The sequence below is a fragment of the Clostridium sulfidigenes genome (assembly GCF_052067195.1).
GTDB lineage: Bacteria > Bacillota > Clostridia > Clostridiales > Clostridiaceae > Clostridium_J > Clostridium_J sulfidigenes.
The window spans coordinates 57,672-115,342 of the sequence record NZ_JBQHQR010000014.1; the positions used below are offsets into that span (position 1 = coordinate 57,672).

The following is a 57,671-nucleotide window of genomic DNA, read 5'->3' on the forward strand; positions in this document are numbered from 1 at the left end:
AGCAGGAAGTTCTTCATACATTTTTGTAATCAGTTGATATAGAAACTCTTTATTATCAACATCGTCAACCAAAAACATTGGTTTTGCCCCATCATAAGGCAACTCTTCAATTGCTCCTAGCATCAAGTGTCTACTTGTCTTGGTTATCTTAACCAAAAACCGGTCATCGTATATTCCACCAAAAATTTTCCCTCGAAAATATAAAATATATTCTCCCATCATTTTTCTGAAGGAAATATCGTCCAGCGTATCTAATTGCCCAATAATAAAATCTAAATACTCTTGACTAGAAGCCATATCTTATCCCACCTTACAAATTTACTATTTATATTACTGAACCTTAAATGAGAACTTGTTAATCAATATGCTTTTGTAACCAATGCTTGAATTCATTCAACTGTTCTTCTGTATGAAAGTAATGTTCTCCTTTATCCATGATTTCTAATCCACAGCAGTATTTTTTAACAAAATAATTAATAGTTTCAATTTCACACAACTCATCTTTAGCTCCATACATAATATTTGTATCTGTATTCCATGTATTAATAGGATGTTGCTTTACATAACATAAATAATCCCAATACAACTTTTGACCAATTGGTGTTTCTATTGTCATTTCCTTTTGCAACCGCTCTGGTGTTACATTAAAACAGAGCATCATATTTTCAATAATTCTTTCCATATTAACTACTGGTGATAAAAATAATGCCTTTCTTAATACATCGTTTTGATACGCTAAAAGGCTAAAATAAGCTCCCATACTACATGCAAACAAATTTACTTCTTTCCAATGTTCTTTTGCATAGTTCATAATTATAGATAACTCATTAACACAAAACTGTACTTTGCAAGGAATACCATCACTTTTTCTTTCACCATGCTCTGGTAAATCAAAACTTAATACTTGATAACCTTTTTGAAGTGCTTCTTCAGCTAAAATTTGAATTACAACATCTTCCTTGTCTGACATATTTCCATGTACTGCAATAAAAAGTTTTTCACTCTTTTCTCCCCACAAAACTGTAGGAATATTAGTAATTTTAAATTTATCTTTAAACATATTTCCTCCATAATTTATAGAGGTAAACCCCTCCATAAAAGTTCTTTATTTTTCTTGTTTTTCATAATAAACTCCTCCTTTCACAGTTAATTCTATATAAAGTATGTTAACTGCAAATTTACTATTTATCTCTTCCTCAAATTTATTCTTAATTATATTATAACATATTTTGTTAAATTTTAATTACTTATGATACGGTATTTTTAGTTATAAAAATAGCCTTAGCCAAGTAATATCAATGGTTAAATCTATAAACCTCACTTGGTCTTAAAGGAAACTCGACTCACTTCGTTCGCTGAGTAAGTTCGCCTAACTAAATCAAAGATTTAGAGGCTTACTTATGGTACGGTTCCCCGTAACTACTCTAAGTGAGGTTTTTTCATTTTATTCTTGTGTATATATTCTACATAAATATGGTATAATTCTAAAGTAATATTTTGAAATCCGTAGTGGATGGCTGCGGAGGTTTTGAACGTTTTATCCTCCTGGGCTATTGGTGAACTATTTCACCATAGCTAGGGGGTGGTATTGGATATGTTTGATACTTTTATAAAATGTATATCTGTTGTTTATGTAATAAAATTAGTTTTAAAGCATAATCTTTTTATACATCATTTAAAAATTAAGATTAAGTTTCTTGGTCTTGATATAGAAGTTAAAAGCAAAGAAAAAAGTGCTCCATCCAACGAAGATTAGCACCTTTTCTTAATTAACGTTATTAATTTCATCCAATAGCCCTAAAACAAAATAAATGTTCTAAGGATTAGCTTAGTGTTCTCAGCACTAAGCTTTTCTTATTTATATTATATCAAATTTTTATAAAAAATAAACATATATAACTTTTCTCTATAAAAACTTTTTAACTAATAAATAAATTGGAAATTTACAAATCTATCCAATATCGTTCAATAATACAATTCTCATCTTCAATTAATACTTCATTCTCTATTTTTCCACCTTGAGATAAAATAGTTTTCTGAGAAGCAAAATTATCATTATCACAAGTTAATAAAACTCTATTAATACGTAATATGTCCTTACAATAAATTAATGCTTGCCTTAATTCTTCTTTTGCATATCCCTTATTTCTTTCAGACTTTCTTACAGAATATCCTATATGACCACCATATTGTAAAAGATAATCATTTAAAAAATGCCTTATTTGTATCATTCCAACAATACGATTATCACTTTTCGTAATTGCTAATAATTGTGTTGATGTAACTTTTCTTCCATCTACTTCTTCTGTTTCATTCAATAATGACTTTTCAATATATTCTTGTGGTGAATTCGAATTTCTTAAGAAACCTGTTCCATCCATTGATTCATTATTTTTAATAAACTCATTCTTATATGAGAATATGTCATCACCATATTCTATTGATACTTTCTTTAATACCAAATCTTCCATAAAATCACCTCTATAAATTTCTATTTGTCTACTACTTAAACTTGCTCCTAATTTTATTATAACATATTTTGTAAATATATCCTTACTTACGATACGGTATTTCCACCTGCAAAAATAGCCTTAACCAAGTAATATAAATGCCTAAAGCTATAAACCTCACTTGGTCTTAAAGGAAACTCGACTCACTTCGTTCGCCTAACTAAATCAAAGATTTAGAGGCTTACTTATGGTACGGTTCTCCGTAACTACTTCAAATGCGGTTTTTCCATTTTATTCTTGTGTATATATTCTTCATAATTATGGTATAATCTTAAAGTAATATTTTGAAATCCGTAGTGGATGGCTACGGAGGTTTTGAACGTTTTATCCTCCTGGGTTATTGGTGAATTACTTCACTATAACTAGGGGGTGGTATTGGATATGTTTGATACTTTTATAAAGTGTATATCAGTTATTTATGTAATTAGATTAATTCTAAAACATAATCTTTTTATACATCATTTAAAAATTAAGATTAAATTCCTTGGTCTTGATATAGAAGTTAAAAGCAAAGAAAAAAGTGCTCCATCCAACGAAGATTAGCACTTTTTCTAAGATTCATAATTTATAACATAAATCTAATTCAATAGCCCTAAAACAAAATAAATGTTCTAAGGATTAGCTTAGTGTTGACGCACTAAGCTTTTCTTATTTATATTATATCAAATTTTTATAGAAAATAAACATATAAAATTTTTCTCTTTAAAAATTTTAGTAATATAAATTGAAACTTTACCATAAATCTCGATCTATATCATTTCTTGTGAGAACCTCACTGTTTTCATGAGGATAAATACACAATACGCTATCTAAAAATTTAATTCCACAAAAATACTTACATATTGAAGTTCCTTTTACAGCACATTTATGGTCCTTTGTACTTTCCGCAATATTCCACGGGCATTGAGTCTGGTTCCAATCAACTCCCTCACTTGCCAAATCTATGTCCATATTTCCACCACTTAATGCTTTTACTCTATCATCCATATCAGTACCTCTTTCATAAATTTAGAATTTATAAGCTTCCTATTATGTTTATATAATTTCTAATCTCTATTCCGACCACTCCATCTGAAAATCTGGTATACCTTGACTACGACATTTTTCAATAACATTATTCTTTTCTTCAATATTTCCAATCGTATACTTTAAAACAAGTCCTCGAAAAACAATATATTTTATATTATTCTTTTTGAAATCAACAAACCAGTTACCACCTTTATTCTCATCATTAATCAAAACCTTAGAAAATTTTTCAGGTAAATCTATTACATTTGATGAAAAAGTGATTGCAGTCCAGTAACGTGGAAAACATTCTGTTTTCCACAATTCAATTTTATTTACATTAAGACAGTCCAAAATTTCTTCATTATCGATACTTTCTTTAATTAGAAGTCCTTCATATATCCCTTCATTGTCATTGGTAAGCGACTTACCGCATGATTTCTTTTCTTTTACTCCATCCACTGATAACTCATCTTTCAATAGCACATCAATTGTTACTCCAAATATATGGCTTAATTCTAATAACTTTTCTGTCTCTGGTAATGAAATATCCATTTCCCATTTAGAAATAGACTGCCTAGTAACTAAACATTTTTGAGCTAACGTTTCCTGTGACATTCCGTTCTTGTTCCTTAAATATTGAATTTTTTCAGATAATTTCATTGCTATTACCCCTTTCTAATTAGACAACAATATAATATCAATAACCTTCCTATATTTCTACCAACTTGAAAGTTCTGTTTAGCAACCACAACGTGCATTCCCTGATTCTTTTCACCCTCGGTATCATAACATACTTTGTAAATATATCCTTACTTACGATACGGTATTTCCACCTGCAAAAATAGCCTTAACCAAGTAATATAAATGCCTAAAGCTATAAACCTCACTTGGTCTTAAAGGAAACTCGACTCACTTCGTTCGCTGAGTAAGTTCGCCTAACTAAATCAAAGATTTAGAGGCTTACTTATGGTACGGTTCAGCATATCGCTATCAAATGCGATTTTTTCTTTTATTACTACTTTACAATAACTAAATCTTGGCATAAAAAAAGACGCATATATTTATGCGCCTTATGTTCCAAGGTTTCGTGATTCACAACGTGTGTCATTATTCAATAATTCTAGCCATGATGCCAACCCGCTGTCATACAAAGAAATCTGTGGAATCTTCGGTCCATCTCCAATTCAATAAGTATAAATATAAGTGTATGAACAAAATCTTTACTCAGGTTTTTTACTGTTCAAGAATAAAATCATATAGTATTCATCAGCATAAGTTCCATCACCATATTTCAATGCATGTTTCTTTGTACCATAAATCTCAAAACCTAAACTTTTATACATCGAAACAGCACGATTATTTTGAGCAACAACTTCAAGCTCAAGTTGTTCAACACCCTTTTCTTTACACCAATTAATACATTCCTGCATCATTTTCTTCCCAATTCCTTTATTCCAATAATCCTTCATCACTGCAATACCCATTGCTGCTCTGTGAAGATACCTTTTTTTATTTTGAATTAATCCAACTGAACAATTCGCTATAATTCTACCGTCTAATTCTGCAATTAGAAAACGGATATTCTCATCGTTCGTACAATTCTTAATAAATTCTCTTTCTTGTTCCACTGTGAAATTAAATTCATCAGATTCACGTGCCAAGAATTTAGTTTCACCATCAACAGTTTGCATTTGATTTATTAAACCTTGTGCATCACCTGGTTCTGGAATTCGTATAATAAGTTGTTGACCCTCGTTTAATAAGTACTCTTTTCTGTAAAGTTCCTTAGAACCCTCATTATTTTGGTGGTTACCCATAATAATTTCCCCCGCTTCTTAATTATTGTGTCATTGATAATATCGCTAATATCACTTTCCATGTAACCACCTCCTCTTATTATTAACTATTATACTATATCTATTTAGGTTATGATAGGTTCAACGACATATTATCCTAAATTTATTTTTTTAGTAAATATTATACTAGTTTTAGTAAAGGTACTTGAAAGGATATTTCACTTGGATGTAGTTGAAAAAGCATCCATAAGTATTATAAATAATTCTAAACTTATGCATAAGAAAAAATAACTGATAATTAATCGAGATTTTCATGTCGGAGGCGAGGTTTCCCTTACCACAATGCCTTCGTCCAACTTTAGTAAAAACCTCATTCACTTATGGTACGGTTCACCCTTTATTATCCTATATCCCCTATATATCTGTTCTAGAAGCATTACTCTGAACAATTGATGGGGAAAGGTCATTTTAGAAAAACATATTTTGTAATTAGCTCTTTTAATAACTTGATCTGATAGACCTAAGCTTCCTCCTATGATAAAAACTAAATTAGAGTTTCCTTCTAATCCACAGTTATCTATGAAATTTGCAAATTCTTCAGATGAAATTTGTTTTCCTTTTAAATCCATGGCTACAACATAAGCATTATCTTTAATTTTTGATAATATGCTTTGCCCTTCTTTATCCTTTATTTGAAGTTCTTCCTTTTCTGATGCATTATCTGGTGTTTTCTCATCTTGAAGTTCTATTATTTCAAGCTTACAGTATCTTGATAATCTTTTAGAATATTCATCTATGGCATCTCTTAAATATTTTTCTTTTATTTTTCCTACAGTTATTAATGTTATATTCACTAAACATCCTCCTAATTTTTTAATTTAACTAATAAGTTCATAATACTATTTGAGCAGTAAAATCTCTGAAACCCGCATGAACAGAACAAATAGTTAACTATTTATATAGTTATATAGTTTCATAGTTAACTATTTTTCTAGTTTTATAGTTCCATATTTAAATAGTTTTATATTAATCTATTTGTATAGTTTTACATTAAAATATACTATCACTACACCAATAATACCTATATTTTACTATGAATAATTTAGAATGTCATAGGTAAAATTATAATAGATACTAATTAAATATTATATAGGTGGTGTCTAAATATGAAAAAATTTTTAAAGATTAATTTATTTGCTTTTTTAACTATAATTCTATCCTTTAATTATGTTGTATGTTATGCTACTCCTATTCCAGATGTAAAGTTAACAGTTGATTCTCCAACTGCTTTTGAATTACCAAAATATTTTAGAAAGAGCACAGATAAAATTACTCCTTCAGAGAATATAAATTTGTCTGGTCTTGATAAGCTTAATATTTCTGGTAGTGGTCAATTTTCTAAAACTGGAGTTCCTTTAATGAAGGAGTCTATAGGTAATGTGCCTATAACTATTATTGACTTAAGAGAAGAATCCCATGGATTTATTGACGGTATTCCTGTAAGTTGGCAAAATGCTAACAACGATGCAAATAGAGGCTTAACAGTAAATGAAATCATTGCTGATGAAAACTCTAGATTAAAATCTATTCCACTTAATAAAGCTATTGCTTTAGAGGGTTTTAAAGATGTAATTATACCTTCAAAGGTTCAAAATGAAGCTGAGCAGTCTGAAGCTTATTCATTATCTTATATTCGTATTCCTGTAACATATAAAAATTTACCTACAGAGACTATGGTAAATTATTTTATGGAAGTTGTAAAAAATCAACCTGAGGGCAGTTGGCTTCATTTCCATGGCAATGAAGGACTTGAAAGAACTACGACTTTTATGATAATGTACGATATTATGAAAAATTGTAAAGAAGTTAATCTAAATGATATTATTACTCGCCAAGTCTTATTGTCCAAGATGGATAAAAATACTAGTGATAAATTTTATTCAGGAGAAGTTTATAATTTTTTAAATAATTTTTATAATAATTGTAAATCCAGCGAATCTAACTCTAATAAACAGATTTCATAGAAACTTTAACTATTATCTCCTTACTTTTATTAAATTTATCAAAGTAATCTATTTTACTATAAAAATAACTCACCATATTAATTATGATGAGTTATTTTTAAATTATATATAATATAACTTATATATTACTTTAGTGCTTTAAGAGCTACAGTATTTAATAAGCTCCATGGTTTATTAAAGTGTGGTTGGAAAAAGAAATCTGTCATTGCCAGTTCTTCTATGGTCATGTTATTTTGAATTACTACAGATAGGGTATTCATGTGTTGAGTTAAATCTTCATCAGAAATAATCTGTCCTCCAAGAATTCTTCTTGTAGCTTTGTCATAAACAAGCTTTATGGTTGCTTCCTTATAGGTTGGCATAAATTCTGGTCTATGATTTTCACTAACCATTACTGAGTCAATCTCCATAGATGTGGTTTTCTTAGCAACCTCTTCTGTTAAACCTGTTGATGCTATACATTTATCATATATCTTTATTCCTGAAGTACCTTGGGTTCCCATATACTTAAGAGCTGGGTTTACTAGATTTTTAGCAACTAAGGTTCCCATTCTTACAGCATTAGTTGCAAGAGGAATATATCTCTTATCCCTTGCTGGATTATATTCTACAACACAGCAATCTCCAGCTGCAAATACATCTTTAACACTAGTTCTCATATATTCATCTATTATTATTGCTCCATTTGGAAGAGTGTCTAATTTTCCTTTTACTAAACTTGTACTTGGTATAAATCCTATGCAAAGTACTACTAAATCTGCTTCATGACTTCCTTTATCAGTTACTACCTTAGATACTATACCATTTTCTCCTTCAAACCTTTGAACTTTTTCACCTAAAGCTAGTTTTACTCCACGGTTTTTAAATTCATTCTCTGCTATTTCTGTAAATTCTTTATCAAGATACTTACTCATTATTCTGTCTTCTGCATCAACTAGGGTTACATTTTTACCTTTCATTTCAAAGGCTTCAGCAAGTTCTACCCCTATATATCCAGCTCCTACAACTGTTACATTCTTAGCGTCAGCTGATTTCTCTATAATTGTTTTTGCGTGACTATAATTTTTACATAGTAATATATTTTTTAGGTTTCTTCCTTCAAAATTAGGAACTATTGGCCACGATCCCAAGGTTAAAATTAATTTATCATATTTTTCTTTTACTATATCGGCAGTCTTTAAATTTGTAGCTGTGATTATTTTTTCATCCATATCAATATCAGTTACATCATAATTCATTCTCATGTTTATACCAAGGTTATTTAAATTTTCTGGGGAATTATAAAATAATTTTTCTGGTTCATTTACTACATTAGATACACTTAAAGCAATTCCACAAGAAAGGAAAGATATATTATCATTTCTCTCATAAACTGTAATCTCACTATCTGGGTAAAGTTGTTTTGCATTTACTACCGCTGCTGTTCCTGCGTGTGTACATCCTATTACTGCAATTTTCATAATACATGACCTCCTATAATTTACACCTAAATAAAATTTATTCTTATATTATATTCTAAAAGTTATTTAATTATAATCTCATAACAACGTTTGTTATTTAACAATCATTATCTAATAATATTTTACCTCAAATATCAATTTATTCAACCATGCTATTAGTATATATAGATAGATAAGCTTTCATTCTCTTAATCTTTCTTTAATTTTCATTATTTTTCATATAGTTATAAAAAGTGCTTTAGCAAAATATTTTAGACTAACTTATTTTGCCAAAGCACTTACTCTAATATTCGTATTTTAATTAATATCCTAATTCCTCATTCAAGAAAATTACATGTATTCTATCCTTATTTCCCTGTCTTCTTATTATAGTATATTCATTGCATATTCTCTCTTCACTTGAACAATCCATACAATGGCCTACCTTTACACAAGGAGTAACTCTATTTAATCTTTTGCAATTTGCAGGTGCTGATACTCTTTCATTTCTCTTAATGGCTTCTTCAATATTCTCTACAATTTTATTTATTCCTGCTATGATTATTACTTTATCTGGACCATATAACATAGCTGCTACCCTATTTCCATTGCCATCTACATTGTATAGCTCTCCTTTTTCTGTAATTGCATTAGTACTAGTAAAATATATATCAGCAGAGAAAGTGTTTCTATATAATTTTTTCAAATCATCCTTACTTAACCCATCCTCATATCTGTCTAGGAAATTATATTTTCCACTTCTTAAATAATCAATAACTCCAGTTTCAAATAGGCTCATTGAACCACCACAACTTACTGTATCACCATCATTGGTAAGTTCATTAATTTTCTCAATGAGTTCTTCATGACTATTTACTAAATAGCCATTCATACCATTCTTTTTAAGTGAATTAATTGTACTATTAACCCTACTTTCCTTTAGCCATATCATATTTTTATCCATAAACAATCCCCCTGTAAATTTATCATATAATTAATTATATCATAGCCATATATAGAATATCTTACAATAATACATATATAAAAAACCCTAATGAATAAAAAATTCACTAGGGCTAATGTTTATATTATTTTCCGCAACATTTCTTGTACTTTTTACCACTTCCGCATGGACATGCATCATTTCTACCAATTTTAACTTCATTTATTACTGTTTTTGATTCTCTCCAAGTTTTTTGTATCTCTTTTCTTTTTTCTGGTGAGAATATTCTATCCCATTGTGATAATGTATAAAGATAGTCTGCTTTAGAATCAAGCATATTGAAGTATAGTTTTTCATAATCTATTTTGAAGCTAACTTCTGAATCACTTTCTATAGCTTCAAGATCTAATTCTTTATCTATACTTTCATTTATTCCATCTAAGAATCCCATAAAGTAAATTTCATTAACGTCAAATTCTTTAACTAATTCAGAGAACTTTCCACTAATAACACCGCCATCAATTGCTAAGGCTTTTGTATATATTGATTTTTCAACCTTTGCATACTCTTTCCAAAATGCAGGTTCTCCATTTTCTTTTACATACTCTACAACATAATTTGTCCAATTGCTATATATGCTCATGTTATTTTCTCCTTCTTTATAACAAAATTTGTTTATCTATTTTATTAATTATAATAAATTTTTATTTATCTTTCAATAATATCTTATTTTGGTATTTTTAAAGTAATTATTTCATCCTTAGTAAATGGTTTTGATATATTATAGTTTCCACCTAAACTTTCAACACCTTGATTATTTACTGTAATCATTATTTTACTCACAGATTTCAGCTGACTCAAAGAGTTTGATATAGACTTAAGTATTGTTACTTCTTGAACTTCAGACATTTCAAACATAGCTTCTGGGCTTAAATTAATATTTGCTATGCCATCCTTAATAGAAAAACTTAAAAGCCTTGTTTCCTTTGGTAAAATAGGCTTGCTTTTTTCACTAACTTTAGCTGGCCCTTTGATGAGTTCTTGCATGATCATCTCACCTATTAAATCCTCACTATTAATTAGTCTCTCTTCCTTTATAAGTTCGGACTTTTCAGCATCTCCTCCAAAATATAAAGTTATATCAATATAGCCATCATCCTCTGTAGCTCCTTTAGTATTTTCAAGTTTCTCTTTACTTATTATACTTGCCTTATCTTTCTTTATACTCATAGTCTTTGTAAGGTAAATTCCGCCTACAACTAGTGCTATTACAACTACTGTTATTGTTAATACTAAACTAAAGGTCTTCTTTTTCATTCTACACCTCCTATTACTAACCAAACTTTTTATTCGATGACTACCCACTCTAGTACTACCATCTTCTTCAAAGTTGGAGTAAAGAGTGGCTACATCCCTGTATAAGGATTTCTAGAGCTTCAAAGAAGCTAAGAACTCTGTTTATATTTCTGATAATATACTATGCCTATCTCTATTGCACATTTTTAATTCTATATCTTTTTCTACGCTAATATTGTTTTCCCTTAATACACTTGCTACAGTTTCATAAGCAAGCTCCGGATAATTATTTGTTTTACTTAGATGCCCTAAGTATATAGTTTTATGATTTCCTTTTAAAATATCTACTATAGCTTTACCACAATCTTCATTGGATAAATGTCCTTTTGCACTTAGTATTCTTTGCTTTAATGGATATGGATATGGTCCAAATTTAACCATTTCTATATCATGATTACTCTCTATTAAAATCATATCACTATCTTCTAGTGCCATTTTTACTTCTATAGAAAAGTGACCTAAATCAGTAGCTATACAACATGATTTTTTAGATCCATGTACTCTATAACCTCTAGGGCATGCTGCATCGTGAGGTATAGGAAAATTCTCTATGGTCAAATCATTAATTTCAGTAAACTTACCATCAATTATTTTTATATTTTTCTCCTTAATACTTCCAATTTTCCCATCCATGGCTTCCCAGGTGAGACTTGGTGCATATATAGGAATATCATATTTCCTTGAAAATACTCCGGCCCCTTTAATGTGATCTGAATGTTCATGAGTAATAAATATACCATCTATAGAATTAGGATTTATACCTATGTCCCCTAATTCTTTATCGATAGCCTTTCCTGGCATTCCCACATCTACTAGAATGTTACTATTGTTTTCTGATACAAATATACTATTCCCACTGCTACCACTAAATAATGGGCAAAATTTCATAATTATCTCCTCAATCTAGTATCTAAAATACATATAAAACTTATATATTTACTCTTCTAATATCTGCACCTAAAGCTTTAAATTTTTCTTCTATATACAAATATCCTCTATCTATATGCTCAATGCCTTCAACTTCAGTTTTTCCTTGGGCTGAAAGACCTGCAATAACTAAAGCTGCACCTGCTCTTAAATCTGTAGCTTTAACATTAGCTCCAGATAAATTTTTAACTCCATCTATTATAGCTATTCTACCTTCTATTTTAACATTTGCACCCATCTTCTTTAACTCATCTATATGCTTAAATCTTGATTCATATATACTTTCATTTACAATGCTTCTTCCTTGAGCCATAGTTAAAAGAGTACTCATTGGCTGTTGTACATCTGTTGGAAATCCTGGATATGGTAAAGTCTTTATATTTACACCTTTAAGGTTATTTCCACTTCTAACTATAACTTTATCCTCATCTTCTATAACTTCTACACCCATTTCCAAAAGCTTTGCTGAAATAGATTCTAAGTGTTTTGGTATTACATTATTTAATGTAACATCTCCACCACAAGCTGCTGTTGCTATCATAAAGGTTCCAGCTTCAATTTGATCTGGTATTACTGAATAATTACATCCTGAAAGTTCCTCTACTCCAGTAATCTTTATTACATCAGTTCCAGCACCTTTTACATTTGCCCCCATAGTATTTAAGAAGTTGGCCACGTCTACTACATGTGGCTCTTTTGCTGCATTCTCTAAAACTGTAGTTCCTTCCGCAAGAACCGCTGCAAGCATGATATTTATAGTAGCACCTACGCTAACTACATCAAAATATATAGTTGTTCCAACTAATTTTTCTGCAACCAGATTTACTGCACCATGTTCTATGGTAACTGTAGCTCCTAAGGCTTCAAATCCTTTGATATGCTGATCTATTGGTCTATCTCCAATAGGGCAGCCCCCTGGAAGTTCTACTCTAGCTTTTTTAAATCTAGATAATAATGATCCTAATAAGTAATAGGATGCTCTCATATTCCTTACTTCTGGGATTGTAGCATTGGTTGTTACTATATTTGTGCTATCAATTTTTATTGAATTACAACTTGATTCTACCTTACATCCTAAATATTCTAAAATAATTTCTAAACAATTTATATCTTCTATATTAGGAACATTCTCTATTGTACAAACTCCCTTAGATGCTAAAATTGCTGCTGGTAAAATTGCTACAGCTGCATTTTTTGCGCCATTAATATTTACATTTCCAAATAATGGATTGCCTCCATTTATAACTAATTTTTCCATACAGGTATCATCCTCACTATTTATATAATGTCCATACTTTACATATGTTAACTTAATTCCATGTCTATCTATATCTATGTCAATTAAACCTAATTTTTAAATGTTAAAATCTCATAATTATAATTATATCACAATGTTCGTATATTTTAATAAAAATTTTAAATTTATAAGTGTAATTTTTAATTTTTATTTTTATATACATATAAAAGTAAAAATATAATTAACTATATATGTCTATTATAACCTATTATTATATGTTATAATACTGTTAATTGTAGCGTTAAAGTATTTTATAATGATATAATACTTTATAATAAAAATCTACATTCGGGAGGAAAAAATGAAATATTATTTAGTTGCATTGGTGGATGATAAATCTGTTGATGACATTATATCTATCCAAAAATTTTTAAATAAGAAATATAAGTTGTATAAAAACATATCTAATTTGTACATTCCTCTAGGTTCTGTCTCTAATACAGAGCTTGATAAATTAGATGAGATAATCTCAAAAATTTTATCTCCTTATAAAAAATTTAAAGTTGGAATTGATAATGACATTTTCATTAACGATACATCTAATACCGTAAACTTAAAAGTTAAAGATAAAGGATACATAAACAAGATATCTAGAAGCATGTTTGATATGTTTAATACTCATGGTATAAGTGTTAAAGATTTCTCAACCCTATCCTATTTTAACATGCCTATTTCTAATGCTAATAACGCAATTAGAAAGGCTTATTCAAATAATTTATTTACCTTAGATGAAAATAAAGATAAAACTGATTTGTTTAATTTTACTAAGATAAATAAAATCGAGATTTGGAAACAACTCAACAATAGAAGGGATACCTTAGTTAAAAGTTATGATTTAAAAGAGTTTTAATATTAAAAACAATTTCTTTTCTATGATTTTAACTTTATAATTAATAAAATTAAGCGAAGATATACCCCTTAAATTTTAAATAATTATATCCATATTAGGGTAAGCTATCTTTAAAAGGATGGTGAAAGTTTTTATGTTGGGTATAATTTTCTCAATAATTGCAGGGGTAACTATGAGTGTTCAAGGTGTATTTAATACAGAACTCTCAAAAAAAATTGGACTATGGGAGACCACAGTATTAACCCAAGCTATTGCACTTATAACTGCCCTAATAGTGTTATTCTTTGCAGGTGACGGTACCTTTAGAAATTTAAAAGATGCTAACAAACTTTACCTTTTGGCCGGAGTATTGGGTGCTGTTATTACGTTTACAGTAATTAAGGGTATGTCTAGTCTTGGTCCGGCTATAGCTGTAGCAACTATTCTTATTGCCCAACTTATTGCAGCTGCACTTATCAATCACTTTGGTTGGTTTGGCTCTACTGAAGCTGGATATGGAATACGAGAATGCATCGGTGTTGTCATAATGATAGCTGGAATTATAGTTTTTAAATGGAAAGGATAGCTTCTATCTTTTCTATTTTTTCGTAAGGAGTTTTAACAGTTTTCAAATAGAAATCTTTTTTTATATAAATCGAATTATTAAATCTTAAATTATTATTAATAGGAGGTAGACTATGGATTTCAAACAATTAGAAGCATTTATTACAGTGTCTAAACTTAGAAGTTTTTCTAAGGCTGCAAATGCTATTTACCTATCTCAACCTACTATAAGTTCTCATATTTCTAGTTTAGAAAAAGAACTTAATATTCAATTATTTGATAGAACATCTAAGGAAGTTAATCTTACACCTGTAGGCGAATCTTTTCTACAATATGCTAATGATATTATAAATTTAAGGAATAATGCTATCACCGATCTATCTAATTTCAATAATAATATTACTGGTGTCTTAAACATTGCTGCTAGCACTACGCCATGCAATTCCTTACTCCCTACTCTTGTTTCAACCTTTAGTGAACTCTACTCAAATGTTAAATTTAACATTAAAGAACAAGGTTCTGTATCTATAATTAAAGATATTATAGATCTTAAATGTGAAATTGGTTTAGTTGGTACAATCATAGATAATTCAAAAATAAATAGTTATAAGATAATGGAAGATGAACTTGTTATTGTTTCTAATCCTAAATTAAATTTACCTGAAACTATTTCTATTGATGATTTAATAAAATATCCTTTTATAATAAGAGAAAAGGAATCTGCCACTCGACATACTTTAGAGGCTCAGCTTCATGCTAACAAAATAGATCCTAAGAAATTAAAAGTTCTTTGTGAGGTAAATAGTGTACATGCTCAACTTAAACTTATTAATCTAGGATTAGGAATTTCTATAATTAGTAAAAGCTTATGTGATGATGGTTTTATTAGTGGTAACATGCGTATAAGTCGAGTAGAAAATGTAGACTTAAGAAGAGATCTCTTCTTAATAGTAAGTTCTAAAAGAACTCTTACTCCTATTGCAAGAGCATTTTTCTCTATGTGTAAGAACATATATAATTTATAATAAAATATATAAAGCTTTAAAAGCTAAGATTAGAATATAAGAATTCTTAATCTTAGCTTTTATTTTTACAATAAATAAAAGCTTTAACAAATATTTTTAGTTTACATATACTAATAAGTGTAATAAGTATATAAGGAGTATTTTATGCTTTTTAATAAAAAACTTGATCCGACTCTTAAAAATATGATGGATAATGATATTTATAATAGATATAGAATAATAATTAAATATGGTAGTATTAAAAATTCAATAGAGAAAAACATTAAATCCTCAAAAGGTGAAGTCTTGTATAATATTAAATCCTTGCATTGTTTATGTGTTCTTGCTACCAAAAGAGCTATTAAAAGAATTATAGAGCTTCCGGAAGTCAAATATATATGCATTGACGACATAGCATTTTTATGCAACAAAAATATCCTTCATGCCAATGGAATTTTTTTAGACAATAAAAGATTTGAAGTGTTAAAAAATAAAGAGGTTTCCGGTAAAGGCATAGGTATTGGTATTATTGATAGCGGCGTGTATCCACATATAGATTTATCTACCCCATCAAATAAAGTAAAAAAATTTATTGATATAATTAATGGTTCAACATACCCTTATGATGACAATGGTCATGGGACTTTTATTTCTGGATTAATATGTGGAGAAGGTACAAATAAAAAAGTAAAACAACATGGCATTGCTGTTAATAGCCATTTAGTTATGGTAAAAGCCTTTAATAAGCTTGGTAAAGGGTATATTTCAGCTACTTTATTTGCTTTGGAATGTTTATATAATAGTATTGATGAATTTAATATAAAAATAGTATGTGCACCTTTTGAAATAACTACTTTAAATAAGTTTATTTTATCTCTATATGATAAAATTTTTACTATACTTAGAAATAAAAACATAATAATAGTTGTACCTTCTGGTAATAATGAAGATAAAGAAGATACTATAAAAGGTATTGCTCTATCTGATAAAGTGCTTACAATAGGTGGAATAGATACAAATTCTACTTATAAAATAAGTGATTATTCCTGTTGCGGCTCTAATAAAATATTAAAAAAACCTGATTTTGTTGCTGCCAGTGATGATATTATATCTTTAAACACTGACTGTAATTATATATCTGAGAGAGATGGTGAAAAAATATATCCCCCACCTCTTACTTCCCCTTATACTATTCGTAGTGGAACCTCTATATCCTGTGCTTTTATAGCAGGTATCTGTGCACTATTATTTGAAATAAACAACGAGTTTACCTTTGATGATATATATACTTTATTGAGAATAAATTCAACCTTAATAAATGATAAAAAATATAAACAAGGTAATGGATATATAAATATTAACAACTTAATTGGAACTGATTTGTCTTCTATTTTAATTAATAAGGATAATAAAAATAAGCATAAACATAAAAAGTAAAGCACCCTCATTTACATGGGTGCTTTACTTTTTTATATTAATTTATCATTTAATAATTCATTTCTTAACATATCTAAAATATTTATAGTAGATTTTTCTCTTATTTCTTGCCTATCTCCAGAAAGGTTTAATTCTTTTGTCGTAACCTTGCCTTTATAATATAATCCTATATATACTCTTCCTACTGGTTTCTCAGCAGTTCCTCCACCTGGACCTGCTACTCCTGTAGTTGATATTCCTATATCAGCTCCTGAAGTCTTCGCTATTCCTTCAGCCATTTGAGCTGCTACCTGATGGCTAACAGCTCCAAATTTCTCAAGAGTTTCTCTTTTTACGTTAATTCTATTGATTTTAGCTTCATTACTATATGTTACTACTCCTTCAAGTAAACTTTTTGATATACCAGGATAGTTAATTAATCTTGCTGCAACCATTCCTCCTGTACATGATTCTGCAGTAGAAATAGTTAAACCCTTATTAACTAACATTTCTCCTATTGCATCTTCTAGAGCGATCTCTCCTTCTCCATATATACTATCATTTATCATAGTTAATCTTAATCAGAATTCATAAGTAAATTATAACTTCTGATTAAATTTCTCCCCCCTTAGTTAAACACATTTTCTAAGTTTTTAAATACATCTTTATTTTCTTTAATCTTACCATCATTACCAAGAACCACTATATAATTCATCTTCATAACATCTGCTACTAATTTTGAGAAGTTATTAATATCCTTAACTGTAGTAGATAACACTTCTTTTCTTTCCTGCTGTCTATCCGCCTTAGATATTCTTCTTATATAATAGCTAACTGCTGCATCTCCTGCCATGGATGGAGTTAATTGCATGTCTAGTTCACTTATAGTTCCTATAATGTATTTTAGCATTTCTCTATCTGTAGTTGTAAAATTATCCAAGTATTTAGCTGCATTATCATAAGTCTTTAAGGTCTCTTTTATATTAGGGTCTCTATAACTAGCAAACATAAAATTACCACTTCTCACTATATTAGCAAAAGCTCCATAAGCTCCACCCTGTACTCTAACTTTATTCCATAGATAATCCATGCCAATTATAGTTTTTAGCACTAATAACTTTCCTGTGTATGCATATCCTAATTTTTTATAGTTATATCCCTTTGCCACATATTGAACATTAGATGGGGTAAGCATTCCTTCATTTTTGTTTTCTTCATGGAAGCTATACTTATTAATTTGTACTTCTTCATCAGATAATACTTCTAATATCTCTGAAATGTTCTTCTTTACAGCAGTAACTTCTTCATCTTTACCAGTTACTGCTACTATTAAGCTATTTTTATTAAATACCTTATTCATTATAGCTTGAAATTTGAAAATAACAGTATCTATTCTATCATCAAAGTTATTTTCTATCTCCTTTAAGAATTTATAGTACTCATATCCTGAAGTTTTTTCTATATATTCATAAGCAGGAGAGAAATAAGCTCCTAATCTTGTAGTTGCAACTTGATGTCCTCTATCCATAAGCTTCATTTCTATTCTTGATATTAAAACTCTTATAAGTTCTCTTATTCTCTTTTTATCTTCAAAAGATGTATTCTTAATTATATCTGCCAATATTTCTAAAGCTCTTGGCACTCTATCTACTACTACACTACAATGTCCTTCAAGGTAAGTACTATATCTAAGGACATCTTTACTATCACCATATACTTCATTTTTAAAATATATTCCACCTGTATTAATTAGTATTTCATTAGATAAATCCACATAACTATAGGTTTTAGTATTAATTTTTCCTAATAGTGTGGTTAATAGACTTAGATAAGAAATATCCTCTTGTGCTATGGTTCTACTATCAAACATAAAATCTAAGTAAGCTATTTTACTTGTAAATGCATCATGATGAAGTAGCTTCACTCCAGAAGCATCCTCTTCTATAACATCTAATTCTTCAACTTTCTCGTCTATATCATCTATGGATAATACTGGTATTGTTTCTAATATTTCCTCCGGATCAGGAGTATTTTGTCTATTTATTAAAGACTTTGTTTCATTAATTATGTCTTGTATTTCCTCAACAGATAGATTTTCTTTATATTCCATTAATCCAGTTCTTAATTTTTTATCCTTTTCATCTGCTAACCCCCTTTTAGGCGCTAACACTATTAATGAGCTATGATTATTGTTTAATATATATTTTTCAATTAATTGTTCAAAATAATTTGAAGTTAGTGCTTTCTTTATTTTTTCCATATTTTTTTCATATTTTAAGTGAATTAACGGATCTCCATCATGTAGCCAGCTATCCATAGCTGTCATATAATAGAATAAACCTTTAGGCATGCCCTGAAAATCTGCTTCTCTTAACTTAAATTCTGTAATGTTTATGCATGCTTCTATTAGTTTTTTATCAATTCCATTTTTAACCAAAGATTTTAATGTATCAAACACTACATTCTTAAATTCTTCTTTTTTATTTGCATCACTATTTTTAAGTACTATACTAAATACCGGTTGTAAAATCCCATTATCAAAACTTCCATATACATCCTTCCCTAGGTTAGCATCAAGGATTGCTTGTTTTAATGGAGCTCCTTGAGTTTCTAATAAAAGATATTCTAAAACACTTAGACTAATATATAATTCATCATTAGTACATTCTCCAGTAACAAAGTTTAATGCCATGAAAGTTTTTTCATCTTCATTATCTTCATTAGAAATAGAGTATTCTGTTACAACCTCTTTCATTTCTTTAAAAGGCTTTTCTGGTAATATTTCAGCATCAATATCCTTTTTTTCAAAATTGTTTAAGTAATTGTCATTAATAAATGCTAATCTTTCATCTAAGTTTCCATCTCCATATAAGAATATATAGCTGTTAGACGGATGGTAGTATTTACTATGAAATCCTAAAAACTCCTCTTCAGTTAAATCTGGTATAAATTCTGGATCTCCACCTGATTCATATCCATAGGTATTATGTTCAAATAAAGATTTTTGAATTCCTCTCATTAACACTCCATCTGGTGATGAAAAGGCTCCTTTCATTTCATTATAAACTACACCCTTATAAGTTAGCTCATCTTCAGCATTTTCTAATTCATAATGCCAACCTTCTTGCATTAAAATTTCCTTTGTATTATATATATTAGGATAAAACACTGCATCTAAATATACATCCATTAAATTAAAAAAGTCCTTTTCATTTTTACTTGCTAGTGGATATATAGTTTTATCACTAAAGGTCATAGCATTTAGAAATGTGTTTAATGATCCTTTTATAAGTTCTACAAAGGGCTCTTTTGTAGGAAATTTGCGTGAACCACATAATACACTATGCTCTAATATATGGGCAACTCCAGTATCATCGCTTGGCGGTGTTTTAAACCCTATTGCAAATACTTTGTTAGAATCATCATTTTCCAGATGTAATAATTTTGCCCCCGTTTTTTCATGTATAAAAACTCTAGCTATAGAATTTATTTCTTCAACCTTTTCTTCTCTATGCAACTTAAATCCATGATATATTTTTCCTAAATTATAATTCATCTTTCTCCTCCTGCTATTTTATTATTTTATCTTTTAATAGTACTACTATTATTTATCTCCCAAACTTTAATATTCATTATTATATTTTAATATAAATTTTAAATAACTTATAAGTACCTTTCCCTATGGAAAAGCGCTATAACTCCTACTTAAAGTATATCTTATATATACTATATATAAAAATATATACTTTTAAGTTTTTATTAATTATCTATTTATGATAAAAGGTATGAAACTAGCTCTCTAATTTCATACCTATAAATTTAATATTATTGATATTCTTTTAGGATTGGAACAATTATTTTACCTAAAGTATTAATAAAATTTAATTCATCATAAGTAAACTCCTTATGATTAATTGATGCTGTTAAGTATATTACTCCAATTATATTTATTTTGTCTTTTAATAAAACTATAATATTAGATTTTAAATCAGGAATGTTTTTAATTTCATCATATTCATCTATGCAATCCCAATCTACTCCACAAATATTTTCTCCTGAATTTATTGTAGCCTTAATCTTATTGTATTTACGTATTTCATCAAATTCATCCCATGTTTCATCTATAGTTTTAGAGTATCTATTGACTAATTCCCCTTGTTTTATGGTAAACAATGTACATGAATCTGCTTCAACAATTTCTGTAATTCTATTAATTGTAATGGCAATTTTTTCATCTACATTTCCCTCTGAATTAATCAAATCTATGAATTCAATTAAAGTTGAGACATTCTTATAGTCTTGATTTTCACTACCTACAAATATACCACTTAATTTATTTGTAGTGCTTATTTTAGAACCATAAGATTCTTCCCATACTCTAGTAGCATTACGACCACTATTTTTAGCTGCATATAAAGCTTGGTCTGTTTTTTCAATAAGCTCTTCATAGGTAGTCGTATGATTAGGATAATTAGCTACGCCTAAACTTACCGTTACTACTCTTTTATCTCCCATAACTTTTGCCTGATAAATTTTCACTCTAATTCTTTCAGCTATCCTCTTAGCTTCCTCTATACCTGTATTAGGTAATACTATAATAAATTCTTCTCCACCATATCTTCCTACTGCATCATCTTGCCTAATATTTTTTATAATTACTTCACATATCTTACTTAATACTTGATCGCCCATTCTATGTCCAAAGGTATCATTAATGGTTTTAAATTTATCTATATCTACCATTATAGTTGAAAATTCAGAGTTAAAATTGAAAGATCTGTCTATCTGTTCATGAATAAATGATTCTAAATACCTTCTTGTTAATGTCTTAGTCAACTTGTCTATAGTAGAATTTCTTTTTATATTAAGTTTATCAATTATCATATACAAGATTTTACCTATAGTTACACACTGGTGCATTGTCTCCTCATTTATGTTATTTAATTTCCTTTTACTTTCCACATATACATATCCTAACACATCATGATTATAATCATATTTACTCATACCTCTACTGTTTTTAGAAATTTGAGTTATTGGTATACACATAGCTGCTTTTATATCATTTTCGATATCATAACTTAGTATATTCCCATTGGCATCACAAATAACTTTTCTACTTAACCTAATAGGTATTCCCTTATTTCTAGCTATGTTAACTATAGACATATCATTTGGGAGTTCTACATCATTTCCATCACTTGACACTACAGAAAATCTATTATTATTCTCTATTATTATATTAGTTTTCGTTGCTAAACTAATATAACTTATATATTTGCATATGATGTCCATACTTTCTTGACTATTTCCGCATAAGTTATTTAGTAAGTCCTCAATACTATCAATATCTGTAAGATAATCCTTAGATGAATCCTTTAAGGATTTTATAAATTCTTCATTTACAAAATCACTCTCTAATATAATTTGAAATAAATCTTCAATATTTTCTGTTGTATTAATATTTATTTGGTCTAACTTTATTCCTTTTCTTTGATTATAGTAACTTTTTATTTGTAATAATATTCGAAAGCAATCCACCATGTTTCCTTGATTCTGTAAAAAAGATTTTCTATAGTTCTTAGGAATTTGCAATAATATATCCTGTATTATATCACAGGCCTCTGAAATATATAACGCTGCTTTAGCCCTATCTCCATTCTCATAATAGGTATATCCTATTTTATAATATATTTTCCAGGATAAATTAGAATTTTTAATATCCTTATATTGAGCTAATGCCTCTTCTAAGGCATCTATAGGCATACATTTATCTATAACAGCTTCAATATATATTAAAGTCAATTTATTAAGATCAGACTTTATTTCATGTTCAAACTTTTTAATGTAATAAAATATTTCTGTAGCTACACCATTTAAGTCTTGATTTAAAAGTTGTAAAACTCCATCGGATAACATTGACACCCTTAAATCAACATATAATATCTTTTCACTAGCCTCAATTACATCTTCTATACTTTTCATTTTTCTATCTAAAAGTATCTTGTTTATAATACAAAGTAGCTCCATTTTATATTTCATTAAAGAATTCGTATTATCAAAAGCCTTTTTACCTTCTAATAAATAATCCATAGCTTTTTGTCTATTACCAATTAAGGAATTCATATAATATTCTAATATATAGTATGGAACTAATTCTTGCTCAAAAATTGAATTTCTTTCTATATATTTGTTGCATATATCTATATATCTAAAACATTCAGAATACTTTCCTTGTTTATATAATGTAGATGCCATATATACATAATTATAAAAATTCATATATATTAATTCATTTTGAGTAGCTATATTGGAAGCCTTATTTAAATACCTATATGCTTCATCATAATTTACTAAAACATAACTAAAAAATCCCATATTAGATAAAGCTATTACTTCATAAAATTTATTTTGTTCAATCTTACTTATTTCATAAAGCCTCTCAAACCAATTCAGTGCTTCATCACCATATTGATAATAATCACCATATATAACTCCAATGCTATTATATATTCTAGGTAGTGCCTTAGTATAGTTCTTTTCATAACATTCAGTAACTGTTCCTTTTAATATCTTTAAAGCTTCTTCTTCCTTACATTGGGCAATCAGTGCATTACAATAGCTATTATAGAAACCAACTTTATAATCCATATGCTCTTCTTTACAAAGGCTTATTCCTTCCTTACATACATCTTTAATCTTCTCATACTTTCCAGTATTATATGAATTTCTTACTATTATTCTTAAGTATTCTATAGTACCTTTTAAATAATCTACATTTTCTAGTGCTTTTGATATTTTCTTAGTATAGTGCTCAATCTCTTCTTCCATACACAAATCTATGTATATCCAGATCATTTCTACCATAATATCTATATTAGTAATTATCTTATCTTGAAACTTACATAGTTCTTGAGCTTTAATATAATATTCTAATGCTACACTTTTTTCAGATATACTATTGTATAACTTACCTAAATTCATATTAGTTTCTATTTCATCATTAATAAATTCATCTCTATTTTGAAACTTATCAATGATTTGAAGAATCTTAAAACTATATCTTATAGCTTCATTCACACTGTTTATATTCTCTAATCTCTGCTCGTTTTTCTTATAGTAGTATATAAGTTTTCTACTAAGCCCTAAAATCTCAAGATGATAGATAAGTTCTTCTATATAGATATTTAATTCATCATAGCAATATCGTTCAAGTACTACTACAATTTTCCTATGAATATCTTCTTTTGTAGATTGCTCTAAATCCTTATATAGATAACTTCTTAAAAATTTATTATAAAAGGTATACACAAATCCATTATCGCCTATGGAACTATATAATATACCCTTAGCTACCAACTGATCAACTACATTATCTACATCACTTTCATTTGTTGTAAGTACATCTTTTAATACTCTTACTGGCATTGGTGTATAAAAGAATGAAATTATATATAAAATTTCATAGGATAGTTTGTCTACATCTTTTAATTGGGTTTCACAGACCTTTTCCATATTCACTGGCATATACATATCATGGTTATCAGGCTTATACCATCTACCATTTTCTTCGTTTAAATATATGATTTCTCTATTACATAAATCCTTTAAGGACTCTTCAATGAATAATGGATTTCCCATTGAATATTTATAAAATGTACTTATAAATTCATCGGATATCTTCTCAACATTTAGTATATTTCTTAGCATCTTTGCAGAATTGCTCTCCGTTAATGATCTAAGGTGAACATTTAATGCAACTTTGTCTGCAATGTATTCAATAAACTGTGTAAAATTATTGTTATTAAGGCAATCGCCATCCCTATATCCAATAATAATAAGAACATTAGTCCTAAAATAGGTCTTGTTCAACATATATTGAATTAAATTTAGTGTTAATGTATCATACATATTCATATCATCTATGATAATTACCCCTGGGTTATCATAGTAATACTCTTGTAAAAATGATGATATCTTAGCTATAAGTATAAGTCTTTCTTTATTTTCTAGTTTAAAATATCCCAAATTTTCATTATTATTATCTCCATAAATGTCTGGAGCTAGCAGCATTATTTCTTTCTTATATTTGCTAATTAAATTTTTATCTGCAATACTCACTATTTTTCTTAATAACTGTGCAATAGTAACCTTTGTAGATTCTTCTTTATTACTTTTCATATAAAAACATCTAAGTCTTTTATTTTCTTTAACATTCATAATGTATTTTATGTGTTTTAATAACCGAGTCTTACCTATTCCAATTTCACCATGAATTAATATAATATTTTTAGTTTCATGATATTTAACTATATGATTTATGGACTCCATAATCATTTTTAGCTCTTCATCTCTACCTATTAATGGGATATTAAAATTTAATTCTCTTTTTTCACTATTAACTTCATATTTAAAGTTCATGTTATATATGGAATTAACTTGTTTAATAATATCAAAAATACTATTTATTGAGTTATCTCTACTACTACATAGTTTATCTATTAAATTATATAGTTTTACTCCAAACAACTCTTTATATTCTTGTCCTTCATTACTTCCTATGTGTTTTGTAATTATTTTACAAGTTTTAGAATCTCTATATCTTCCTTTATTTTTTAATGAAATATTAATTAATATTTCACATAATCTATTTATATAGTATCTTTCTTCTTTAAATTTATTAGAAGTAACCTCTTCTATGTCTTCTGAATAACTAGCTATGCATGTTTCTCTTGATTGTAAAAGTGCGGTTAATTTATCTTTTAATTTAACTTTAAAATCTAAACTTACATATATATTGTCATCACTAAATGGAACTACTTTCATATAATTGTAACTTTGATTATGCGCTACTACACATATTTCTAAAAATACTTTAATTAATATTTCTTCAGAAATGCCTTCTACAGCATCTAGCAATAACTTATAATCACTATATACTTCTGTAGTGTAATAATAATTATCCATCTTATCTTTGTTATCTACACTGTTTACTACACCAAAATCTAAAATTCTTATAACATCATTTTTTATAGTGGGTATTTTTTCATATTCAGATATACAATAATTAATTATTTTATTTTCTATATTAGAATTATTTACAACATAAATGTTTACCATAGACATGTTATTATTTATGTCTATGGCTTCATATACAGAATAAATTCTATTTTGGTTTAATAATTCCACTATTTTATATCTTTCATTAATTATCTTCATATTTAGTACCTACCTAATTAAAATAATATTAAGTTTAATGTAGATTATTGTTAAATAACTCCCAACTATCTATCTTTATTACATATTATACCATACAGCACCATAATAATGTACTTATACATTTTCTTAATGACAAAATAATTTCTTGTATTTTTAGACAAATATCTTCAATTTAATATTAAATTTTAATCCTATTGTATACAAATATAAATTAAGTTAATATTTCATAACCATCTTCAGTAACCAGTATGGTGTGTTCCCACTGAGCAGATAACTTGTTATCTTCTGTAACGGCAGTCCAGTTATCATCTAACACAACAGTTTCCGGTACCCCTTCATTTATCATTGGTTCTACTGTAAATGTCATTCCTGGTAAGAGAATCATCCCTTCGCCTTTTTGTCCTATATGAGGTACAAAAGGTTCTTCATGAAATTCATTACCTACACCATGACCACCATAATCATAAACTACAGAATATCCTTTGCTAGTTGCAAGCTGATTTATAGCAAATCCTATGTCTCCTAAAGTATTAAAAGGTTTTATTTGCTCTATTCCTACCTTTAAGCACTCTTTAGCAGTTTGTACCAAATCTCTTGCTTTATCACTGACCTTTCCCATGAGAAATGTTCTATTTGAATCACCATAATAACCATCTAGAATACAAGTTACATCAACATTAACTATATCACCATCTTTTATTATAGTTTCTTCGTCTGGTATACCATGACAAACCACACTATTTATAGATACACAGGTGCTCTTAGGAAAACCATGATATCCTAAAGGTGCTGGATATGCTCCATGGGATACTGTATATTCATGGACCCATCTATTTACTTCTTCTGTAGATATTCCTACTGTTATTTTTTCTTCTACCATATCTAGTATCTCTTTAGTTAGAGCACAACTTTTTCTTATTCCATCTATATCCTTTTGAGATTTTATAATTTCTCTTGGTATTTTATATCCATACTGTTCACTTAACTTTTCTAAATACTTATCTTGCTCCATATGACACTTTTTATATTTTAATCCACTTCCACACCAACAACTATCATTTCTATTTAATTTATCCATATTAACCTCCATCATAATTAACCTCTTACATTCATATATAAATCTATTACAAAATTATTCTATTTTATATACTATATGTTTTACTTCTATTATACCACTTATTCCTTCTTACCATATTTTAATAGTAAATAATAATAAAAAAGTTTTGTAGAAATACATCTACAAAACTTTAAACAATTAAAAATGATAAATATAAATATATCTTCCCTTTTTGTTCTTTAATAATTTTAAGTATTCGTATAAAGATACATGCTTTCTATTCAATGAATGCTGAGCTATGAATAAGTCATTTCTATTTAATACTACATTAAACTCTTTAGCATGTACTACTTGAGAATGATATATTTTTTTGTTACTGTCTGCATATTGTATAACATCACCTATCATAATATAAGTATATAGTTCATCAAACCTAGCTATTGCTTCTTCTACTGTTAACTCCTTAAATTCATCTGCCATATTATTTCCTTGGCCATCTTTGTTTCCCCAATATTTTCTAAAGTATTCCGCACTTCTCCATGTCAGGGAAACTTTCTTTAAAGCCATTGGATCTTTAGTATAACAAAACCAATCTGTAAACTTTCTATAATCTGCCCCCTTCATTTTCATTCCGCCTGCTACTAAAACTTGACTTATAAAATTAGTACAGTCATTATCCTTAAATACAGGGTATTCTTTTACATTGGGAGTCTCTGCATAAGCTTCAGCATAAGCCTTTGCTCTCGCTCTATTATATACATAGTTTTTTCTATTGATTATCTCATCTTTAAGTTGGGATTTCCTTTTGATCCTTTTGATTATTTTAAGTAATCTTATACTCTTCATAATCAACCTCCCATCTTAAATATTAAAGTTAATTAGGTCATAATTTAACATCTATAATACCTATATACTCACAATCTACTGATTTGTTTACTCTTCTCTGCCATTACCAACAAAAAATAGTGCTAATAATCCTGCTCCAGTATGACTACCTATAGTAGGTCCTAAATTATTAATTATACACTCCTTAACTCTTCCGCTTTTTCTACAGAACTCTTCTAACAACTTTGCATCTTCTAAACAATCTCCATGAGAAATAGTTATTAGTTGTTCTTCTCCTATGCTTCTTTCCTCAAATTTTTTTACAAGCTCTAGCATAGCCTTTTTTCTACCTCTAACCTTACTAAGAGGTATTAGTTTCCCCTCATTATTCATATGAAGTACCGGTTTTACACTAAGTAAAGTTCCCACCGTTGCAGCAGAACTTGATACTCTTCCACCTCTTTTTAAATGCTTTAAATCATCTACTGTAAAGTAATGATTTATTTTTAGTTTTATTCCTTCCGCAAACTCAACTATTTCTTCTTTTGATTTATTTTCTTTCATCATATCATAAACCTTATATACTAGTAATCCTATTCCCATACTAGCAGATAATGTATCTATTATAGTTATATCACAATCTGGATATTCTTCTTTCACATTTAAAGACGCATTTATTGCATTATTTACAGTTCCTGATAACCCTGAAGATAGTCCTATATAAATAATTGCTTTTCCTTCTTTTACTATATTTTTAAAAGCTTCTTCAAATTTATATACATTAATCTGGGATGTAGTATACATATCTCCAGCTCTTAAACCATCATAAAACTCTTTAATATCCAAAGTCTGACCAAAATAATCCTCTATATCTCGGCCTTTGAAATTACACCCAATAGGTAGACCTACTATGTTGGGTTGATTTATAAATTCAATAGGTAAATCGCTACCAGAATCAACTACTAAAACTACTTTATTATTCATATATCATATTCCTCTCATTTATAAATTTATATAGCTTTTACTACATTCATTTTATATACTTAATTTTAATTATGGTCTCTTCTATATTATAATAGCTAGTTCAATTATTCATTTAATTATATATTAACAAAATAAAATAAGACCAATTATTATTAGTATTATAATCATTTTACTATAAGTTAAAACAATTTACATCAATACTATATTATAATTAGTCATATATTACCATATTTTATTAGTTTATTCTATATATTTACCTAATTTTCTAAACTTATAATATCTCTTAGTCAATAAAGAATCTACAGGTTCTTTACTTAATCTTTCTAATACTTCTTTTAAATTTGCTTTTATACTTAAAATCATTTTATTTGAGTCTTCCTGTGCTCCTCCTTTAGGCTCTTTGATAACCCTATCAATAACTCCTAAACCTAATAAATCTGAAGATGTTATTTTCATTATTTCAGCTGCCTCTTTAGCTTTAGTAACATCTTTATATAAAATAGATGCAAATCCTTCTGGAGATAAAATTGAGTATATAGAATTTTCAAGCATCCATACCTCATCAGCAACAGCAAGAGCCAATGCTCCTCCACTTCCACCTTCTCCTATAATCATAGAAACTATAGGAACCTTTAAATTACTCATAGTCATAAGGTTTTTAGCAATTGCCTCCCCTATACCGCGCTCTTCTGATTCTATTCCACAAAAGGCACCTGGAGTGTCTACAAAAATAATTACAGGTCTTTTAAATTTTTCTGCTTGGAGCATAAGTCTTAATGCTTTTCTATATCCCTCTGGCTTTGGCATTCCAAAATTTCTTTCTATATTTTCTTTAGTACTATTGCCCTTTTGTATTCCAATAACTGTAACACTTTTATTTTCAAATTTAGCTATACCACCTACTATGGCACTATCATCGCCATAGCCTCTATCGCCTTTTAACTCTATAAAATCCTCAAATATACTATTAATATAGTTAAGTGCTGTAGGTCTCTTAATACTACGTGCTATACTTACCTTTTCCCACGAGCTAAACTTGTTATCCATCTACTTCCAACACCTCTATTCCTTGTATCTTCAATTCACATGTATTTTTATAATAGTACTAAGAGTACTCTTCATATCCTTCCTGTGTACAACTTTATCTACATAGCCCTTTTCCAAAAGAAATTCCGCTGTCTGAAAATTATCTGGTAGCTTTTGCTTTATTGTTTGCTCAATAACTCTTCGTCCTGCAAATCCAATAAGTGCATTAGGTTCAGCAAGTATTATATCTCCTATCATTGCAAAACTTGCTGTTACACCTCCAGTGGTTGGATCTGTTAGTACAGATATATATAGTAACCCCCTATCATTATGATAGGATAATGCTGCTGACGTTTTGGCCATTTGCATAAGAGAAAATATTCCTTCTTGCATTCTTGCTCCTCCAGAGCAAGTAAATATTACTATTGGAAGTTCCTCCTTTGTTGCTAATTCTATGGCTCGTGTAATCTTCTCTCCAACTACACTTCCCATACTTCCCATGAGAAAATTACTGTCCATAGCACATATAACTACAGTATTACCATCTATCTTCCCTATACCTGCTATAACAGCCTCCTTCATATTAGTAACTCTTTGTATCTTACTTACCTTCTCCGTATATTCTGGAAAGTCTAAAGGATTGTCTGAAATCATATCTGCAAATAATTCTTTAAATGTTCCTTCATCGATTGTTTGCTTAATTCTTTCTCTTGCTGTAAGTCTAAAATGTCCTCCACAAGAATAACACACTTTTAAATTATTTATTAAATCTCCTCTATATATGGTATTACCGCATTTAGGACATCTAATCCACATTCCATCAGGTACTTGTGGTCTCCTTTTTATCTCACCCTCTTTATTGCTCGGTTTTACTTCTATATAAACATTTTTTTTAAATAATGACCTTAAATCTTTCATATAATTACCTCATTTAGATTTAAACTATTTAACTTTATTAAGATATGCTTCTAAGAACCCTGTATCAAAGGTTCCTTCTACAAAACTCTCATTAGTTAAAATATCAAGCTGAAGGTCTATGTTAGTACTAACTCCTTCTATTATGAATTCACTTAATGCTCTTTTCATTTTGCTTATAGCTTCTTCTCTATCTTTACCGTGAACTACAAGTTTACCAATCATTGAATCATAGCAGTGTGGAATTTTATATCCTTGATATACGGCAGAATCTAGCCTAATCCCATTTCCACCAGGTACATATAAATTAGTTATTTCACCTGGACAAGGTCTAAAATTTTTATAAGGATCCTCCGCATTTATTCTACACTCAATAGAGTGACCTGTAATTTTTATATCTTCTTGTGAAAAACTTAACTTTTCTCCATAAGCTATCCTAATTTGTTCTTTTATTAAGTCAACTCCTGTTACCATTTCTGTTACAGGATGCTCTACCTGTATTCTAGTGTTCATCTCCATGAAATAGAACTTCTTATGCTTATCTACTAGAAATTCTATAGTTCCAGCATTTACATACCCTATAGATTTAGCTGCTTTAACTGCAGTTTCCCCCATTTTTTTCCTCATACTATCATCTATAAATACTGATGGTGCTTCTTCTAACACCTTTTGATTTTTTCTTTGTATAGAACATTCACGCTCTCCTAGATATACTGTATTTCCATAATTATCTGCTATGAGTTGTATTTCTATATGCCTTGGTTTTTCTATAAACTTTTCTATATACATCGAATCATCGTTAAATGAAACTTTTGCTTCTCTCTTTGCTGCATTAAAATCACTTATAAGCTGATTCTCATTATTTACAATCCTAATTCCTTTTCCACCGCCTCCGCTAGAGGCCTTTATCATTACTGGATATCCTATTTCTTTAGCTATTACTATAGCTTCCTCTTCATTATTTATAATTCCCTTTGATCCTGGTACTACTGGTATATTAGCCTTTTCCATGAGTTCTCTGGCTTTTGACTTGTTTCCCATATTGTTTATATTTTCTGCTGTGGGACCTATAAATTTAATATTACATTCTTCACACATCTTGGCAAATCTACTATTTTCAGATAAAAATCCAAACCCTGGATGAATAGCCTCTGCACCTTTTAAAATAGTAGCATTTAATATATTATTTTCATTTAGATAACTATCCTTTGAGGCTGATGGTCCAATACAAACACACTCATCTGCCATTTGTGCATGCAAAGCTTCTCTATCACCTTCAGAATATACAGCTACAGTTTGTATTCCCATTTCTCTACAAGCCCTAATTATTCTAACTGCAATTTCTCCTCTATTAGCAATTAATATCTTTTTAAACATACGGCTACCTCTCTTACTTTTATACTCCTACTGCGAAGGTTAATTCACATTCACAAGCTACTACTCCATCAACTGTGGCAATTCCTTTACCAATACCCATTGGTCCTTTTATCTTTATAATTTCAACTTCTAGTTTTAATCTATCACCAGGTATAACTTTTCTCTTAAACCTAGCATTTTTTATCCCACCGAAGTAGGCTATCTTGCCTCTAAACTTTTCATCATAAAGTAATGCAATGGCACCAACTTGTGCAAGAGCTTCTACTATTATCACTCCAGGTAATACAGGTTCTTGTGGAAAATGACCTTGAAAAAAATATTCATTCATAGTTATATTTTTATATCCTACCGCTTTTTTCATTGGTTCTAAACCTTCTATTTGATCTACAAATAAAAATGGATATCTATGAGGTATTATTTCTTGTATCTCTTTTATATTGAGTTTTATTACATCACTTTCTATTGCATCTAACATTATTTATATTACCTCCTTTATATAATCTATATTTCTAAAGTTTTATCGCCATTATAGGCTGACCAAATTCTACTACATCTCCATTATTAACAAATATTTTAGCCACCGTTCCTTCAACTTCACATTCAATTTCATTCATCAATTTCATAGCTTCAATTATGCACAGAATTGACTCCTTTGATACTGAATCTCCTATTTTTGTATAAGGTTCTCCATTTTCTGTAGGTGAAGAATAATATGTTCCTACCATAGGTGACTTGACTATAAAGCATTCTTCTAAATTACTCTCTTCAGTAGCTATTTCTTCAGTAATTATTTCTTCATGCTTTGTTGATATTACTGAAGTATTATCACTTACATTATTAGTATGACTAACAAACTCTGTATCACATTTATCTGTGATTTTAGATTGATTTAATGCTCTAGCATCTTCATTATAAATAATTTTGCTAGAATCATTTTTGCTCATCCTTATTCTAAGTCCTGCTTCTTCTAGTTCTAATTCCTTAAGATCGGAATCATTTATTAATTTAATTAGCCTTTCAATTGCTTCATAATTCATAATTTATTCCTCCCATTTCTTAAATAAAAGTGTAGCATTATGACCACCAAATCCTAAGGAATTAGACAAAGCATATTTTAGTTCTGCTCTTCTTCCAATATTAGGAACATAATCTAAATCACAATCTTCATCCTTCTCTTCAAGACCAATAGTAGCTGGAATAAACCCTTCCTCTAAAGCTTTTATACATACAATTGATTCTATAGCACCTGATGCTCCCAATAAATGTCCTGTCATTGATTTTGTAGAACTAACTGGGATCTTATAGGCTTGCTCTTTAAATAAATTTTTAATAGCTATAGTTTCAAATTTATCATTATATGGAGTACTAGTTCCATGAGCATTAATATATGATATATCTTCTAAACTTACATTTCCTTCTTCTATGGCAAGTTGCATCGCTCTTGCTGCCCCTTCTCCATCAGCACTAGGCTGAGTGATATGATAGGCATCACAAGTAGCTCCATATCCAATAACTTCACCATATATTTTTGCACCTCTTGCCTTTGCATGCTGGAGCTCTTCTAAAATTAAAACTCCTGCTCCTTCACCCATTACGAATCCACTTCTATTTTTATCAAAAGGAGTAGATGCTTTTTTAGGATCCTCACTCTTACTTAAAGCCGTTAATGCAGTAAATCCAGCAAGACCTATTGATGTTATAGATGCCTCTGTCCCACCTGTAATCATTACCTCTGCTCTATTTGCCTTTATCATCTCAAAAGCTTCACCTATACTATTAGTTCCTGTAGCACAAGCTGTCACTACAGATAGGCATGGCCCTTTAGCACCATATTTTATAGCAACATTTCCTCCTGCCATATTCTCTATCATCATAGGAATTAAAAATGGTGATACCTTAGTTGTATCTCTTTCTAACATTCTTTTATATTCATTTTCTAATGTATCGAGTCCGCCAATTCCTGAACTAATTAAAACACCTAATCTATATTTATCAATACTATCTAAATCTAAATTTGAAGATTTTACTGCCTCCTCTGCTGCTGCCATAGCAAGTTGACAATATCTATCCATTCTCTTAGCTTCTTTTCTATCAATAACTTCTGTAGGGTCAAAATCTTTAACCTCTGCAGCTATTTTAACTTTAAACTTTTCTACATCCATAGATTTTATAAAATCTATGCCACATTTACCATTCTTAACTCCATTCCAAAAGCTGTTAATATCATTACCAATAGGAGTTAATGCTCCCATACCTGTGATTACCACTCTTCTATTCACTTTATATGTCCTCCTTAAATAACTACATTACCATTCCGCCATCTACATTTATAACTTGACCTGTTATATAGTCTCCACCCTCTGATGCAAGAAAAACTACAGTCCTTGCTACATCTTCTACATTTCCAAATCTATTTAAAGGAATTAGTCCTAACATACCATCCTTTACTTTTTCACTTAATACATCTGTCATATCACTTTTTATAAATCCTGGTGCTACAGCATTTACAGTTATCCCTCTAGCTCCTACTTCCTTAGCTATTGACTTAGTAAGTCCTATAACACCTGCTTTAGATGCTGCATAGTTTGCCTGACCCGCATTCCCTACAACTCCTACTACAGAAGAAATATTTATAATCTTTCCACTTCTCTGTTTAAGCATGTGAGACACTGCACTCTTACAAGTATTAAATACACCCTTAAGATTTATATCTATAACCTTATCAAAGTGCTCTTCTTTCATTCTCATAATTAATCCATCTTTTGTTATTCCTGCATTATTAATTAATATGTCTATAGTTCCAAAAACTTTTACCGTTTCATCTATTAATTTTTTTCCTTCTTCGAAACTACTTACATCTCCTTTTACTAAAATAGCATTTCCTCCAAAACTTTTTATTTCCTCGGCAACTTTTTCTGCCTCTGCATCACTACTAACATAATTTATAACCACATTAGCTCCTTTTTTACCAAACTCTATAGCTATAGCTCTTCCTATACCTCTACTTCCTCCAGTAACTACCACATTCTTTCCTTTAAACATATATATATCCTCTCCTATACATGAGCTTCTTGTAAATATTTCAATGTACTATAAATTGATTCTTTATCCTCAACATTTAATATTTTTACATCTTTACTTATCTTCTTTACAAAACCACTAAGGGCTTTTCCTGGTCCAACTTCTATAAAAGTATTAATTCCCATATCAATCATATTTTCTATGGTCTTTTGCCATTTCACAGAAGATTTAACTTGAGCTTCTAACAACTGTCTAAGTTCCATTACGTTTTGTAAAACCTCTCCTGTAACATTAGGTATTACTTCTATATTGCTTTCATTAAAAGTTACCTCACTTAATACATCTCCTAATTTTTTAGATGCATTTTCCATTAATTCTGTATGAAATCCTCCACTTACTGGTAACTTAACAATTTTCTTAGCACCTTTAATTTTTAAACTTCTCATAGCTTCTTCTACTAAGAAATCCTCTCCTGAAATTACAATTTGAGAACTACAATTATAATTTGCTATACCTATTATTCCTTTATCACTAAGTTCATTACAGACTTCTTCTATAATTTCTATTTTCCCACCAATGATAGCCGCCATGGAGCCGTTAGTTTTATCACTATCTTCCTTCATGAATATTCCTCTTTCTCTTACTACTCTTAATCCTTCTTCAAAATTCATAATTCCACTTGAGATTAAAGCAGAATATTCTCCAAGGCTCAATCCCGCAACAACTTTAGGATTTATTCCATGAGATTTTAAAATTTCAAATAATGCTATTGAAAGAGTTACTATAGCTACTTGATTATTTTCAGTAGAGGTTAGTTCTTCTATGGGACCATTGAAGCATAACTCACTTATATCTTTATTTAAAATTTTGTTAGCTTTTTCAAATACTTTCTTAGCTTCTAAGAATTCTTCATGTATTTCCTTTCCCATACCTACGTACTGACTTCCTTGGCCTGGGAAAATAAATGCGATATTTTTCATAGTTACCTCTCAATTTTAAAATTTATTTATCATGGATTTTAGTAAAGTTTCAGTACCTTCTACAAAATCTTTAATTATTTCTTCACAACTTTCTTCCTTTTTTATTAAAGCTGCAATTTGACCCGCCATAATAGAACCATTATCTACATCACCGTCTATAACAGCCTTTTTAAGTCCACCAACCCCTAATTGTTCTAGCTCTTCAGCTGATGTACCTAACTTCTCAAGTCTTAAATATTCTCTAGATAATCTATTTCTAAGAACTCTTACAGGATGCCCAGTACTTCTACCTGTAACTACTGAATCTATATCCTTTGATTCTATTACCTTCTTTTTATAATTTTCATGAATAGTGCACTCATTAGCTGCAAGAAATCTAGTTCCTACTTGAAATCCATTAGCACCTAATGCTAATGCAGCCAACATTCCTCTAGAATCTCCTATACCACCAGCTGCTATAACAGGTATATTTACAGCATCTACAACCTGAGGAAGAAGTGCCATAGTTGTAAGTTCTCCTATGTGTCCACCAGCTTCACAACCTTCAGCAATTACCATATCTGCTCCACTTCGCTCCATTCGTTTTGCAAGCCCTGTTGAAGCTACTACTGGAATAACCTTAATATTATGATCTTTCCACATATTCATGTATTTACCTGGGTTTCCTGCACCTGTTGTAACAACCTTTACTCCTTCTTCACAAACAATCTTAGCAACCTCATCAGCATTATCACTAAGAAGCATTATGTTTACTCCAAAAGGTTTATCTGTAAGTTCTTTAGCTTTTCTTATTTCTAATCTAACATTTTCTGGAGAGTTATTTCCTGCCGCTATAATTCCAAGCCCTCCCGCATTTGATACGCTACTTGCTAATACGCTATCTGCAATCCAAGCCATAGCCCCTTGAATTATTGGGTATTGTATTCCTAAAGCTTCACATATATCTGATTTGAACATATATACCTCCTATGGTTAAGGTCAGATAGATAGCTATCTGACCTTTTGTTTTAATTAACTTTGCTTTCTATATAGCTTGAAATATCTTGAACATTTTTTATGTTTTCTATATCCTCATTTGGAATTTCAATATCAAACTCTTCTTCTAAACTCATAACAATTTCAAATATTTCTAGAGAATCTATTCCTAAATCATCTGTAAAACTTGCTTGTATATTTAGTTCCTCTACCTCTAAACCTAGTTCTTTTGCTATAACTTTTTTTACTCTTTCTAATACCATTTTTTATTCCTCCTATATACTTTTAATTATTTATTCCATTTTAACAGTGCACTACCATAGGTTAGTCCACCACCAAATCCTATAATTACTATGTTACTTCCTTGTTTAATTTGACCATTTTTATTTGCTTCATCTAAAGCTATTGGAATACTTGCACTAGATGTATTCCCCTTTTTGTCTAAATTTATAATGAATCTAGATAAAGGTATATCAATTTTCTTACTAACACTTTCTATCATTCTTATATTAGCTTGATGTGGAAGTATAAAATCTATATCATCCTTTTTTATATTGCTTTTTTCAATAATTCTATTAAATTCCTCTTCCATAACCTTAACAGCAAACTTATAAATATCTTTTCCATTCATCTGAATCTTATTATTATTTATAACTTCCTTGGTACATATATTCTCCATAGGAAGTATGTCACAAGTAAGTGATTCACCTTTAGATCCTACACTTTTACAGTTGATATAACTTATATACTCTTCAGAATCTTTTCCTATAACTACAGCTCCTGCTCCATCTCCAAATAATACACAAGTATTTCTATCTTCCCAATTTACGATTTTAGATAATACCTCTGCTCCAATTATTAAAGCTTTTGTAGCCCTACCCGTTTCTATATATCCCTTAGCTATATCTAGCGCAAATATAAACCCACTACATGCAGCATTTATATCAAAAGCCATAGCATTTACAGCACCTATTTCCTTTTGTACATTACATGCAACTGATGGAATTAAACTATCTGGTGAAACTGTAGCCACTAAAATTAAATCAATTTCTTTACCATCTACATTACTATCTTCTAAAGCCTTTAAAGCTGACTTTATTGCTAATTCTGAAGTATCTTCTCCAGTAGAAATTCTTCTTTCCGCAATTCCAGTTCTCTCTCTAATCCAGCTATCTGAAGTATCTACAATATTTTCTATATCTTTATTGTAAACTATATTAGATGGTGTATAAGAACCTGTTCCTAGTATTCTTGAACCAATCACATCTATTCTCCTTTACTTATTTTTTAAGATTGTATTTTGACTTAAAGAAGCTATTTACTTTCTCTAGAGATCTTATTAGCACTTCTTCCTCTTCATCTGTTAAACCTTTTATAGTTTCACTAATCATGTCCTGATGAAATTTTTCATGAACTCTATATGCTAACTTTCCTTTTCTAGTAAGAGCTATCATTACAGATCTTCTGTCTTCTTCTCCTCTTGTACGTTCTACATATCCTTTTTTTACAAGTTTCGTTATGGCTGTAGTTAAAGTACCTACTGTAATATTTAAATCATTTGCTACTTCCGTCATTGTTCTTGGATGATACATTCCTATAGCTTCAATAGTATGTATCTCTGTAACCGATAAATCTTTAAGTACTCCTTCTTGTAGAGCAGTTTGTTCAATCTCTAGAATATCATTAAATATAGTTACTAATAATTCATTTAATACGTATTTATTTGAATTTAAGGATTTCATTCTACTTTATTCTCCTTTTGTTTGACTTTCAAATAGTTTGATAATCAAAGTATATTACTAAAGAAAAACAAAGTCAATATATATTTTTTACTTTTATTTTTACAAATAATTTAACTTGTCACAATTTATTCATTTTTACCAAAAATAAAGTCTAGATAAATCTAGACTTTATTAAAAATTTAATATCCAATTATCCCTGTATATCCTAAAGGATCTATTGGAACTCCATCTACTCTTATCTCAAAATGTAGATGTGGACCTGTGCTATCTCCAGTATTACCAACTTCTGCTATAACTTGCCCTCTTAGAACCTGTTCACCTTCAGACACATTTAATTTGCTACAATGTGCATATACAGTCTGCAAGTTATCACTATGGTCGATTATTACTACTTTACCATAACCATCTGCTATCCCTGAAAAGCTCACTGTTCCATCTAATGCAGCTTGAATTTCAGTACCTGTATTAGCAGCCAAATCAATTCCCTTATGATAATATCCTTCTCTCTTCTCACCAAAAGTGGAAGTTAGTATACCTTTTATAGGTGTTGTTATTGAATTGTGTAAAAAAACCTCTCTATTTATTTGGGTATTCCCCCTACTAAGAGGCGTAAAAGCAACTTGCGAATTATTAGTCTTTTGTATATATTTAACCTGATTTTCTTTTGTAACTGTAAAGTTAATTAAACTGTTATCATTTGTATTATTGTATCCTATTATTTTATTAGAAATTTCACTTTCACTTAAAACATCTTCTTTATTACAAATTATTTTTTCATATACTATCTTATTATTTACAGCAATATCTTTAACATTATCTATATTACATGTATCTATATAGATATCTCTTACTTTATTAAGAGCATTGTTACCTGTAGCTTCATCAGCAACTATGCCAATTTCTACACCATCTGATTTCATAACTACTGCCTTTATTTTTTCATTCGCTTTTACATTTTCTTTTGCTTCTACCGGATTCATGGTAATCATAGTTAAAATACATAAGAGTGATACACATACTATGACTAATTCTCGTAGTATATTTTTCATCATTGTATTACCTCCCTACTACAATGATAATATACCCCATTGAAATTATTTTAAACATAATGTACAAAACAATAGTCAATTTTATTATTAATAAAATATTAATTTTATATACTAATATCTATACATTTATTAATTATTAAATTTTACTTTTAATAGGTTTACTATATGATATACTAAGGTTATAATATAATTCTTAATTGAAACTTATTCTAAAAGGTTATAAAAATAGAGCAATAAGATATAACTTATATAACAAATAAATAATTTATTTACTTATATATAATTATAACCTTAGTTTTCAACAAGAGTTTAATGTAATGCTATTACATTACGATAACATGGAAAGGTTGAGATTTTATGAGTACTTTTATGTTTAAAACCAAAAATTTAGATTATACTCCCGTAAGCAATGTGTTTATAGATAACTTCATGGCAAAGGCTAGAGGCGAGTATATAAAAGTTTATTTACTTGGTCTTAAATATTGTGTTAGTGGAGAAATCGGTGTAAACTCAACTCTTATAGCTTCAGCTCTATCCTTATTAGAAACTGACGTAATAAATGCTTGGAATTATTGGAATGACGAAGGTGTTATAAGATTAGTTCCCATAGATAATATGGGAAATTATAATATAGAATTCTTAGAACTAACTAAGGCTCCCGATAACGGAAAATCTGTGAATTTATTAAAAGAACTAGATAATTCTATGGTTAAAGATATGTTGCAAGATATAGAAAGATTATTAGCACGTCCACTTTCGCCCAAAGAAATGACTACTTATCTCGGATGGCAAAACGACTTTAATTTTTCTCCTGAAATTATACTTTTACTTATAGAATATTGTGTTTCTAAAGGAAAATCTGACTATAGATATATTGAGAAAATAGCTGTATCTTGGAGTGATAACAATATAACTAGTATAGACGAAGCACAAGACTTTATAAAAAAGCATGAGGATAAATGGATTAATATAAGAAAAATCTTAACTTATTTAGGTCTGAAAAATGGTGATGTTATGAAACCTCAAGAAGAGCTTTTGGAAAAATGGTTAAATGTATATAATTTTTCTTTAGAAATTATATATAAAGCTTGTGACATATGCTTTGAAAGACTAAATAGAGCCGACTTTAAATATATTGATGGTATACTTAATAGTTGGTTTAAAGACAAAATTAAAACTCTTCAAGATATTGAGTTAAAAGATAAGAAAAAAATTAATTTTAAACCTATTGTTAATGAAGTTTCAAATACCAATACAAAAAAAGGCAAAGGTAAATTTCATAGTTACGATCAAAGGACCTATGATTTTGAAGATTTAGAAAGAAAACTTTTAGGATGGGATAATAATGACTAATAAATATCATTTAGAAATTATGAAACTTTATGATAAAATAAAGGAAAATCAAAAAAATGCTTTAGAATTAAGAAAATCAGAAGTAAAAAAACGTGTTCCTGAAATAGATGATATTGAAAATCATATAGGGAAGCTATGTATTAAGGTTTCCCTAGCCGCCTTTCAGGATGCGCCTAATAGAGAACAACATTTAAAAGAACTAAAGGAAAATATAACTAATTTAAGAGTTAAAAAGACTGAGTTACTGGTATCAAACGGTTATCCTTTAGATTATCTAGATATTCATTATAATTGTAATAAATGTAATGATACTGGATTCATAGGATTACAAAAATGTAGTTGCTATAAACAAAAACTTAATAGTTTTTATTATAGAAATAGTGATTTATTCATAGTTTCTGATGATCATAATTTTGCTAATTTTAATATGGACTTCTATAGTGATAAAAGAAATGGCCGTGAAAAATATAGTCCAAAGGAAAATATGAAAAGCATTGTAAATCAATGTTTTAGATATATAGCAAACTTTGAGTCAACATCAGAAAATCTTCTTTTTTATGGTAATCCAGGCACTGGAAAAACCTTTTTATCTCACTGTATCGCAAAAGAATTAATAGATAATGGATATTTTATAGTATATAAGACTTCTGAAGAATTGATTAAAAACTTAAAAGATATAAGATTTAATAACAATTCAACTCTAGAAGATCACCTAATTAATTCTGATTTGCTTATAATAGATGACTTAGGTACCGAAGTATCCTCAGAATTTGCTATATCTGAGTTATTTAACCTACTGAATACAAAGCTTCTAAGAAATAAGAAAATGTTAATATCTAGTAACTTTTCTTTAGATGAATTATTATCTATCTATTCAGAACGTATTACATCTAGACTTTTTGGTAATTTTTCTTTGTTTAAGTTTTATGGTGATGATATAAGACTTCAAAAAAATTTAAATAGTAAAGCATCCTCTAAATAATTTCATTTGATCAAAGGCATCCTAACTTATACTTATATTAAGTTAGGATGTTTTTTTATTTAGAAGAATCATAAAGACCTCCCATCATTAAAAAATCTTCTGCCTTTTCATCTTCTAAGCCCATTTTATTATTTGAGTGTATAAAGGTAGATCTTATTATGGATGAATCTCCATACTTTTCTCTTATTTTATCTATTGTACTATCTAAGCTTCTTTGTTTATCTATTTTTTCATCATCAAATAAAGATTTTTGATATATACTATTATCACTCAACTTAGTTACTCTGACTCCTAATAATCTTATGGGTTCTCTACGCCACATCTCCTTAAATATTACTTTCACTAATTTAAAAATTTCTTCAGTCGAATCTGTTGGGGTTAAAAACTTTTTCTGATGAGAATAAGTTGTAAATATATTCGACTTTATTGATACAGCTACGATACCGCATAAAGACTTATTAGCTCTAAGTCTCTTAGCTACGCTTTCAGTAAGTGACAATAATACTTTTAAAGCTTCATCTGTACTTAATATATCCTTGCTTGTAGTAGTTGAATTTCCTATGCCTTTTACATCCACATAATTATCACAGTTTATGGGTGAATTATCTATTCCATTGGCATATTCATAAATTATATTTGCATAGCTCTTAAATATATTTCTTAAAATGCTCAAATTATAATTTGCTAAATCTCCAATTGTAAATATATTTAAATCTATAAGCTTTTTTTCTGCTGCTTTTCCAACCATAAATAAATCGCCTACTTTAAGTGGCCACATCTTTATTTTTATTTCTTCTTTAAATAATGTATGGATAGAATTCTTCTTAGAAAAATCACTAGCCATCTTAGCTAATAACTTATTATTTCCTATTCCTATATTTACTGTAAAACCCAAGTCTTCTTCTATTTTTCTTTTAATCTCCTTAGCCTTTTCCATGTAGTCATATTTAAAATGACTTGCTTCCATAAAAACTTCATCTATAGAATACCTTTCAATAAAATCAGAATATGGCTCTAACAATTTATACATATCATTACTAAACCTTGTATATAGTTTATGTTCTGGTGGATAAACTTTTAATTGAGGGTACTTTTTCAACGCGGCTACTATAGGTTCTCCGGTTATTATATTAAATTTCTTAGCTGGAATTGATTTTGCTAAAACTACTCCTCTTCTATCTTCTATACTTCCACCTATTATAGAAGGAATTTTTCTTATATCTATTTCACTTTCTCCACATCTTAATAAATTTATAGCTGTCCATGATAGAAATGCAGAGTTAACATCTATGTGAAATATTATTCTCTCGGACTTATTCTCCACAAATATCACATCCTCAAAATTAACTTATATTCTTATTTTAACGAACAAATATTCGTTTGTAAAGATATAATTATATACCTTTATGACAATAATTTATTTTAAATTAAAATATGCCCTTAATTTTTATGTATTTAATTATTTTTTACTTATGTATTAATTCAAAAAATAAAAAAAGACTCTGAATTAATTCAGAATCTTTGGAGCTGGCAATAGGAATCGAACCTACAACCTGCTGATTACAAATCAGCTGCTCTACCGTTGAGCCATGCCAGCATAAGTGGCGACCCAGAAGGGACTCGAACCCTCGACCTCCGGCGTGACAGGCCGGCACTCTAACCAACTGAGCCACTGGGCCACATTAAATTATGTGGTGGTCGCAACAGGGATCGAACCTGTGACCCCCTGCTTGTAAGGCAGGTGCTCTCCCAGCTGAGCTATGCGACCTAATATGGTGACTCCTAGGGGAATCGAACCCCTGTTACCACCGTGAAAGGGTGGTGTCTTGACCGCTTGACCAAGGAGCCATATGTTTTACATTTTATCAGATTTTCCATCTGATGTCAATACTTTTAAAAAGTATTTTGGCGACCCAGAAGGGACTCGAACCCTCGACCTCCGGCGTGACAGGCCGGCACTCTAACCAACTGAGCCACTGGGCCACATTAGATTATGTGGTGGTCGCAACAGGGATCGAACCTGTGACCCCCTGCTTGTAAGGCAGGTGCTCTCCCAGCTGAGCTATGCGACCTAGTATGGTGACTCCTAGGGGAATCGAACCCCTGTTACCACCGTGAAAGGGTGGTGTCTTGACCGCTTGACCAAGGAGCCATATGTCATTTTGCTTTTGTTTTGTGTTTGCCGGGTCATCCGACATTTATTATAATACAAAAATTTTAAACTTTTGTCAACAAAATTTTAAAAATAATTTTTTTTATTTTTTTCTCCAAAATTATATACAGAAAATATATTATTTATTAGATATATTATAATTTAATAATAAACTTATATTATAGTTTTAATATGTAGTATAATTCTATATACTATAGTTAATATATTAGTTAATATGTTATAAAATACATTTAAAGGCTTGAGGTGATTTTATTTTGTATCATGACTTAATTATTGTTGGTGGTGGATCTTGTGGCATAGTATCTGCAATTAAAGCAAAAGATTTAAGTATAGACGTATCTATAATAGATAGTAGCGATAGAGTAGGTAAAAAATTATTAATTACTGGTAATGGACGCTGTAATTTAACAAACGAAAAGTTATCCTTATCAAGATTTCATAGTGATAATAATAATTTTTTTAAAGATATTATTAATACCTATGATTTAGAATATACCCTTAACTTTTTTAAATCCATAGGAATATATACATGTACCTTAGATTCTGGAAAGATATACCCGTTATCTCTTCAAGCATCCTCCGTGTTAGATATTCTTAGAATGAATTTATCTGAAAGAAATATACCAACTTACATGAATGAAAAAGTTTTAAATATCATTAACACAAAGAAGGGTTACTTTGAAATTATTACTTCTTCAACTACATATACATGTAAAAAAGTTCTCTTATGTACTGGAGGAAAAAGTTATACTAAAACAGGATCTGATGGCTCTGGTCATAAACTAGCTAAAAACTTTGGCCATAGATTAATAAACTTAACACCTGGTATAGTTCAATTAAAACTAAACTATGATAGACTTAAGGCCATTTCTGGAGTGAAATTTGAAAGCTCTTGTAATATAGAAGTAAATGGTGAAACTAAAAAACAAGAATTTGGTGAAATCTTATTCACAGACTATGGTATATCAGGTCCTCCAATTCTACAGCTTAGTAGAATTGCTTCTAAAGGAATTATGAATAAGTCATCAGTTTTTATACATGTAAATTTACTTAATTCAGATTATGACCATATAGTAGATTTTTTTGAAACACACTTTGCAGTGTTTTCATATAGAAGTATTTCAGACAATCTAGTAGGAATTATAAATAAAAAACTTATTCCTATTATATTAAAAGAGTGTGGAATTACTGACATTCACATGCCTACATATTCCCTAGAGTATGAATATAGATTTAAACTTTATAAGCTTTTATGTGATTGGAAGTTTCAAGTTATTGATACCAACTCTTTTGAAAATGCTCAAGTTACCATCGGTGGAATAGATACTACAGAGGTAAACCCTATAACTTTAGAATCTACACTAACTCCAGGTCTATACTTTGGTGGTGAAATTTTAGATGTTGATGGTGATTGTGGTGGTTTTAATTTGCAATGGTGCTGGAGCTCCTCTAGCGCTGCTGTGAACGCCATTTATAATGTACTAAAGGATTAGGTTTACCTATTAACATAAGAGCTATATTCAAGGTAATTTGTGTGATTTTAAATATTACTTGAATTAATATAAAAAAATAAAACTGATAGGAAATAAATTTATTTCTTATCAGTTTTAAACTTTGAACTAATTTTTTGTAATCTTTAATGCAATGACGTACTTTTAAAGATCTGCGATTCTCATGGTTTGATCTCTCTTTGGACCTACTGATATTATAGATATCCTAACACCAGTGAATTCTTCTATTTTTCTTAAGTATATCTTTGCATTCTCTGGAAGGTCTTCATATTTTCTAGCATCTTTTATACTTTCATCCCATCCATCAAACTCTTCATACACAGGTTCACATTTTGCTAAATCTTCAAGGCTAGCTGGGAAGTAGTCTATTACTTTTCCATCTAACTTATATCCTACACAAACTTGTATTTTATCAAGCCCCGCTAGTGTGTCAATCTTAGTTACTCCAAAACTAGTTAATCCAGAAACTCTAGCAGCACTTTTTAATATAACAAGATCAAGCCAACCACATCTTCTACTTCTTCCTGTAGTAACTCCGTACTCAAATCCTTTTTCCCTTATCCAATCTCCCACTTCATTTTCTTGTTCTGTTGGAAAAGGTCCTTTTCCAACTCTAGTTGTATATCCTTTTACAATTCCTACAGCACTATCTATCATAGTTGGTCCTATACCAGCACCTGTACATATACCACCTGCTACGGTATTAGAAGATGTTACATATGGATATGAACCAAAATCTATATCCAGAAGTGTTCCTTGAGCTCCTTCAAATAACACATTTTTATTTGCTTTTATGCTATCAAAAACTCTAACTGATGCATCATCTACAAACGGCTTCATTCTCTTACCATATTCTAAATAGGCCTCGAAAACCTCATCAAAGCTTAGGGCTTCTCCACCATAAATTTTAACTATTAAATCATTTTTAGCTGGAAGATATTCTTGTAATTTTTCTTTTAATACTTCTGGTTTAATAAGATCACAAACCCTTATTCCACATCTCTCAACTTTGTCAGTATAACAAGGTCCTATTCCTTTTTTAGTAGTACCTATATCGTTTTTTCCTCTAGCTTCTTCCTTAAGAGCATCTAATACTTTATGATAAGGCATTATAACTTGAGCTCTGTCACTTATTATTAATCTCTCTGGTGTTATATTTTCTCCTAATCCCTTTAAATAATCCATTTCTGTAAATAGAGCCTCTGGGTCTACAACCACTCCATTGCCTATTACATTAAGTTTGTCTTTATAAAGTATTCCTGATGGGATTAAATGTAATTTATACTCCTTTTCTCCCACTACTACAGTATGACCTGCATTATTTCCTCCTTGGAATCTAACAACTACATCTGCACTTTCTGCAAGATAATCAGTCATTTTACCCTTTCCTTCGTCTCCCCATTGAGCTCCTAATACCACAAATGATGACATATTCTACATCTCCTTTTTTACTCATTAGTAAAATTTATTATAAATTAAACTAGCTTACTATATTTCTCCTCTAATATTCTAGCAACATAAACACCACTAGCAGATGCTTGTGATAGTGAATGTGTAACTCCAGATCCATCTCCTAATACATAAAGGCTTTTTACTTTTGTCTCTAAGTTATTATCCACTTCTATATTAGAATTATAAAACTTAACTTCTACACCATATAACAATGTATCTTCATTAGCTGTTCCTGGTGCTATATTATCTAGAGCATATATCATTTCTATTATAGCATCTAGTTGACGCTTTGGTATAACTAAGCTTAAATCTCCCGGTGTAGCTTTTAAAGTTGAAATAGTAAAACTTTTACTCATTCTATGATCATTAGTTCTTCTCCCCTGTACTAAATCTCCAAATCTTTGAACTAATACTCCGCCACCTAACATATTGCTAAGTTTTGCTATAGATTCACCATATTCATTACTATTTTTAAATGGCTCTGTAAAATTATTAGTAACTAATAATGCAAAGTTTGTGTTTTCTGTATGAAGTTCTGGATTTGAATAGCTATGTCCATTTACTGTTACTATTCCATTTGTATTTTCACTAACTACCTCACCATGTGGGTTCATGCAAAATGTTCTGACTAAATCTCCATACTTCTTAGTTCTATATACAACTTTACTTTCATATACTTTATCTGTTATGTGTTCAAAAATAGCTGCAGGTAGTTCAACTCTAACACCTATATCTACTCTATTACTTCTACTTTCTATACCTAGCTTAGTACAAACCTTAGATATCCATTTAGATCCTGATCTTCCTGTGGCAACTATTATATCTTTGCATCTAAATTCTTCATCCTCAGTTTTTACTATAAATTCTTTACCGTGCTTTTCTATATCCACAACTTCAGTATTAAACTTCATCTCTATATTATCTTTTATCTTATTATATAAATTACCTAGTATTTTTACATTTCTATCTGTACCAAGATGTCTAACTTTAGCATCTAAAAGATGTAAATCATGTTTTAGTGCCTCAGTCTTTAGCGTACTATCCGCAGTTGAATATAACTTCGCATCACTTCCACCATGATCACATAAAACCTTATCTACATAATACATAAGATCTAAAGCTTCTTGCCTACCCACATATTTATATAAATCTCCACCAAAGTTATTAGTTATATTATACTTACCATCTGAAAGACTCCCAGCACCACCATAACCATTCATAATGTCACAAGATTTACAATGAATGCAAGCTTTTATCTTTTTCCCATCTATGGGACATTTTCTTTTTTCTAGACTATTTCCCTTTTCTATCATTAGTACTTTAGCCTTTGAGCCTAAAGCTGTTAATTCATAGGCTGCGAAAACACCACTAGCTCCTGCACCAACAATTATAATATCATAATTTTTATACATGTTAATCACCCCATAAATATATTAACAAAGAGATGTAGTATTTTCAATAAAAAATACGAATATTTTATATAGTACATTTAAAATTCTTCGTAAATATATTTCTTTAGAAATTTATTTTTCCCAATATTTATTTACTCTATCCTAACATAGAGTGCTTTTATTATTTCTTTATAATGAACTTTAAATCTCCTAAAATATATTATATAAATGGCTTTATACAATATATTTTGTTAATGTAATATATATAATTAGCTTTTTATTATAATTAAATTTATTATAATATTATCTTAAATCATAAAAAGTGTAACATATCCTATAAGAATATATTACACTTTTTATATTTATATTATTCGTATTTATATGAATGATTTGTATATACTTATTCCATCTAAACTATATATTTTTTCAGAGAATTCACCTGGATTTAAATCCTTAGTAGCTTTACGCATATCATACATTCTAGCATCTAATACATCTAAATGATGTAACATTTCTGCTTCTGGTATCATAGGTTTCTTAGGACTTCCATACTCCGGCTCATAGTGATGTGTTAATATCATATGTTGTAATAACATAACTATTTCTTTATCTGCTTTGACTTCCATTGCAGCATCTTCAATTAAACCAATTCCTTGTATTATGTGTCCAAGTAACTGGCCTTCCGTACTATATTTAGATACTATTCCTAGCTCACTAGATTCCATCTCCATTATTTTAGCTATATCATGAAGAATTATACCTGAATACAATAAATCTTTATTTAGATAATCATATATATCTAATAATTTTTCTGCTGCATTTAACATAGTGGTTATATGATATAAAAGACCACCTTTAATTGCGTGATGATTGGATTTAGCAGCTGGATAATGCATTAACTTGTAACTTAATTTACCGATAATATTTTCTGTAATATGTTTTATATCTTTATTTTCTATTTTCTCTATATAATCTAATAGAGTTTCAAACATATCTTCAGACTTATAAGGAGCAACTAGTATAAATTCATCTATATTAACATTATCTTCTTCTGTAGCTGGTCTAATTTTCTCTATCTTTAACTGTAATTTCCCTCTATATTCATTAACTACAGCTCTTACTTTTACAAGTATATTATCCTTTATTGAAGCTTCAATATTTTCATTACATTCCCATAGCTTTGCATTTATTTCTCCAGTTGAATCTATTAACATAAGATCTAAATATTTATTCGTAGTACTATTGTTAGTTATTTTACATTCTGCATTTTTTACTAAGAAAAAACTTTCAATTCTATCCCCTTTATTAAACTCACCAATTTTCTTATTTTCCATAACTGTTCTCCTTAATCTTTACTTCGTGTACTATATAAGATGAATATTATCAAATCTATTAAAATTATTCAATAATACTTAAAAAAGATATGTTTTACCACATCTTTTTAATTTTGATCTATGGACTTTTTTCTTTTAACAATTCTACCATATTCATCTGTAAAATTATTTATTATTATAGATACTAAATCTACTATAATCCATATGCCAAAACCACCTAGTGTAAGTAACATTAATATTGCAGTTCCTGCTTTTCCAACATAAAATCTATGGAAACCTATAAAACCTAAAAGTATACAAAACACTAATGTTGCTCCCCAACTTTTTTCACTACAGTCTTTCTCCTTAGATTCTAATATAGACCCTTTATCTTTGTCACCATAAAACTCTTTAGTCTTAATTATTTTTACTTCTTCATTGGTGTTACTAGTATCTCTTATATCTTTCACAATTCCATTATTATACAGACTTACAATGTCATCTTGATGTTCCTCTGTTATAGTAATATCATCTAATTCCGAATGCTTGTGAAAATATGTCTCTTTTCCATTGTTAAACTTATCATCTATTAATTTATTGTTCTTCATCTCATTTACCATGAGTAATCTCACCTCACATAAAGTATAGCTAATATATCTTTATGTAATAAGGCTTTAGTATATGCAATAAATATAAATCATATATAATTATACTTTATTACTAATTTCTACGAAATCTATTTAAATTACTCTGGATGAACTAAGTCTAAGTTTCCAAATTTACTATATTTACCTATCCATGCTAAATTTACGGTTCCTACTTCACCATTTCTATGTTTAGCTAATATACATTCCGCTATGTTCTCATCTTCTTTTTCTTTGCTATAATAAAATTCTCTATATAAGAACATAACTATATCTGCATCCTGCTCAATAGAACCTGATTCTCTTAAATCTGATAACATAGGACGATGGTCTGCCCTTTGTTCTGGTGCACGGGATAATTGAGATAATGCAATTACTGGACATTTCATTTCTTTAGCTAAAGCTTTTATACTTCTTGATATTTCTGATACTTCCTGTTGTCTATTATCAGAATTGCTTCCTGACATTAATTGAAGATAGTCTATGATAATTAAATCTATTCCATGCTCTATTTTAAGTCTTCTACATTTAGACCTCATCTCCATGACAGAAATACCTGCAGTATCATCTATATATATTCCCGCAGATGCAAGTGGTCCTGAAGCCCTTGCTATATTCTCCCAATCTCTATCGTCTAAATCTCCATTTCTAAGCTTAACCATATCTACATTAGCCTCTGCACAAAGGAGCTTATATGCTAATTGCTCCTTACTCATTTCTAATGAGAATATTGCAACTTTCCTACCATCTCTAATAGCTGCATTTTGGGCTATATTAAGACAAAATGTAGTTTTTCCCATAGATGGTCTAGCTGCTATTAGAACCATATCTCCGCTCTGAAACCCTGAAGTTTTTGCATCTAAATCTTTAAATCCACTAGCTACTCCATTTACTTGACCTTTATTATTAAAAATCTTTTCTATCTCTAAAAATCCTCTTTCCAATACAGTACTCATAGGTTCAAAATCACTAGTACTTCGTTTTTCAGATATATTAAATATATTTTTTTCTGCCAAGTCTATTACTGATTCTACATCATCTTGTTTATTATAGCTATTTTCAATTATTTCCGTTGAGCTTCTAATTAGCCTTCTAAGGGTTGATTTATCTTCAACAATTTTTATATAAGAAGATAAATTAGCTGTAGAAGGTACTGAGGTGCTTATCTCCATAATATATGTTACCCCTCCAGCTTGCTCAAGCATATCATTAGATTTTAGATAGTCTACCAAGGTTATCATATCTACAGGTATATCTTTATTATATAAATCTCTAATAGCCTTAAAAATAGTCTTATGAGCATCTTTATAGAAATCTTCAGCTGAAAGAACCTCTGCAGCTTGTGCAATAGCATTCTTATCTATTAACATAGACCCTACTACTGACTGCTCAGCTTCTATATTTTGTGGCATAGTTCTAAGTGAGTCACTCATATTATTACCTCCTGCGATATATTAAAAGAAAACTCCTATATGTACTCTCAAGGAATAAATAATGTAGAAAACATTATTTATTATAAAATCCTTCTCTTTAATTATAATGTAGTTATAAAAAAATCCAAACATTTATTTATAAAATTAAATTAAAACCCTGCATAATCATATTACAGGGTTTTAATAATCAAAGTATCTAAAATACTAACTCTAGTAGTTCTTCTATTGTTGATACAGCTGTAACTTCTATATTTTTAATATTAGATGGAACATCCTTCAAGTTATCTTTTGGTATTATTACCTGCCTTATACCTTTTCTTTTTGCTCCATATATTTTTTCAAACACTCCTCCTACTGGTTTTATCTTACCTCTTATTGATATTTCACCAGTAATTGCAATATCCTGTCTTATTGGTTTTTCTAAAATGGCACTTATAATACATGTTGTTATAGCTGCACCTGCTGATGGTCCATCAATTTTTCCACCACCAATAACATTTACATGAACATCATAATCTCTGATTTCCTTATCAGTAATCTTTCTTATAACAGAGGCTGCATTAAAAACAGAATCTTTTGCCATAGATCCAGCAGTATCATTAAATCTAATAGTTCCTTTACCTTTTTCCCTAGCCTCAAAACTTGAACATTCTATTTCTATAGTTGACCCCAAGAATCCAGATACTCCAAGACCAAAAATCTGTCCAACTTCCTTAGAATCTAAATCACTAATATCTTCATATGGTCTTAATCTATTATTAGATGCTACTTCATTAAAATCAGAAATAGTTATAACCACATCATTTCTCTCTTCATTATTTAATAATACATATCCATATACATCTGCAAGTATATTTACAGCTTTTCTACCTTCTATAGTATATCTGCTTATCTCTTTTGCTAAACCATCCTCTAATTTAATATTTAACTTTTTAGCTGCATTTAATACAACTTTTTCTATATCTACAGAAGATAGTGGTTCAAAATAAACTTCAGTACACCTTGATCTTAATGCTGGATTAATCTCACTTGGCTCTCTAGTAGTAGCACCTATTAGAACGAAATCAGCTGGAGCACCATTGTCAAATAAATACTTAATATATTTAGGTGTACTTTCATCATCTGGATCATAATATGATGATGAAAACTCAACTCTTTTATCTTCTAAAACTTTTAATAATTTATTTTGAAGAGTATAATCTAATTCACCTATTTCGTCTATAAATAAAACTCCTCCATGTGCTTCTGTAACTAGTCCCGTCTTTGGTTCTGGAGTACCACTTTCAGCTAAATCTCTCTTTGAACCTTGATATATAGGATCATGTACTGAACCTAATAAAGGATTTGATATCTCTCTTGGATCCCATCTTAATGTGGTTCCATCTACTTCTACAAACTTTGCATCCTTATCATATGGCGTATGCTTTAATTTCTTAACTTCTTCAAGCGCAATCCTAGCTGCTGTAGTCTTACCCACTCCTGGTGGTCCGTATAAAATTATATGTTGTGGATATGGAGATGCCATCTTAGATATTAAAGATTTAATAGCTCTCTCTTGCCCAATTATTTCTGAAAAACTATCAGGTCTAAGCATACTCATAATGTTTTGAGTTAAATGCTTTGAATCTAAACATTCAAACTCTGCATATTTCTTTAATGTCTTACTATTCTCTGGTCCTCTTTGTTTCTTTATGATTCCTAGTCTTACCTCATCTATATACTTGTCCTGTTTTTCTATAATTTGCTTTTCCACTTCTGCATCTAATTTATTTTGTACATATCTTTTAGCTAGAAGTTCACTTATTTCTAGGCTAGTTTCTTTTAAAACTTCTTCTATATTATTATCACTTGGTGGAACACTAATTCCTTTTCCATTAGTAACTATTTTATTTATAGCATAAAGTTTTCTATACATATCTTTACTATTTAAATGCTTTTGAACCTTAAACTTTACTGCTCTACCTCTAATAGTGCCTTCATCTAAAAGCTTGTACATAACTTCTTCTAAAACTTCTATTTCTACTTCCATAGTTAATTCTTCTTCTAAGCTAAAATTATTTATTTTATCAACTGAATTTATATTCAAAATTATTAGCATAGAAGGACTTTTATACCTTCTATGCTTTCCTCCCCTCGGTTTTTAAAATCTATTGTTGTTCTTTTATAATAACCTTTATTTTAGTTGATATCTCAGGATATAGTTTTACTTCTACATCATATAATCCCATAGTTTTAATAGTATTAACTACTATTTTTTTCTTATCTATTGTTATATTTAATTGTTTTTCCATTTCCTGAGAAATATCTTTTGTGGTTATAGCTCCAAATAATCTACCATTGTCTCCTGACTTAGCATAGATAATCACTTCTTTATCCTTAAGTTCATTTGCAACTTTTTGAGCTTCCTCTATTTCAGCTAATTTCTTCTTTCTATCAGCTTCATTTTTCTTATTTAAAATATGCATGTTAACATCATTTGCCTCTTGTGCCAACTTCTTAGGAAACAAGAAATTTCTTGCATATCCATCGGAAGCATTAACAACCTCTCCTTTTTTTCCAACTGATTTTACATCTTGTAATAAAATAACTTTCATTATTATTCACCCTTCCTTAAGTATTTTTCTATAGCATCATTTAATAATTCTTCTGCCTCATCTTGATTAGAATCTTTAATTCTAGCAGCTGCCATTGTTAAATGTCCTCCACCACCTAAATATTCCAATATTACCTGAACATTTATTTCACCTAAGGATCTTCCACTTATATAAGTGCCCTCCTCTATTTTAGCAATAACAAAGGATGCTTGAATACCTGTAATATTTAGCAATTCATCCGCTGCTTGTGCTGGTAATACAGAATTTGATATTTCTGGTGGACATTTCGCTACAGCTATTCCACTTTTAACCTTTGCAGTTTTTATTATATCTGCTCTTGTTATGTAAATATCTAAAGCTTCACTAAAAATTCTTTTTACATCTACAGTATCAGCACCTAGCCTTCGTAAAAATGCTGCTGCTTCAAAGGTTCTAACTCCAGTTTTAAAACAGAAATTTTTAGTATCTAGACAAATACCTGCTAATAGAGCTACCGCTTCTACTTCTCTCAATTTTGGTTTTTCAACCATATACTGAATTAATTCTGTTATTAATTCTGATGTTGATGATGCATAGGTTTCCACATAACTTAACATTGTACCTTGTATAAAGTCTTTTGTTTTCCTGTGATGATCTATAATCACTATTCTACTGAAGTAATCTACTACCTCCATAGAAAGTACGTAACTTTCATTATGAACATCAACTAATATTAATAAACTTTTATCATTTTTTATATTTTTAACTGCATTTATATTTATAAATGTATCTTTATAGTTATCATCATCATCTAATCTGTCCAACATATACTGCACAGCATCATGAGGATCATCCATAACTATATAACATTCCTTATTTAAAGAACGTATGGTGCTATACATTCCTATTGCTGCTCCCAAGCAATCCATATCTGGATTGTGATGTCCCATTATAATTACATTGCTACTTTCATTTATCAGTTCTAAAAGTGCATGACCAATTACCCTAGCTCTAACCTTAGTCCTTTTTTCGACTTCTTTAGTTTTTCCACCATAAAAAGATACTTTTTCAAAGCTCTTGACTACACATTGATCTCCACCTCTTCCAAGAGCCAAATCCTTTGCTATAGTGGCAAATTCATGATTTTGAGCTGGATTTTCTCCACCTCTACCCACTCCAATGCTTAGAGTAACTGTAAGTTTATTCCCACTGCTTACTTCTCTAATTATATCTAGTATATCAAATTTTTTATTCATCTCAGTTTCTATATTAGCATCTTTAGTTGTTAATACATATTTATTTGATGAATATTTTCTTATTAACGCTTTTAGGCTATTAGCATAGTTATTTATAGTTCTATCTATGTCTGCTATAAGCTGTGGTCTTAAATCTTCTTCTGTAGTCTTAATAACCTCATCAAGATTATCTACCTCTATGAGCATTACACTTTCTTTAGCATTATTAATTTGATTTATCAAATTAACATTATCTGTAATATCATCAAAAGAAATTACTATAAGATTATTATCTTCATTAATCTCATAATCCTGAATAATACTTATATAAATATCATAAATTCTATCCTTAAAAACAACATTTTTATACTCTGACCTTTTTCCTTCTAATGCTAATTTTATATTGAACTCTTTAATTATTTCTTTTATATTTTTACCTACTATATCATTATTTTCTAATCTTAAAGCTAAACTTTCGTTAAACCATATTACCTCTCCATTTTCTAATAAAAACATAGTTGGAAAATGCACCTTAGAAAATGCCGTAGACTTAACAGTATCAACCTTGTGTATTATATTTTCAATTTTGTTAGAAAAATTATCTTTCTTGCTATTATCAAATATAATATACAAAAGAGCGGCTGCATATATTAGAAGTAGTATATTTGAAATAATTAACATATCCTTTATAAAAAATACTAATAATAATATAACTAAAATAGTTATAACTATTTTACTTTTTATAAAATTAAATAGCATTTCTTTAAAATTCTCTTTACTCATATATTACGCCTTTCTGATTCTATATGGATCCAGCTTTCTAAAATCTAACATCATTTCTACAAAACCTACTATTCCTAAAATTTTAGATGATCCTATTATAAACAAAAGAATTACTAAAAGTATTCTCATTGCCTTAGGCATTCCTAGTTTCTTTCTAAAATAATAATCAGTTACAGCTGCTCCGTTCACAGCTAATATCATAATTGTTAACATTAAAATAGCATTATATAAAAATAAGCTACCTGTAATCCCCCTACTTCCAACTATTGCACATATGCTAATAACAGCAATTAATGCAGCTCCAACCAGATTAGATACATAAAACTCTGAAAACCTTAAATATTTTATTTCTTTATATTTAAGTTTTCTAAATATCAAATGTGTAAATAATATGGTTGAATATGCTTGTATAAAAGAAGCTATAAATAATACAGTTGGTATCAACATAGCTAAAAGCTCAACTGTAAAGATAGATTCTATTTGTTCAAACATTTGTAGTTGAGTAGCATTCATACCCATATTGCTATAAATTTCTTTAGTTTGAG

51 protein-coding genes, 7 tRNA genes and 1 pseudogene (2 of these 59 cut by a window edge) are annotated in these 57,671 nt (G+C 29.3%); 10 read left to right on the forward strand and 49 right to left on the reverse strand.

The window, feature by feature from the left end; all coding sequences use genetic code 11:
* Window positions 1-297, reverse strand: partial view of a TfoX/Sxy family protein gene (locus tag ACTNBA_RS14980; RefSeq protein ID WP_035134657.1) — the 5' portion only. 18 nt of this gene lie to the left of the window's left edge; 297 of the gene's 315 nt are visible here — the first part of the coding sequence; the start codon lies at window positions 295-297; its stop codon lies off the left edge, out of view.
* Window positions 298-355: 58 nt separating this feature from the next.
* Window positions 356-1,060 (reverse strand): alpha/beta hydrolase, encoded by a 705-nt coding sequence (locus ACTNBA_RS14985; RefSeq protein ID WP_441075062.1) that lies wholly within the window; start codon window positions 1,058-1,060, stop codon window positions 356-358.
* Window positions 1,061-1,594: 534 nt separating this feature from the next.
* Here ACTNBA_RS14985 and ACTNBA_RS14990 point away from each other — a divergent pair.
* Window positions 1,595-1,756, forward strand: a complete 162-nt coding sequence (locus ACTNBA_RS14990; RefSeq protein WP_441075109.1) for a hypothetical protein — start codon at window positions 1,595-1,597, stop codon at window positions 1,754-1,756.
* 187 nt (window positions 1,757-1,943) lie between these two features.
* Here ACTNBA_RS14990 and ACTNBA_RS14995 read toward each other — a convergent pair whose 3' ends face one another.
* Window positions 1,944-2,471: a GNAT family N-acetyltransferase gene (locus tag ACTNBA_RS14995; protein ID WP_441075064.1), complete on the reverse strand. Its 528-nt coding sequence runs from the start codon at window positions 2,469-2,471 to the stop codon at window positions 1,944-1,946.
* 420 nt (window positions 2,472-2,891) lie between these two features.
* Here ACTNBA_RS14995 and ACTNBA_RS15000 point away from each other — a divergent pair, with 420 nt between their 5' ends.
* On the forward strand, window positions 2,892-3,053 hold the full coding sequence (locus ACTNBA_RS15000) for a hypothetical protein (RefSeq protein ID WP_441075110.1): 162 nt from the start codon (window positions 2,892-2,894) through the stop codon (window positions 3,051-3,053).
* A 189-nt stretch (window positions 3,054-3,242) separates the two neighbouring features.
* On the opposite strand, the gene ACTNBA_RS15005 is transcribed toward ACTNBA_RS15000, so the two are convergent.
* The 4 genes from ACTNBA_RS15005 to rlmH form a co-directional block, all read right to left on the reverse strand.
* A complete protein-coding gene (locus ACTNBA_RS15005) occupies window positions 3,243-3,497 on the reverse strand; it encodes a hypothetical protein (protein ID WP_441075066.1) in 255 nt (84 codons plus the stop codon).
* 66 nt (window positions 3,498-3,563) lie between these two features.
* The gene (locus tag ACTNBA_RS15010; protein ID WP_441075068.1) at window positions 3,564-4,178 is read right to left on the reverse strand and encodes a helix-turn-helix transcriptional regulator; all 615 of its coding nucleotides are present in this window, start codon (window positions 4,176-4,178) and stop codon (window positions 3,564-3,566) included.
* Between the two features lie 560 nt (window positions 4,179-4,738).
* Window positions 4,739-5,335, reverse strand: coding sequence for a GNAT family N-acetyltransferase (locus tag ACTNBA_RS15015; RefSeq protein ID WP_441075069.1), 597 nt, complete (start codon window positions 5,333-5,335; stop codon window positions 4,739-4,741).
* 353 nt (window positions 5,336-5,688) lie between these two features.
* The gene (gene rlmH, locus ACTNBA_RS15020) at window positions 5,689-6,168 is read right to left on the reverse strand and encodes a 23S rRNA (pseudouridine(1915)-N(3))-methyltransferase RlmH (RefSeq protein ID WP_035134602.1); all 480 of its coding nucleotides are present in this window, start codon (window positions 6,166-6,168) and stop codon (window positions 5,689-5,691) included.
* A 312-nt stretch (window positions 6,169-6,480) separates the two neighbouring features.
* Between rlmH and ACTNBA_RS15025 the strand changes: the two genes are divergently transcribed.
* Window positions 6,481-7,338 (forward strand): fused DSP-PTPase phosphatase/NAD kinase-like protein, encoded by an 858-nt coding sequence (locus tag ACTNBA_RS15025; RefSeq protein WP_441075071.1) that lies wholly within the window; start codon window positions 6,481-6,483, stop codon window positions 7,336-7,338.
* Between the two features lie 125 nt (window positions 7,339-7,463).
* On the opposite strand, the gene ACTNBA_RS15030 is transcribed toward ACTNBA_RS15025, so the two are convergent.
* From ACTNBA_RS15030 to murA, 6 genes are all read right to left on the reverse strand, one after another.
* Complete coding sequence (locus tag ACTNBA_RS15030; protein ID WP_441075072.1) at window positions 7,464-8,798, reverse strand: FAD-dependent oxidoreductase; 1,335 nt, start codon at window positions 8,796-8,798, stop codon at window positions 7,464-7,466.
* A 301-nt stretch (window positions 8,799-9,099) separates the two neighbouring features.
* Window positions 9,100-9,741 (reverse strand): lactate utilization protein, encoded by a 642-nt coding sequence (locus tag ACTNBA_RS15035; protein ID WP_441075074.1) that lies wholly within the window; start codon window positions 9,739-9,741, stop codon window positions 9,100-9,102.
* 124 nt (window positions 9,742-9,865) lie between these two features.
* Complete coding sequence (locus ACTNBA_RS15040; protein WP_150844347.1) at window positions 9,866-10,363, reverse strand: SEC-C metal-binding domain-containing protein; 498 nt, start codon at window positions 10,361-10,363, stop codon at window positions 9,866-9,868.
* 83 nt (window positions 10,364-10,446) lie between these two features.
* Entirely contained in the window at window positions 10,447-11,037 is a 591-nt protein-coding gene (locus tag ACTNBA_RS15045) for a GerMN domain-containing protein (RefSeq protein ID WP_441075076.1), read from the reverse strand.
* 141 nt (window positions 11,038-11,178) lie between these two features.
* Entirely contained in the window at window positions 11,179-11,964 is a 786-nt protein-coding gene (locus ACTNBA_RS15050; protein WP_441075077.1) for an MBL fold metallo-hydrolase, read from the reverse strand.
* A gap of 40 nt (window positions 11,965-12,004) precedes the next feature.
* Entirely contained in the window at window positions 12,005-13,261 is a 1,257-nt protein-coding gene (gene murA / locus ACTNBA_RS15055) for a UDP-N-acetylglucosamine 1-carboxyvinyltransferase (RefSeq protein WP_150844350.1), read from the reverse strand.
* 340 nt (window positions 13,262-13,601) lie between these two features.
* Here murA and ACTNBA_RS15060 point away from each other — a divergent pair, with 340 nt between their 5' ends.
* From ACTNBA_RS15060 to ACTNBA_RS15075, 4 genes are all read left to right on the forward strand, one after another.
* Window positions 13,602-14,150, forward strand: a complete 549-nt coding sequence (locus tag ACTNBA_RS15060; RefSeq protein ID WP_035134591.1) for a hypothetical protein — start codon at window positions 13,602-13,604, stop codon at window positions 14,148-14,150.
* A 133-nt stretch (window positions 14,151-14,283) separates the two neighbouring features.
* Window positions 14,284-14,715 carry a DMT family transporter gene (locus ACTNBA_RS15065; RefSeq protein ID WP_150844352.1) on the forward strand — a complete coding sequence of 144 codons (432 nt, stop codon included), beginning with the start codon at window positions 14,284-14,286 and terminating at the stop codon, window positions 14,713-14,715.
* A 112-nt stretch (window positions 14,716-14,827) separates the two neighbouring features.
* Entirely contained in the window at window positions 14,828-15,718 is an 891-nt protein-coding gene (locus ACTNBA_RS15070; protein WP_035134587.1) for a selenium metabolism-associated LysR family transcriptional regulator, read from the forward strand.
* Between the two features lie 144 nt (window positions 15,719-15,862).
* Complete coding sequence (locus ACTNBA_RS15075) at window positions 15,863-17,134, forward strand: S8 family serine peptidase (protein ID WP_441075078.1); 1,272 nt, start codon at window positions 15,863-15,865, stop codon at window positions 17,132-17,134.
* A 32-nt stretch (window positions 17,135-17,166) separates the two neighbouring features.
* Here ACTNBA_RS15075 and ACTNBA_RS15080 read toward each other — a convergent pair.
* The 19 genes and pseudogenes from ACTNBA_RS15080 to ACTNBA_RS15170 all read right to left on the reverse strand — a co-directional run.
* A pseudogene (locus tag ACTNBA_RS15080) lies at window positions 17,167-17,679 on the reverse strand (nicotinamide-nucleotide amidohydrolase family protein); the annotation flags it as partial.
* A gap of 62 nt (window positions 17,680-17,741) precedes the next feature.
* A complete protein-coding gene (locus tag ACTNBA_RS15085) occupies window positions 17,742-20,669 on the reverse strand; it encodes an insulinase family protein (RefSeq protein ID WP_441075079.1) in 2,928 nt (975 codons plus the stop codon).
* Window positions 20,670-20,938: 269 nt separating this feature from the next.
* Window positions 20,939-26,332 carry a diguanylate cyclase gene (locus tag ACTNBA_RS15090; RefSeq protein WP_441075081.1) on the reverse strand — a complete coding sequence of 1,798 codons (5,394 nt, stop codon included), beginning with the start codon at window positions 26,330-26,332 and terminating at the stop codon, window positions 20,939-20,941.
* Between the two features lie 211 nt (window positions 26,333-26,543).
* Complete coding sequence (gene map / locus ACTNBA_RS15095; protein WP_441075082.1) at window positions 26,544-27,410, reverse strand: type I methionyl aminopeptidase; 867 nt, start codon at window positions 27,408-27,410, stop codon at window positions 26,544-26,546.
* Window positions 27,411-27,587: 177 nt separating this feature from the next.
* Window positions 27,588-28,235 carry an amidase domain-containing protein gene (locus ACTNBA_RS15100; RefSeq protein WP_441075083.1) on the reverse strand — a complete coding sequence of 216 codons (648 nt, stop codon included), beginning with the start codon at window positions 28,233-28,235 and terminating at the stop codon, window positions 27,588-27,590.
* 87 nt (window positions 28,236-28,322) lie between these two features.
* Complete coding sequence (locus tag ACTNBA_RS15105; protein ID WP_441075084.1) at window positions 28,323-29,198, reverse strand: DegV family protein; 876 nt, start codon at window positions 29,196-29,198, stop codon at window positions 28,323-28,325.
* A 240-nt stretch (window positions 29,199-29,438) separates the two neighbouring features.
* Window positions 29,439-30,245, reverse strand: coding sequence for an acetyl-CoA carboxylase carboxyltransferase subunit alpha (locus ACTNBA_RS15110; protein WP_035134571.1), 807 nt, complete (start codon window positions 30,243-30,245; stop codon window positions 29,439-29,441).
* A 30-nt stretch (window positions 30,246-30,275) separates the two neighbouring features.
* Window positions 30,276-31,142 carry an acetyl-CoA carboxylase, carboxyltransferase subunit beta gene (accD, locus tag ACTNBA_RS15115; protein WP_441075086.1) on the reverse strand — a complete coding sequence of 289 codons (867 nt, stop codon included), beginning with the start codon at window positions 31,140-31,142 and terminating at the stop codon, window positions 30,276-30,278.
* Window positions 31,143-31,166: 24 nt separating this feature from the next.
* A complete protein-coding gene (locus ACTNBA_RS15120) occupies window positions 31,167-32,516 on the reverse strand; it encodes an acetyl-CoA carboxylase biotin carboxylase subunit (RefSeq protein ID WP_035134569.1) in 1,350 nt (449 codons plus the stop codon).
* Between the two features lie 19 nt (window positions 32,517-32,535).
* Window positions 32,536-32,964, reverse strand: coding sequence for a 3-hydroxyacyl-ACP dehydratase FabZ (gene fabZ / locus ACTNBA_RS15125; RefSeq protein WP_414632261.1), 429 nt, complete (start codon window positions 32,962-32,964; stop codon window positions 32,536-32,538).
* A gap of 61 nt (window positions 32,965-33,025) precedes the next feature.
* Window positions 33,026-33,553, reverse strand: coding sequence for an acetyl-CoA carboxylase biotin carboxyl carrier protein (gene accB, locus ACTNBA_RS15130; RefSeq protein ID WP_035134567.1), 528 nt, complete (start codon window positions 33,551-33,553; stop codon window positions 33,026-33,028).
* Between the two features lie 3 nt (window positions 33,554-33,556).
* Window positions 33,557-34,795 (reverse strand): beta-ketoacyl-ACP synthase II, encoded by a 1,239-nt coding sequence (gene fabF, locus ACTNBA_RS15135; RefSeq protein WP_441075088.1) that lies wholly within the window; start codon window positions 34,793-34,795, stop codon window positions 33,557-33,559.
* 22 nt (window positions 34,796-34,817) lie between these two features.
* Entirely contained in the window at window positions 34,818-35,558 is a 741-nt protein-coding gene (gene fabG, locus ACTNBA_RS15140) for a 3-oxoacyl-[acyl-carrier-protein] reductase (RefSeq protein WP_441075090.1), read from the reverse strand.
* A gap of 14 nt (window positions 35,559-35,572) precedes the next feature.
* Window positions 35,573-36,517, reverse strand: a complete 945-nt coding sequence (gene fabD / locus ACTNBA_RS15145; RefSeq protein WP_441075091.1) for an ACP S-malonyltransferase — start codon at window positions 36,515-36,517, stop codon at window positions 35,573-35,575.
* A gap of 15 nt (window positions 36,518-36,532) precedes the next feature.
* Window positions 36,533-37,474 (reverse strand): enoyl-[acyl-carrier-protein] reductase FabK, encoded by a 942-nt coding sequence (gene fabK, locus ACTNBA_RS15150; RefSeq protein WP_346849185.1) that lies wholly within the window; start codon window positions 37,472-37,474, stop codon window positions 36,533-36,535.
* Window positions 37,475-37,524: 50 nt separating this feature from the next.
* Complete coding sequence (gene acpP, locus ACTNBA_RS15155; protein ID WP_346879879.1) at window positions 37,525-37,755, reverse strand: acyl carrier protein; 231 nt, start codon at window positions 37,753-37,755, stop codon at window positions 37,525-37,527.
* A gap of 26 nt (window positions 37,756-37,781) precedes the next feature.
* Window positions 37,782-38,756, reverse strand: a complete 975-nt coding sequence (locus ACTNBA_RS15160) for a beta-ketoacyl-ACP synthase III (protein ID WP_035134560.1) — start codon at window positions 38,754-38,756, stop codon at window positions 37,782-37,784.
* 16 nt (window positions 38,757-38,772) lie between these two features.
* Window positions 38,773-39,234 carry a MarR family winged helix-turn-helix transcriptional regulator gene (locus ACTNBA_RS15165; RefSeq protein ID WP_035134559.1) on the reverse strand — a complete coding sequence of 154 codons (462 nt, stop codon included), beginning with the start codon at window positions 39,232-39,234 and terminating at the stop codon, window positions 38,773-38,775.
* Window positions 39,235-39,413: 179 nt separating this feature from the next.
* The gene (locus ACTNBA_RS15170) at window positions 39,414-40,286 is read right to left on the reverse strand and encodes a M23 family metallopeptidase (protein WP_346849183.1); all 873 of its coding nucleotides are present in this window, start codon (window positions 40,284-40,286) and stop codon (window positions 39,414-39,416) included.
* Window positions 40,287-40,640: 354 nt separating this feature from the next.
* On the opposite strand from ACTNBA_RS15170, the gene ACTNBA_RS15175 reads away from it, so the two are divergent.
* Together ACTNBA_RS15175 and ACTNBA_RS15180 are read left to right on the forward strand one after the other, a co-directional pair.
* On the forward strand, window positions 40,641-41,636 hold the full coding sequence (locus ACTNBA_RS15175; RefSeq protein ID WP_346849182.1) for a DnaD domain protein: 996 nt from the start codon (window positions 40,641-40,643) through the stop codon (window positions 41,634-41,636).
* Window positions 41,629-42,618, forward strand: coding sequence for an ATP-binding protein (locus ACTNBA_RS15180; RefSeq protein ID WP_441075094.1), 990 nt, complete (start codon window positions 41,629-41,631; stop codon window positions 42,616-42,618). Before ACTNBA_RS15175 ends, ACTNBA_RS15180 begins: the two co-directional genes overlap by 8 nt.
* Window positions 42,619-42,673: 55 nt before the next feature.
* On the opposite strand, the gene ACTNBA_RS15185 is transcribed toward ACTNBA_RS15180, so the two are convergent.
* From ACTNBA_RS15185 to ACTNBA_RS15220, 8 genes are all read right to left on the reverse strand, one after another.
* A complete protein-coding gene (locus tag ACTNBA_RS15185; RefSeq protein ID WP_441075095.1) occupies window positions 42,674-43,942 on the reverse strand; it encodes a Y-family DNA polymerase in 1,269 nt (422 codons plus the stop codon).
* Between the two features lie 198 nt (window positions 43,943-44,140).
* A tRNA-Thr gene (locus tag ACTNBA_RS15190) sits at window positions 44,141-44,215 on the reverse strand.
* Window positions 44,216-44,220: 5 nt separating this feature from the next.
* Window positions 44,221-44,297, reverse strand: a tRNA-Asp gene (locus ACTNBA_RS15195).
* A gap of 13 nt (window positions 44,298-44,310) precedes the next feature.
* Window positions 44,311-44,386 (reverse strand) — tRNA-Val (locus ACTNBA_RS15200).
* A 5-nt stretch (window positions 44,387-44,391) separates the two neighbouring features.
* Window positions 44,392-44,466, reverse strand: a tRNA-Glu gene (locus ACTNBA_RS15205).
* Between the two features lie 58 nt (window positions 44,467-44,524).
* A tRNA-Asp gene (locus ACTNBA_RS15210) sits at window positions 44,525-44,601 on the reverse strand.
* Window positions 44,602-44,614: 13 nt separating this feature from the next.
* Window positions 44,615-44,690 (reverse strand) — tRNA-Val (locus ACTNBA_RS15215).
* A gap of 5 nt (window positions 44,691-44,695) precedes the next feature.
* Window positions 44,696-44,770 (reverse strand) — tRNA-Glu (locus ACTNBA_RS15220).
* A gap of 275 nt (window positions 44,771-45,045) precedes the next feature.
* Between ACTNBA_RS15220 and ACTNBA_RS15225 the strand changes: the two genes are divergently transcribed.
* A complete protein-coding gene (locus ACTNBA_RS15225; protein WP_441075097.1) occupies window positions 45,046-46,284 on the forward strand; it encodes a BaiN/RdsA family NAD(P)/FAD-dependent oxidoreductase in 1,239 nt (412 codons plus the stop codon).
* Window positions 46,285-46,446: 162 nt separating this feature from the next.
* Here ACTNBA_RS15225 and ACTNBA_RS15230 read toward each other — a convergent pair whose 3' ends face one another.
* The 9 genes from ACTNBA_RS15230 to ACTNBA_RS15270 form a co-directional block, all read right to left on the reverse strand.
* A complete protein-coding gene (locus ACTNBA_RS15230; protein WP_035135758.1) occupies window positions 46,447-47,733 on the reverse strand; it encodes an adenylosuccinate synthase in 1,287 nt (428 codons plus the stop codon).
* 44 nt (window positions 47,734-47,777) lie between these two features.
* Window positions 47,778-49,166, reverse strand: a complete 1,389-nt coding sequence (locus ACTNBA_RS15235; RefSeq protein ID WP_441075098.1) for an NAD(P)/FAD-dependent oxidoreductase — start codon at window positions 49,164-49,166, stop codon at window positions 47,778-47,780.
* A gap of 356 nt (window positions 49,167-49,522) precedes the next feature.
* Window positions 49,523-50,479, reverse strand: coding sequence for a 3'-5' exoribonuclease YhaM family protein (locus ACTNBA_RS15240; RefSeq protein ID WP_441075100.1), 957 nt, complete (start codon window positions 50,477-50,479; stop codon window positions 49,523-49,525).
* 107 nt (window positions 50,480-50,586) lie between these two features.
* Complete coding sequence (locus ACTNBA_RS15245) at window positions 50,587-51,078, reverse strand: TM2 domain-containing protein (protein WP_441075102.1); 492 nt, start codon at window positions 51,076-51,078, stop codon at window positions 50,587-50,589.
* A gap of 125 nt (window positions 51,079-51,203) precedes the next feature.
* Window positions 51,204-52,535 (reverse strand): replicative DNA helicase, encoded by a 1,332-nt coding sequence (locus ACTNBA_RS15250; RefSeq protein ID WP_035131996.1) that lies wholly within the window; start codon window positions 52,533-52,535, stop codon window positions 51,204-51,206.
* 196 nt (window positions 52,536-52,731) lie between these two features.
* A complete protein-coding gene (gene lonC, locus ACTNBA_RS15255; RefSeq protein ID WP_346873853.1) occupies window positions 52,732-54,564 on the reverse strand; it encodes a Lon family ATP-dependent protease in 1,833 nt (610 codons plus the stop codon).
* Window positions 54,565-54,682: 118 nt separating this feature from the next.
* Window positions 54,683-55,129 carry a 50S ribosomal protein L9 gene (gene rplI, locus ACTNBA_RS15260; RefSeq protein WP_035132000.1) on the reverse strand — a complete coding sequence of 149 codons (447 nt, stop codon included), beginning with the start codon at window positions 55,127-55,129 and terminating at the stop codon, window positions 54,683-54,685.
* Between the two features lie 2 nt (window positions 55,130-55,131).
* The gene (locus tag ACTNBA_RS15265) at window positions 55,132-57,126 is read right to left on the reverse strand and encodes a DHH family phosphoesterase (protein ID WP_441075104.1); all 1,995 of its coding nucleotides are present in this window, start codon (window positions 57,124-57,126) and stop codon (window positions 55,132-55,134) included.
* Between the two features lie 3 nt (window positions 57,127-57,129).
* Window positions 57,130-57,671, reverse strand: the 3' portion of a protein-coding gene (locus tag ACTNBA_RS15270; RefSeq protein WP_441075105.1) for a DUF2232 domain-containing protein. The gene runs 454 nt beyond the window's last position; only the last 542 of its 996 coding nucleotides appear in the window; the start codon falls outside the window, past its right edge — the gene reads right to left on this strand; the stop codon is at window positions 57,130-57,132.

Excerpts from the sequence above, each read along its gene's own strand:
- ACTNBA_RS14985 (WP_441075062.1), bottom strand. The coding sequence starts at position 1,060 with ATGTTTAAAGATAAATTTAAAATTACTAATATTCCTACAGTTTTGTGG.
- ACTNBA_RS14990 (WP_441075109.1), top strand. The coding sequence starts at position 1,595 with ATGTTTGATACTTTTATAAAATGTATATCTGTTGTTTATGTAATAAAA.
- ACTNBA_RS14995 (WP_441075064.1), bottom strand. The coding sequence starts at position 2,471 with ATGGAAGATTTGGTATTAAAGAAAGTATCAATAGAATATGGTGATGAC.
- ACTNBA_RS15000 (WP_441075110.1), top strand. The coding sequence starts at position 2,892 with ATGTTTGATACTTTTATAAAGTGTATATCAGTTATTTATGTAATTAGA.
- ACTNBA_RS15005 (WP_441075066.1), bottom strand. The coding sequence starts at position 3,497 with ATGGATGATAGAGTAAAAGCATTAAGTGGTGGAAATATGGACATAGAT.
- ACTNBA_RS15010 (WP_441075068.1), bottom strand. The coding sequence starts at position 4,178 with ATGAAATTATCTGAAAAAATTCAATATTTAAGGAACAAGAACGGAATG.
- ACTNBA_RS15015 (WP_441075069.1), bottom strand. The coding sequence starts at position 5,335 with ATGGGTAACCACCAAAATAATGAGGGTTCTAAGGAACTTTACAGAAAA.
- ACTNBA_RS15025 (WP_441075071.1), top strand. The coding sequence starts at position 6,481 with ATGAAAAAATTTTTAAAGATTAATTTATTTGCTTTTTTAACTATAATT.
- ACTNBA_RS15030 (WP_441075072.1), bottom strand. The coding sequence starts at position 8,798 with ATGAAAATTGCAGTAATAGGATGTACACACGCAGGAACAGCAGCGGTA.
- ACTNBA_RS15035 (WP_441075074.1), bottom strand. The coding sequence starts at position 9,741 with ATGGATAAAAATATGATATGGCTAAAGGAAAGTAGGGTTAATAGTACA.
- ACTNBA_RS15040 (WP_150844347.1), bottom strand. The coding sequence starts at position 10,363 with ATGAGCATATATAGCAATTGGACAAATTATGTTGTAGAGTATGTAAAA.
- ACTNBA_RS15045 (WP_441075076.1), bottom strand. The coding sequence starts at position 11,037 with ATGAAAAAGAAGACCTTTAGTTTAGTATTAACAATAACAGTAGTTGTA.
- ACTNBA_RS15050 (WP_441075077.1), bottom strand. The coding sequence starts at position 11,964 with ATGAAATTTTGCCCATTATTTAGTGGTAGCAGTGGGAATAGTATATTT.
- murA (WP_150844350.1), bottom strand. The coding sequence starts at position 13,261 with ATGGAAAAATTAGTTATAAATGGAGGCAATCCATTATTTGGAAATGTA.
- ACTNBA_RS15060 (WP_035134591.1), top strand. The coding sequence starts at position 13,602 with ATGAAATATTATTTAGTTGCATTGGTGGATGATAAATCTGTTGATGAC.
- ACTNBA_RS15065 (WP_150844352.1), top strand. The coding sequence starts at position 14,284 with ATGTTGGGTATAATTTTCTCAATAATTGCAGGGGTAACTATGAGTGTT.
- ACTNBA_RS15070 (WP_035134587.1), top strand. The coding sequence starts at position 14,828 with ATGGATTTCAAACAATTAGAAGCATTTATTACAGTGTCTAAACTTAGA.
- ACTNBA_RS15075 (WP_441075078.1), top strand. The coding sequence starts at position 15,863 with ATGCTTTTTAATAAAAAACTTGATCCGACTCTTAAAAATATGATGGAT.
- ACTNBA_RS15085 (WP_441075079.1), bottom strand. The coding sequence starts at position 20,669 with ATGAATTATAATTTAGGAAAAATATATCATGGATTTAAGTTGCATAGA.
- ACTNBA_RS15090 (WP_441075081.1), bottom strand. The coding sequence starts at position 26,332 with ATGAAGATAATTAATGAAAGATATAAAATAGTGGAATTATTAAACCAA.
- map (WP_441075082.1), bottom strand. The coding sequence starts at position 27,410 with ATGGATAAATTAAATAGAAATGATAGTTGTTGGTGTGGAAGTGGATTA.
- ACTNBA_RS15100 (WP_441075083.1), bottom strand. The coding sequence starts at position 28,235 with ATGAAGAGTATAAGATTACTTAAAATAATCAAAAGGATCAAAAGGAAA.
- ACTNBA_RS15105 (WP_441075084.1), bottom strand. The coding sequence starts at position 29,198 with ATGAATAATAAAGTAGTTTTAGTAGTTGATTCTGGTAGCGATTTACCT.
- ACTNBA_RS15110 (WP_035134571.1), bottom strand. The coding sequence starts at position 30,245 with ATGGATAACAAGTTTAGCTCGTGGGAAAAGGTAAGTATAGCACGTAGT.
- accD (WP_441075086.1), bottom strand. The coding sequence starts at position 31,142 with ATGAAAGATTTAAGGTCATTATTTAAAAAAAATGTTTATATAGAAGTA.
- ACTNBA_RS15120 (WP_035134569.1), bottom strand. The coding sequence starts at position 32,516 with ATGTTTAAAAAGATATTAATTGCTAATAGAGGAGAAATTGCAGTTAGA.
- accB (WP_035134567.1), bottom strand. The coding sequence starts at position 33,553 with ATGAATTATGAAGCAATTGAAAGGCTAATTAAATTAATAAATGATTCC.
- fabG (WP_441075090.1), bottom strand. The coding sequence starts at position 35,558 with ATGTTTAAAGGAAAGAATGTGGTAGTTACTGGAGGAAGTAGAGGTATA.
- fabD (WP_441075091.1), bottom strand. The coding sequence starts at position 36,517 with ATGAAAAATATCGCATTTATTTTCCCAGGCCAAGGAAGTCAGTACGTA.
- fabK (WP_346849185.1), bottom strand. The coding sequence starts at position 37,474 with ATGTTCAAATCAGATATATGTGAAGCTTTAGGAATACAATACCCAATA.
- acpP (WP_346879879.1), bottom strand. The coding sequence starts at position 37,755 with ATGGTATTAGAAAGAGTAAAAAAAGTTATAGCAAAAGAACTAGGTTTA.
- ACTNBA_RS15165 (WP_035134559.1), bottom strand. The coding sequence starts at position 39,234 with ATGAAATCCTTAAATTCAAATAAATACGTATTAAATGAATTATTAGTA.
- ACTNBA_RS15170 (WP_346849183.1), bottom strand. The coding sequence starts at position 40,286 with ATGATGAAAAATATACTACGAGAATTAGTCATAGTATGTGTATCACTC.
- ACTNBA_RS15175 (WP_346849182.1), top strand. The coding sequence starts at position 40,641 with ATGAGTACTTTTATGTTTAAAACCAAAAATTTAGATTATACTCCCGTA.
- ACTNBA_RS15180 (WP_441075094.1), top strand. The coding sequence starts at position 41,629 with ATGACTAATAAATATCATTTAGAAATTATGAAACTTTATGATAAAATA.
- ACTNBA_RS15230 (WP_035135758.1), bottom strand. The coding sequence starts at position 47,733 with ATGTCATCATTTGTGGTATTAGGAGCTCAATGGGGAGACGAAGGAAAG.
- ACTNBA_RS15235 (WP_441075098.1), bottom strand. The coding sequence starts at position 49,166 with ATGTATAAAAATTATGATATTATAATTGTTGGTGCAGGAGCTAGTGGT.
- ACTNBA_RS15240 (WP_441075100.1), bottom strand. The coding sequence starts at position 50,479 with ATGGAAAATAAGAAAATTGGTGAGTTTAATAAAGGGGATAGAATTGAA.
- ACTNBA_RS15245 (WP_441075102.1), bottom strand. The coding sequence starts at position 51,078 with ATGGTAAATGAGATGAAGAACAATAAATTAATAGATGATAAGTTTAAC.
- ACTNBA_RS15250 (WP_035131996.1), bottom strand. The coding sequence starts at position 52,535 with ATGAGTGACTCACTTAGAACTATGCCACAAAATATAGAAGCTGAGCAG.
- lonC (WP_346873853.1), bottom strand. The coding sequence starts at position 54,564 with ATGGAAGTAGAAATAGAAGTTTTAGAAGAAGTTATGTACAAGCTTTTA.
- rplI (WP_035132000.1), bottom strand. The coding sequence starts at position 55,129 with ATGAAAGTTATTTTATTACAAGATGTAAAATCAGTTGGAAAAAAAGGA.
- ACTNBA_RS15265 (WP_441075104.1), bottom strand. The coding sequence starts at position 57,126 with ATGAGTAAAGAGAATTTTAAAGAAATGCTATTTAATTTTATAAAAAGT.